The 55778-nt window shown below is 64.7% G+C and carries 55 protein-coding genes; 29 read left to right on the top strand and 26 right to left on the bottom strand.

All coding sequences use genetic code 11. The features are described 5' to 3' along the window. Window positions 1–21 precede the first annotated feature (21 nt). The 3 genes from DQW77_RS04820 to hrpB form a co-directional block, all read right to left on the bottom strand. Window positions 22–1503, bottom strand: coding sequence for an inorganic phosphate transporter (locus DQW77_RS04820; protein WP_113257060.1), 1482 nt, complete (start codon window positions 1501–1503; stop codon window positions 22–24). Window positions 1504–1593: 90 nt separating this feature from the next. Next, on the bottom strand, window positions 1594–2052 hold the full coding sequence (locus DQW77_RS04815) for an NUDIX hydrolase (protein WP_113257059.1): 459 nt from the start codon (window positions 2050–2052) through the stop codon (window positions 1594–1596). A gap of 75 nt (window positions 2053–2127) precedes the next feature. Continuing rightward, entirely contained in the window at window positions 2128–4626 is a 2499-nt protein-coding gene (gene hrpB / locus DQW77_RS04810) for an ATP-dependent helicase HrpB (RefSeq protein ID WP_113257202.1), read from the bottom strand. A gap of 212 nt (window positions 4627–4838) precedes the next feature. Between hrpB and meaB the strand changes: the two genes are divergently transcribed. Both meaB and rpmB read left to right on the top strand, forming a co-directional pair. After that, window positions 4839–5828, top strand: a complete 990-nt coding sequence (gene meaB, locus DQW77_RS04805; protein ID WP_113257058.1) for a methylmalonyl Co-A mutase-associated GTPase MeaB — start codon at window positions 4839–4841, stop codon at window positions 5826–5828. Window positions 5829–5988: 160 nt separating this feature from the next. Next, complete coding sequence (gene rpmB / locus DQW77_RS04800) at window positions 5989–6279, top strand: 50S ribosomal protein L28 (RefSeq protein ID WP_113257201.1); 291 nt, start codon at window positions 5989–5991, stop codon at window positions 6277–6279. A 105-nt stretch (window positions 6280–6384) separates the two neighbouring features. Here rpmB and DQW77_RS04795 read toward each other — a convergent pair whose 3' ends face one another. Beyond that, entirely contained in the window at window positions 6385–7083 is a 699-nt protein-coding gene (locus DQW77_RS04795; RefSeq protein ID WP_113257057.1) for an NAD-dependent deacylase, read from the bottom strand. A 216-nt stretch (window positions 7084–7299) separates the two neighbouring features. On the opposite strand from DQW77_RS04795, the gene hisD reads away from it, so the two are divergent. The 3 genes from hisD to DQW77_RS04780 are packed head-to-tail and all read left to right on the top strand — an operon-like array spanning window position 7300 to window position 10310. Next, window positions 7300–8607 (top strand): histidinol dehydrogenase, encoded by a 1308-nt coding sequence (gene hisD, locus DQW77_RS04790; RefSeq protein ID WP_113257056.1) that lies wholly within the window; start codon window positions 7300–7302, stop codon window positions 8605–8607. Between the two features lie 4 nt (window positions 8608–8611). After that, window positions 8612–9616, top strand: a complete 1005-nt coding sequence (locus tag DQW77_RS04785; protein ID WP_113257055.1) for a D-cysteine desulfhydrase — start codon at window positions 8612–8614, stop codon at window positions 9614–9616. Between the two features lie 7 nt (window positions 9617–9623). Beyond that, window positions 9624–10310, top strand: a complete 687-nt coding sequence (locus DQW77_RS04780; protein WP_113257054.1) for an aspartate/glutamate racemase family protein — start codon at window positions 9624–9626, stop codon at window positions 10308–10310. 24 nt (window positions 10311–10334) lie between these two features. On the opposite strand, the gene DQW77_RS04775 is transcribed toward DQW77_RS04780, so the two are convergent. Continuing rightward, on the bottom strand, window positions 10335–10691 hold the full coding sequence (locus tag DQW77_RS04775; RefSeq protein WP_113257053.1) for a hypothetical protein: 357 nt from the start codon (window positions 10689–10691) through the stop codon (window positions 10335–10337). Window positions 10692–10847: 156 nt separating this feature from the next. Between DQW77_RS04775 and DQW77_RS04770 the strand changes: the two genes are divergently transcribed. Then, complete coding sequence (locus DQW77_RS04770; protein ID WP_113257052.1) at window positions 10848–11675, top strand: SDH family Clp fold serine proteinase; 828 nt, start codon at window positions 10848–10850, stop codon at window positions 11673–11675. 20 nt (window positions 11676–11695) lie between these two features. Here the strand turns inward: DQW77_RS04770 and DQW77_RS04765 are convergent, their stop codons facing one another. Beyond that, entirely contained in the window at window positions 11696–12742 is a 1047-nt protein-coding gene (locus tag DQW77_RS04765) for a Glu/Leu/Phe/Val dehydrogenase (protein WP_181711198.1), read from the bottom strand. 122 nt (window positions 12743–12864) lie between these two features. Between DQW77_RS04765 and DQW77_RS04760 the strand changes: the two genes are divergently transcribed. Further along, on the top strand, window positions 12865–13320 hold the full coding sequence (locus DQW77_RS04760; RefSeq protein ID WP_113257050.1) for an Lrp/AsnC family transcriptional regulator: 456 nt from the start codon (window positions 12865–12867) through the stop codon (window positions 13318–13320). Between the two features lie 112 nt (window positions 13321–13432). Here DQW77_RS04760 and DQW77_RS04755 read toward each other — a convergent pair whose 3' ends face one another. After that, a complete protein-coding gene (locus DQW77_RS04755) occupies window positions 13433–13711 on the bottom strand; it encodes an acylphosphatase (protein WP_113257049.1) in 279 nt (92 codons plus the stop codon). Window positions 13712–13792: 81 nt separating this feature from the next. Between DQW77_RS04755 and lepA the strand changes: the two genes are divergently transcribed. Then, complete coding sequence (gene lepA, locus DQW77_RS04750) at window positions 13793–15592, top strand: translation elongation factor 4 (RefSeq protein ID WP_113257048.1); 1800 nt, start codon at window positions 13793–13795, stop codon at window positions 15590–15592. 68 nt (window positions 15593–15660) lie between these two features. Then, window positions 15661–15909 (top strand): hypothetical protein, encoded by a 249-nt coding sequence (locus DQW77_RS04745; RefSeq protein WP_113257047.1) that lies wholly within the window; start codon window positions 15661–15663, stop codon window positions 15907–15909. A 940-nt stretch (window positions 15910–16849) separates the two neighbouring features. Here DQW77_RS04745 and DQW77_RS04740 read toward each other — a convergent pair. After that, window positions 16850–17125, bottom strand: coding sequence for a hypothetical protein (locus DQW77_RS04740; RefSeq protein ID WP_113257046.1), 276 nt, complete (start codon window positions 17123–17125; stop codon window positions 16850–16852). A 171-nt stretch (window positions 17126–17296) separates the two neighbouring features. Between DQW77_RS04740 and DQW77_RS04735 the strand changes: the two genes are divergently transcribed. Beyond that, window positions 17297–17482, top strand: a complete 186-nt coding sequence (locus tag DQW77_RS04735; protein ID WP_113257200.1) for a CTP synthetase — start codon at window positions 17297–17299, stop codon at window positions 17480–17482. A 203-nt stretch (window positions 17483–17685) separates the two neighbouring features. Here the strand turns inward: DQW77_RS04735 and DQW77_RS04730 are convergent, their stop codons facing one another. Further along, window positions 17686–18441 (bottom strand): alpha/beta fold hydrolase, encoded by a 756-nt coding sequence (locus tag DQW77_RS04730; RefSeq protein WP_113257045.1) that lies wholly within the window; start codon window positions 18439–18441, stop codon window positions 17686–17688. Window positions 18442–18533: 92 nt separating this feature from the next. Here DQW77_RS04730 and DQW77_RS04725 point away from each other — a divergent pair, with 92 nt between their 5' ends. After that, complete coding sequence (locus DQW77_RS04725; protein WP_147094929.1) at window positions 18534–18905, top strand: hypothetical protein; 372 nt, start codon at window positions 18534–18536, stop codon at window positions 18903–18905. A 60-nt stretch (window positions 18906–18965) separates the two neighbouring features. Here the strand turns inward: DQW77_RS04725 and glyA are convergent, their stop codons facing one another. Beyond that, window positions 18966–20273, bottom strand: coding sequence for a serine hydroxymethyltransferase (gene glyA, locus DQW77_RS04720; protein ID WP_113257043.1), 1308 nt, complete (start codon window positions 20271–20273; stop codon window positions 18966–18968). Window positions 20274–20450: 177 nt separating this feature from the next. Here glyA and DQW77_RS04715 point away from each other — a divergent pair, with 177 nt between their 5' ends. After that, window positions 20451–21212, top strand: a complete 762-nt coding sequence (locus tag DQW77_RS04715; RefSeq protein ID WP_113257042.1) for an NAD kinase — start codon at window positions 20451–20453, stop codon at window positions 21210–21212. Between the two features lie 4 nt (window positions 21213–21216). On the opposite strand, the gene DQW77_RS04710 is transcribed toward DQW77_RS04715, so the two are convergent. Next, window positions 21217–21777, bottom strand: a complete 561-nt coding sequence (locus DQW77_RS04710; protein WP_113257041.1) for a CIA30 family protein — start codon at window positions 21775–21777, stop codon at window positions 21217–21219. Between the two features lie 162 nt (window positions 21778–21939). On the opposite strand from DQW77_RS04710, the gene DQW77_RS18175 reads away from it, so the two are divergent. Further along, window positions 21940–22107, top strand: coding sequence for a hypothetical protein (locus tag DQW77_RS18175; protein WP_181711197.1), 168 nt, complete (start codon window positions 21940–21942; stop codon window positions 22105–22107). A gap of 30 nt (window positions 22108–22137) precedes the next feature. On the opposite strand, the gene prpE is transcribed toward DQW77_RS18175, so the two are convergent. Next, on the bottom strand, window positions 22138–24030 hold the full coding sequence (gene prpE, locus DQW77_RS04705; RefSeq protein ID WP_113257040.1) for a propionate-CoA ligase PrpE: 1893 nt from the start codon (window positions 24028–24030) through the stop codon (window positions 22138–22140). Between the two features lie 238 nt (window positions 24031–24268). Further along, window positions 24269–26548 carry an NADP-dependent malic enzyme gene (locus tag DQW77_RS04700; RefSeq protein ID WP_113257039.1) on the bottom strand — a complete coding sequence of 760 codons (2280 nt, stop codon included), beginning with the start codon at window positions 26546–26548 and terminating at the stop codon, window positions 24269–24271. A gap of 148 nt (window positions 26549–26696) precedes the next feature. Between DQW77_RS04700 and DQW77_RS04695 the strand changes: the two genes are divergently transcribed. The 5 genes from DQW77_RS04695 to DQW77_RS04675 all read left to right on the top strand — a co-directional run bounded on the left by DQW77_RS04695 (window position 26697) and on the right by DQW77_RS04675 (window position 31658). Then, window positions 26697–27089, top strand: coding sequence for a cytidine deaminase (locus tag DQW77_RS04695; protein WP_220124946.1), 393 nt, complete (start codon window positions 26697–26699; stop codon window positions 27087–27089). A 4-nt stretch (window positions 27090–27093) separates the two neighbouring features. After that, window positions 27094–28398: a thymidine phosphorylase gene (locus DQW77_RS04690; protein WP_113257037.1), complete on the top strand. Its 1305-nt coding sequence runs from the start codon at window positions 27094–27096 to the stop codon at window positions 28396–28398. Continuing rightward, window positions 28398–29591: a phosphopentomutase gene (locus DQW77_RS04685; RefSeq protein WP_113257036.1), complete on the top strand. Its 1194-nt coding sequence runs from the start codon at window positions 28398–28400 to the stop codon at window positions 29589–29591. Before DQW77_RS04690 ends, DQW77_RS04685 begins: the two co-directional genes overlap by 1 nt. 118 nt (window positions 29592–29709) lie before the next feature. Then, window positions 29710–30342: a uracil phosphoribosyltransferase gene (upp, locus tag DQW77_RS04680; RefSeq protein ID WP_113257199.1), complete on the top strand. Its 633-nt coding sequence runs from the start codon at window positions 29710–29712 to the stop codon at window positions 30340–30342. 83 nt (window positions 30343–30425) lie between these two features. After that, complete coding sequence (locus tag DQW77_RS04675) at window positions 30426–31658, top strand: SPOR domain-containing protein (protein WP_113257035.1); 1233 nt, start codon at window positions 30426–30428, stop codon at window positions 31656–31658. A 181-nt stretch (window positions 31659–31839) separates the two neighbouring features. On the opposite strand, the gene DQW77_RS04670 is transcribed toward DQW77_RS04675, so the two are convergent. Both DQW77_RS04670 and DQW77_RS04665 read right to left on the bottom strand, forming a co-directional pair. Then, window positions 31840–32865 carry a hypothetical protein gene (locus DQW77_RS04670; RefSeq protein ID WP_113257034.1) on the bottom strand — a complete coding sequence of 342 codons (1026 nt, stop codon included), beginning with the start codon at window positions 32863–32865 and terminating at the stop codon, window positions 31840–31842. 109 nt (window positions 32866–32974) lie between these two features. Further along, the gene (locus DQW77_RS04665; RefSeq protein ID WP_113257033.1) at window positions 32975–34603 is read right to left on the bottom strand and encodes an AMP-binding protein; all 1629 of its coding nucleotides are present in this window, start codon (window positions 34601–34603) and stop codon (window positions 32975–32977) included. A gap of 171 nt (window positions 34604–34774) precedes the next feature. Here DQW77_RS04665 and DQW77_RS04660 point away from each other — a divergent pair, with 171 nt between their 5' ends. Beyond that, entirely contained in the window at window positions 34775–35419 is a 645-nt protein-coding gene (locus tag DQW77_RS04660) for a sulfotransferase family 2 domain-containing protein (protein WP_113257198.1), read from the top strand. Between the two features lie 67 nt (window positions 35420–35486). Here DQW77_RS04660 and DQW77_RS04655 read toward each other — a convergent pair whose 3' ends face one another. The 9 genes from DQW77_RS04655 to DQW77_RS04615 form a co-directional block, all read right to left on the bottom strand. Continuing rightward, a complete protein-coding gene (locus DQW77_RS04655; RefSeq protein ID WP_113257032.1) occupies window positions 35487–37685 on the bottom strand; it encodes a 3-hydroxyacyl-CoA dehydrogenase NAD-binding domain-containing protein in 2199 nt (732 codons plus the stop codon). Window positions 37686–37700: 15 nt separating this feature from the next. Continuing rightward, a complete protein-coding gene (locus tag DQW77_RS04650) occupies window positions 37701–38912 on the bottom strand; it encodes an acetyl-CoA C-acetyltransferase (protein ID WP_113257031.1) in 1212 nt (403 codons plus the stop codon). A 14-nt stretch (window positions 38913–38926) separates the two neighbouring features. Continuing rightward, the gene (locus DQW77_RS04645) at window positions 38927–39562 is read right to left on the bottom strand and encodes a glutathione S-transferase family protein (protein ID WP_113257030.1); all 636 of its coding nucleotides are present in this window, start codon (window positions 39560–39562) and stop codon (window positions 38927–38929) included. A gap of 268 nt (window positions 39563–39830) precedes the next feature. Then, entirely contained in the window at window positions 39831–40970 is a 1140-nt protein-coding gene (locus tag DQW77_RS04640; protein WP_113257029.1) for an acyl-CoA dehydrogenase family protein, read from the bottom strand. A gap of 10 nt (window positions 40971–40980) precedes the next feature. Continuing rightward, window positions 40981–41193, bottom strand: a complete 213-nt coding sequence (locus DQW77_RS04635; protein ID WP_113257028.1) for a hypothetical protein — start codon at window positions 41191–41193, stop codon at window positions 40981–40983. A gap of 51 nt (window positions 41194–41244) precedes the next feature. Continuing rightward, window positions 41245–43026, bottom strand: a complete 1782-nt coding sequence (locus DQW77_RS04630) for an acyl-CoA dehydrogenase C-terminal domain-containing protein (protein WP_113257027.1) — start codon at window positions 43024–43026, stop codon at window positions 41245–41247. 45 nt (window positions 43027–43071) lie between these two features. Next, window positions 43072–43473, bottom strand: a complete 402-nt coding sequence (locus tag DQW77_RS04625) for a MerR family DNA-binding transcriptional regulator (protein ID WP_113257026.1) — start codon at window positions 43471–43473, stop codon at window positions 43072–43074. Window positions 43474–43642: 169 nt separating this feature from the next. Next, window positions 43643–44011, bottom strand: coding sequence for a MerR family DNA-binding transcriptional regulator (locus DQW77_RS04620; protein WP_113257197.1), 369 nt, complete (start codon window positions 44009–44011; stop codon window positions 43643–43645). Window positions 44012–44080: 69 nt separating this feature from the next. After that, window positions 44081–45238, bottom strand: a complete 1158-nt coding sequence (locus DQW77_RS04615) for a putative manganese transporter (protein WP_113257025.1) — start codon at window positions 45236–45238, stop codon at window positions 44081–44083. 125 nt (window positions 45239–45363) lie between these two features. Between DQW77_RS04615 and DQW77_RS04610 the strand changes: the two genes are divergently transcribed. Genes DQW77_RS04610 through DQW77_RS04600 form a run of 3 tightly spaced genes read left to right on the top strand, consistent with a single transcriptional unit; the run spans window position 45364 to window position 47638 of the window. Then, a complete protein-coding gene (locus DQW77_RS04610) occupies window positions 45364–45798 on the top strand; it encodes a PaaI family thioesterase (RefSeq protein WP_258523669.1) in 435 nt (144 codons plus the stop codon). Between the two features lie 3 nt (window positions 45799–45801). Then, window positions 45802–46311: a PaaI family thioesterase gene (locus DQW77_RS04605; protein WP_113257024.1), complete on the top strand. Its 510-nt coding sequence runs from the start codon at window positions 45802–45804 to the stop codon at window positions 46309–46311. Next, entirely contained in the window at window positions 46304–47638 is a 1335-nt protein-coding gene (locus DQW77_RS04600) for an MATE family efflux transporter (RefSeq protein WP_113257023.1), read from the top strand. Before DQW77_RS04605 ends, DQW77_RS04600 begins: the two co-directional genes overlap by 8 nt. A gap of 222 nt (window positions 47639–47860) precedes the next feature. On the opposite strand, the gene DQW77_RS04595 is transcribed toward DQW77_RS04600, so the two are convergent. Together DQW77_RS04595 and cobU are read right to left on the bottom strand one after the other, a co-directional pair. Beyond that, on the bottom strand, window positions 47861–48433 hold the full coding sequence (locus DQW77_RS04595; RefSeq protein WP_113257022.1) for a histidine phosphatase family protein: 573 nt from the start codon (window positions 48431–48433) through the stop codon (window positions 47861–47863). Then, window positions 48430–48951: a bifunctional adenosylcobinamide kinase/adenosylcobinamide-phosphate guanylyltransferase gene (gene cobU, locus DQW77_RS04590; protein ID WP_113257195.1), complete on the bottom strand. Its 522-nt coding sequence runs from the start codon at window positions 48949–48951 to the stop codon at window positions 48430–48432. The genes DQW77_RS04595 and cobU overlap by 4 nt, the downstream gene beginning before the upstream one ends. A gap of 103 nt (window positions 48952–49054) precedes the next feature. Between cobU and DQW77_RS04585 the strand changes: the two genes are divergently transcribed. The 7 genes from DQW77_RS04585 to DQW77_RS18770 form a co-directional block, all read left to right on the top strand. Beyond that, window positions 49055–49933 (top strand): RNA polymerase factor sigma-32, encoded by an 879-nt coding sequence (locus tag DQW77_RS04585; RefSeq protein ID WP_113257194.1) that lies wholly within the window; start codon window positions 49055–49057, stop codon window positions 49931–49933. Window positions 49934–49959: 26 nt separating this feature from the next. Then, entirely contained in the window at window positions 49960–50724 is a 765-nt protein-coding gene (locus DQW77_RS04580) for a ChaN family lipoprotein (RefSeq protein ID WP_258523707.1), read from the top strand. Window positions 50725–50818: 94 nt separating this feature from the next. Then, window positions 50819–52012 carry a bifunctional phosphopantothenoylcysteine decarboxylase/phosphopantothenate--cysteine ligase CoaBC gene (gene coaBC, locus DQW77_RS04575; protein ID WP_113257020.1) on the top strand — a complete coding sequence of 398 codons (1194 nt, stop codon included), beginning with the start codon at window positions 50819–50821 and terminating at the stop codon, window positions 52010–52012. Between the two features lie 38 nt (window positions 52013–52050). Next, entirely contained in the window at window positions 52051–52512 is a 462-nt protein-coding gene (dut, locus tag DQW77_RS04570; protein ID WP_113257193.1) for a dUTP diphosphatase, read from the top strand. Next, window positions 52512–53594, top strand: a complete 1083-nt coding sequence (locus DQW77_RS04565; RefSeq protein WP_113257019.1) for a HesA/MoeB/ThiF family protein — start codon at window positions 52512–52514, stop codon at window positions 53592–53594. Before dut ends, DQW77_RS04565 begins: the two co-directional genes overlap by 1 nt. Next, window positions 53591–55537: a M3 family metallopeptidase gene (locus tag DQW77_RS04560; RefSeq protein ID WP_113257018.1), complete on the top strand. Its 1947-nt coding sequence runs from the start codon at window positions 53591–53593 to the stop codon at window positions 55535–55537. Before DQW77_RS04565 ends, DQW77_RS04560 begins: the two co-directional genes overlap by 4 nt. After that, a partial coding sequence (locus tag DQW77_RS18770) for a transposase (RefSeq protein ID WP_404947924.1) occupies window positions 55452–55778 on the top strand: 327 nt, incomplete at its 3' end. The genes DQW77_RS04560 and DQW77_RS18770, both read left to right, overlap by 86 nt.

Here is a 55778-nt window from a genome sequence, read left to right as displayed (position 1 = left end):
AAGGGCGCGATGAGCCGCCTCTCAGCCCGCGACCGAGGTCAGGATCGCGAAGATCAGCGCTGAAAGCAGGGCGGCGGCCGGCACCGTCACCACCCAGGCCGCGATGATGGTCATGAAATGGCTGCGCCGGACCAGCTTGCGTCGCCTCCGCTCCTCGGTCGGGAGAGCCGGTCCCGTCGCGCGGGCCGCGCGATGGCCGCGCAGGCGCCGTTCCATGTGCCATTCGCGGAAAAAGCCGACGCCAAAGACCCCGCCGACCGCGATATGCGTGGAACTGACCGGCAGGCCGAGCCAGCTGGCCATGATTACGGTGATGGCGGCGCTGAGGGCCACACAGTACGCCCGCATCGGGTTGAGCCGGGTGATCCGGCTGCCGACCATGCGGATCAGTCTGGGTCCGAAGAGAAACAGGCCGAAGGAAATTCCGAGTGCGCCGATCACCATCACCCAGAACGGGATCGCCACCGTGCCCGCGGCGGCCCCGAATTCCGAGGCATGAACGATGGCGGCCAGAGGGCCGACGGCATTGGCCACGTCATTGGCCCCGTGTGCGAAGGACAGCAGCGCCGCCGACAGGATCAAGGGCAGCCCGAACAATGCCTTGAGCGAACGGTTGCGGTTCTCCATGCCCCGCGCCTGGCGGCGGATCAGCGGAATGGTCAGCACATGAACCGCCACTCCCGTACCAATTCCGATCAGCAGGGCCGTGCCGACCTCGATCGAGACGATGCGCTTGAAGCCCTTGAGGGCCAGGTAGGCGGCAAAGACGCCGGACATGATGCCCACCAGGATGGGCACCCACCGGCGGGCTGCCGCGATCTTGTCGTCGCGGTAGATCACCCGGCTCTTGATCAGGGCGAGGAAAACCGCCGCGATGACGCCGCCCAGCACTGGCGAGATCACCCAGCTGGCAGCGATCGCCACCATCGTGGACCAGCTGACAGCGGCGAAGCCGGCGGCGGCGATGCCCGCGCCCATTACCCCGCCCACCACCGAATGCGTGGTCGAGACGGGCGCCCCGATCCAGGTGGCAAGGTTGACCCACAGCGCCGCCGAAACCAGCGCTGCCATCATGGCATTGATGAAGTCGCGGGTTTCGGCCACACCGGCCGGATCGATGATGCCCTTTGATATGGTCGCGACGACATCCCCGCCCGCAAGCAGCGCTCCGGCGCTCTCGCAGACGGCCGCAATCGCGATCGCCCCGCCCATCGTCAGCGCCCGGGCGCCCACGGCCGGGCCCATGTTGTTGGCCACGTCGTTGGCCCCGATGTTGAGCGCCATGTAGGCCCCGAACACGGCCGCCGCGACCACGATCATGTTCTGCGGGAAGGATCCGAATAAGAGCGCCGCGCAGATCCCCGCGGCCACCATGAAGACCAGTGCCACACCGGCCCCCACCATAGGCCGGGCGACGTGGGCCGCGGCATACTCGACATGCGAGATCCGCCCCAGATCCTTGTCGAGCGTCTTCCACTGGTTTTCTTGGCTGTCGTCGGTCATCCCGCACCGTTTCCCCCGTTCATGGTGCAAGCGCTATGGCGGCTCGGTGCAGGGTGCAACCGCGAATGTCATCAATTTGTTACAAAAGCGTTACAGGTCCCGCAGGATGGCTTTCAGCTCGGGTTCGTCGACGCGTTCGGCGGCCTCGGCCGGGCTGACCCAGGCCCGCTCACGCTCGCGCCGCTCGGGATACCGATCGGCAAGCGCGGTCACGTCGACCCGGAAGATACGCACCTCGACAGGGGCCGGGTACCCCTCGTCGAACCGCTTGTCATAGTGATAGATCCCGACAGGTGCGGACCCGATGGCGCTGGCCCTGACGCCGGCTTCCTCCCATGCTTCCTGCAGGGCGGAACCGGCGGCGTCCTTGCCGGGAACCAGCCAGCCTTTGGGCAGGATCCAGCGCCCGGTATCGCGGCTGGTGATGAGCAGCACCTCGCGCCCCGCGGGGCCGTCGCGGCAACAAAGCGCCGCGACCTGTATCTGCGGCGGGCGACGCAGCAATGGCCGGACCACCTCGGTCCAGGTTTTCTTCAAGCCTTCGGTCATGGGTCTGTTCGGGTCTGCTCGGGCCGTTTGTGTTGGTTGGCGTTTAATGTAACGCTGGGACTCAGGTTTTACAAATCAGCGCCGGCTGCGGGGTCGGGTCCGAAGGGTCGGATCGGCCGCAAGAGGGTCTTCCGGCCACGGGTGCTTGGGATAACGCCCGCGCATGTCGCGGCGGACCTCCGGGTAGGAATTGGTCCAGAAACCGGGGATGTCGGTTGTGGTCTGCACCGGCTTGCCCCCCGGCGACAGCAGCGTCACCCGCAACGGACGGCCACCGGCGCTGGGATGGGTTGTCTGGCCGAACATCTCCTGAAGGCGCAGGGAAATGGCGGGCTGCTCATCGCTGTAGTCGATGGGGATGCGGCGCCCGAGCGGCGTGGTGAAATGCGCCGGCACCTCGCGGTCCAGTGTCTGCATCTGTTCCCATGACAGCTGCGCGCGAAGAGGCTCCAGCATCTCGAACCGCTTCCAGTCCTGGGCCGTCCGCAGGCCGGTGAGGTAGGGCAGAAGCCAGTCCTCGAGATCTTGCAGCAGGGCCTCGGCGGTCATTTCCGGAAGGTCGCGCCCGGCTGCGCGCGCCAGTTCGACCCGTGCCGCGAAACGCCTGGCCGCATCGCTCCAGGTCAGGCCCAGATCGCGGACGCCGTCCATCATCGCGCGCGCCACCAGCTCGGGCGGCGCGTCCGTCCATTGCCTGTCATCCAGCACCAGGGCGCCGAACCTTTCCTGCCGGCGCGTGATCACCCGGCGGTCGCGCCGCGACCAGGCGCACAGGTCGTGCCACGCGATCTGATCGGCAAAGTGGCGGCGCAGATCGGCCTCCTGAATGGGTGCGGCCTGCCGGATGCGGGCCTCGCGCGGGTCGCCGTCCAGATCGGTGGCCACGAGAAGGCGCGCGCCCGAAAGCGGATCGCCATCGGGCAGGACCGCGCCCTTGCCGCCGGAGAGCACGTAGCGCGGCGCGTCGCCCTTGCGGCGCAGTCCGATCCGGTCGGGATAGGCAAGGGCAGCGTCGCTGGCCGTGCTGCCTGTCATGCCCGGGCCGGCGGGGCTTGCTTCGGTACCCTGCCCCGGTCGCCGCGCCGCCCTTTCCAGCCGTCTTTCCAGGCGCTTCGCCTCGGCCCGGATGCGGGCCACTGCGCCTCGGTTGGCGTTCCACGGATGCCGGGCAGCGTAGGCGTCCGAATCCCGGATCGCGGACAGGCGCAGCGACAGGTCAACCGGTGCCCCGCGCGCCAACGGGTCGCGATCGGCCAGAAGCGCAGCCAGTTGCGCCGTGCCCGGCCCCGCCACCGCCAGCATGTGCGCGAGGCGGGGGTGCAGGGGCAACTCCGCCAGCAGCCGTCCGTGCGCGGTGATCCTGTCCTTCGCGTCCAGCGCTCCCAGCATCCGCAGGAGCGCCTTTGCCTCCGCGAAACTGCCGGGATTGGGCGCCGTGAGAAACGGCAGATCGTCCGGCGCGGCCCCCCAAAGCGCCAGTTCCAGCGCCAGCCCGGCCAGATCCGCCGCTTCGATCTCGGCCGGTGGATGGGCCATCAGCGCGCCCTCTTCGCCCTTCGTCCACAACCGGTAACAAACCCCTTTCGCAATCCGCCCGGCGCGGCCGGCCCGTTGCGCGGCCTCCGCGCGGGTCACGGGCTCGGTCACCAGGCGCGACATGCCGCTGCCAGGATCGAAGCGCGCCCGCCGCGCCTTGCCGCCATCCACCACCACCCGGATATCGGGAATGGTGAGCGAGGTCTCCGCGATGGCGGTGGCCAGAACCACCTTGCGGCCGTCGCGCACCGGCGCCAGTGCGGCCCTCTGCGCGGTGAAATCCATCGCTCCGAAAAGCGGCCGTATCTCGCAGCTGGCGGGCAGGCGCTCGCGCAGCAGACGTTCGGTGCGCCGGATCTCGGCCTCGCCGGGCAGGAAGACCAGCATCCCGCCGCCAGTCTCCGCGACCGCCGTCGCGATCAGGTCCGAAATCTCCGGTTCAAGGCGCGCTCCCTTGCGCAAGGGCCTGTCTAGATGGCGGATATCCACAGGGTGGTTTCGTCCCCTCGAGGTGATCACGGGGGCGCCGCCCATCAGATCGGCCACGGGCGCGGCCTCGAGCGTGGCCGACATTGCCAGCAAGATCAGATCCTCGCGCAGAGCGCCGGCCAGGTCCAGGCACAGAGCAAGCCCGAGATCGGCGTTGAGCGAGCGTTCGTGGAACTCGTCGAAGATCACGGCGCCCACCCCCGAAAGTGCCGGGTCGGTCTGGATCATCCGGGTCAGGATGCCTTCTGTGACCACCTCCACACGCGTCGCGTCCGACACCTTCGCGGCGCCGCGCATGCGGTAGCCCACCGTTTCACCAACCTCCTCCGCCAGGGTTTCGGCCATGCGTTCGGCGGCCGCGCGCGCTGCAAGCCGTCGCGGCTCCAGCATCAGGATGCGCCCCGCGCAGAGTCCGGCGCCCAGCAACGACAGAGGCACGACCGTGGTCTTGCCGGCGCCCGGCGGAGCCTGCAACACGGCCCGGGCGCGGCTGCCCAGGGCCTCGAGCAGGTCCGGGATCACGTCGTGGATCGGCAAGGTGTCGGCCATGACCCGGTTATCGACGAGCCGCGCGCGATTGGCCAGAGTCGCATCGGCGGGCGGCTTCATCTTTCCTGAAATACTCATGTCCCGGCACAGCGGCTCGCATCGTGTTCCGAGTATTTGGAGAAAGATGAAGGGGCCGGACTGTCCCGGTCTGGACATTTGCCGCGGCACCAAGGCATGAAGACAGGGCAGAAACGATCACCTCCGGCGGGCGCATGGATATCGAGGCACTGGGCAAGGGCATCATCGCGGGCGACAGGCGGGCGCTGTCGCGGGCGATCACCCTGATCGAGAGCGCCCGCGCCGATCATCGCGAAGCGGCGGGCGCATTGCTGGAGCGTCTCAAGGAGTCCGGTCTTCAGGCGCTGCGCATCGGATTGTCGGGCACCCCGGGGGTGGGCAAATCCACGTTCATCGATGCGTTCGGCACCATGCTCACGGGGCAGGGCCTCAAGGTGGCGGTGCTCGCCGTGGACCCGTCGAGCGCCCGTACGGGAGGGTCGATCCTGGGTGACAAGACACGGATGGAACGGCTGGGCCGCGACCCTCTTGCTTTCATCCGTCCCTCGCCGGCGCAATCCCATCTGGGCGGGGTGGCGCGGCGCACGCGCGAGGCGGTGGCGCTTTGCGAGGCGGCCGGATTCGACGTGGTGCTGATCGAGACGGTGGGTGTCGGGCAATCCGAGACCGTTGTGGCCGAGATGTCGGATCTGTTCCTGCTCCTGCTCGCCCCCGGCGGAGGCGACGAGCTTCAGGGCGTCAAGCGCGGCATCATGGAGATCGCCGATCTCATCCTCGTCAACAAGGCCGACGGCGATCTTGAGCCGGCGGCCCGGCGCACCTGCAACGATTATGCCGGTGCGCTGAGGTTGTTGCGCAAGCGCCCGCAGGATCCGCCGGGCTTTCCCAAGGCGATGATGGTTTCGGCGTTGGAGGAGGCGGGCCTGCGCGCCGCGTGGGAAGAGATGACCGCGCTGACCGGCTGGCGGCGCGAGGAGGGGCATTTCGATGCGCGGCGTGCCGAGCAGGCGCGGTACTGGTTCGAGGAGGAGGTGCGCCAGGCGCTACTTGCGCGGCTGCGCACCGGCACGGCCCGTGCCGCGATGGAAGAGTATGCCGCGCGCGTGGCGGCGGGCCGGATCACCCCGGCGGTTGCGGCGCGCGAGATGCTGGAGCGGTTGGGCGAAGCCATGTCGGAGGCATGAGGCGGGCGCGGGCCCGGTGTGCCGGAGTGCGGCCCTGGCCCTTGACGGGGACCATGATAGCGCCTATGAGCCGCTGACGGAATTCGGGGCGCTGCCATGGGTGGTGCCCATTTGTATTGAATGGGCCGCCAGACGGCCCGACAAGCACGAGGATGAACCCATGTCGCGCCGCTGCGAACTGACCGGAACAGGCCCAATGGTTGGCAACAATTCCAGCCATGCCAACAACAAGACGAAGCGCCGGTACCTGCCCAACCTGAATGACGTGACCCTTCGGTCCGAGGCGCTCAAGCGCGGCATCAAGCTGCGAATCACTGCCGCCGCCCTGCGCAGCGTCGATCACCGTGGCGGGCTGGATGCCTATCTTGCCAAGGCAAAGGACAGCGAGCTGTCGCCGCGCGCGCTCAAGGTGAAGAACGAAATCGCCAGGGCCATATCCGCCGAAGCCTGACCGGCGTCTCCCGCCCGGGAGCGCAACCACCCTGTGTGCAGCACCTGGCTGCCTCCCGGCAATGAGCGGAGGCTGCTGCCACCGAATCGGCGGGCGGGCCGGAGCTCAGCCCCGGCCTCTCAGGATGCCTGATACCCAGTCCGGCACGACACGTGTCGCGGGTCCATTTCGTGTTTCGTCGAAATCGTCCGAAACCTGTGAGCGTTCGAGAGTGAGCTCGACGGTGTGCGCCCCGGCCTCGCGGGCCTGCAGGGCGAAGCCCGCGGCCGGATGCACCTGACCTGACGTGCCGATGGCCGCAAAGAGGGTTGCCCCCTGCAGAAGCTCCCATATCTCATCAAGGTGATGGGGCATTTCCCCGAACCAGACAACGTCGGGCCTTGCCGCGCCATGCCCGCAGGACGGGCAGGGCGTGTCGGCCGCCATTTCATCCGGCGCCGACCATCGGTGCCCGCAATGCGCGCACAGGGCACGCGCCAGGGTCCCGTGCATGTGAAGAACCCCGATGCTGCCTGCCGCCTCGTGCAGGGCATCGACATTCTGCGTCACGATCACCACCTCGCCGGCATGTTCGGCCTGAAGATGTGCCAGTGCCCGGTGGGCGGCATTCGGTCGGGCCCGTGCGGCCTGTTTGCGGCGGGCATTGTAGAAGTCATGCACGAGTTCCGCGTCGCGCGCGAATCCCTCCGGCGTGGCCACGTCCTCGATCCGGTGGCGGGCCCAGAGTCCGCCCTCGTCGCGGAATGTGCCGAGGCCGCTTTCCGCGGAAATCCCGGCGCCGGTGAGTATCACGATCCTGTCCATTCGGCCCCCTCGCCCGTGGCGTGTGCCACGGTAACCCTCCCGGCCCAGAAAAGAGTGTCTGACCTTTCCATGCAAGAGCCCGCGTGGACGGGAAGGAGCTTTCGGAAAACCCGAAAGCCTGTTTAAGCGCAGGGAAAAACCCCGCCTCGAACCGGGCAAAACGCTTGCCCGCGAAGCGCGGTGGGCGCAAGTCGGGTGGCAGGGAGGACGAAAGCCATGCCGCTCACCTATCTCAAGCAGGCCCCGGGCCAAGCGCCACAGGCAGAAGCCGATGTTGCCGATACCGTTCAGGTCATGCTGGGTCGGCTGCGTGCGGGCGGTGCGCAGGTGGCGCTGGAATATGCCCGCGATCTGGATGGCTGGACCGGCGAGATCACAGTAAACCCCGAGCGCATCGCGCGGGCCGAGGCACAGGTGCCCGTCGATCTGCGCGACGATATCCGCTGGGCGCATGACAACATCAGCCGGTTCGCCGCCGCGCAGCGCGCCACTGCGCGGGACATGGAGGTGGAGCTGCGCCCCGGGCTCATTGCCGGGCAGCGCCAGATCCCGCTTTCGGCGGCGGGCTGTTACGTACCGGGCGGGCGTTACGCGCATATCGCTTCGGCGCTGATGTCCATCGCCACCGCGCGCGAGGCCGGGGTGGCCGACATCACCGCCTGTTCGCCACCGCGAGGGGATGCTGGCATTCCCGCCCCGATGCTCTACGCCATGCACCTGGCCGGGGCCACGCGGATCCTCTGCATGGGCGGTGTTCAGGGGGTTGCGGCGATGGCATTCGGCCTCTTCGGGGCGCCGCCGGCGGATATTCTCGTGGGGCCCGGCAACGCCTTCGTCGCGGAAGCCAAGCGGCAGCTTTTCGGCCCCATCGGGATCGACATGTTCGCCGGACCCACCGACAGTCTTGTTCTGGCCGATGACACGGCAAACCCCGATACAGTGGCGACGGACCTTGTCGGGCAGGCCGAACATGGCGCGACCTCGCCGGTCTGGCTGGCGTCGACGTCCCGCCCGCTGGCCGAGGCGGTGCTGGCGCGCATTCCGGCGCTGATCGCCGAGCTGCCGGCCCCGAACCGCGACGCGGCCGCGACCGCATGGCGTGAACTGGGCGAGGTGGCGCTGTGCGACACGCGCGAGGAGATGGCCCGCCACGCGGATGCCCGTGCGCCCGAACACCTGCATGTGCAGGCCACCGACCTGCCGTGGTGGCGTGACCGCCTGAGCGCCTATGGCTCACTGTTTCTGGGATCCGGAACCACGGTGGCCTTCGGCGACAAGGCCGCTGGCCCCAACCATGTGCTGCCCACGTCCGGCGCGGCGCGCTATACCGGGGGGCTGAGCGTTCACAAGTTCCTCAAGACCGTCACCTGGCAGCAGGTCACGCCGCAGGGCCTGCCCGATCTTGCCCGTGTCAGCGCCCGCATCAGCCGTGAGGAAGGGATGGAGGGCCATGCCCGCAGTGCCGACATTCGGCTGGACAGTGCCACGCCCATGGCCGACATTGCCGCGAATTCAAAAGGATGAAAGAATGAATCTTGCCCGCTTCCCCCGTGTCCGCCTTGCGCATCTGCCCACCCCGCTGGAGCCGCTGCCGCGGCTTTCGGCCCTGCTTGGCGGTCCGGAGATCTGGATCAAGAGGGATGACTGCACCGGACTCAGCACCGGCGGCAACAAGACCCGCAAGCTGGAATTCCTGATGGCGGAGGCCGAGGCGCAGGGCGCCGACATCGTGCTCACCCAGGGGGCCACCCAATCCAACCACGCCCGCCAGACGGCTGCGGCGGCTGCGCGGATGGGCATGGATTGCCATATCCTGCTGGAGGATCGCACCGGTTACGAGCACGACAATTACCGGCACAACGGGAATGTCCTGCTGGATCATCTGCACGGGGCCACGATGGAGCATCGCGATGCCGGGCTGGACATGAACGCGGAGATGGAGGCGGTGGCCGAAACCTTCCGCGCCGACGGGCGCAACGCCTATACGATTCCCGGCGGCGGCTCCAACCCGACCGGCGCGCTTGGCTACGTCAACTGCGCGCTGGAACTGATGAGCCAGTTCGCCACCGAGGGGCTGGTGGTTGATCACGTCGTCCACGCCACCGGGTCGGCGGGCACGCAGGCGGGCCTGATCACCGGCTTCGGCGCTATGCACGCGCAGATCCCGCTTCTGGGCATCGGCGTGCGCGCGCCGAAAGACAAGCAGGAGGCCAACGTCTTTGCGCTGGCGGAAAAGACCGCCGACAAGCTGGGATGCCCCGGCGCGGTTGCCCGTGGCGACGTTGTCGCCAATTGCGATTACGTCGGGCCCGGCTACGGACTGCCGGCCGAGGACACGCTGGAGGCGATCGACCTTTTCGCGCGGACCGAGGCGATCCTTCTGGACCCGGTCTATTCGGCAAAGGGCGCAGCGGGCCTGATCGACCTGATCCGAAAGGGCCGTTTCCGTGCCGGTGAGCGGGTGGTGTTCCTTCATACCGGCGGGGCGATCGGGCTGACCGGGTACACCCATTGTTTCGACATGCCGGAGTGATGGAGCGATGAAGCCGGTCGGCATTCTCGGCGGTATGGGGCCCGACGCCACGATCCTGCTGATGCGGCGGGTGCTGGCGGCGGTGCCCGACGCGCGCGACGATGCCGATCACGTTCCCCTGATCGTCCATCAGAACCCGCAGGTACCGAGCCGCATCGAGGCGCTGATCGACGGCACGGGCGCGGATCCGGCCCCGGTGCTGGTCGCCATGGCGCAGGATCTGCAACGTGCCGGCGCGGTGGCGCTGGCGATGCCCTGCAACACCGCGCATGCCTATGCGGACGCGGTGCGCGGGGCCACCACCCTGCCGTTTCTGGACATGGTGGCGCTGAGCGTCCGGGCACTTGTTGCACGGGGCGCGCGGCGGGTGGGTATGCTGGCCTCCCCCGCGGTCCGCAAGGCCGGGGTCTTTGATGCCCCTTTCGCCGCAGCCGGGCTGGAGGCGGTCCATGCCCGCGATGATGGCGCGGGGCTTCTGGCGATCATCCGCGCAGTGAAGGCGGGGCAGGGGCGCGCGGACCTTGGACCGGCGCTTGAGCATGAGGCACGCGCGATGCAGCGTGACGGTGCCGATCATCTGCTTGTGGCCTGCACCGAGATTTCGTTGCTTGAAGGAGCCTTGCCAACCGGCATCGGCATTACCGACAGTCTGGATTGCCTGACCGGGGCAATCGTCACGGCGGCACGGGCCTGACCGGCACCGCCCTTTCCCGGGCCCTCATCCGCAGATGCGTTCGGCCTGCTGGCCGTAGGCCGTGTAGACCCGCCAGAACCGTTCGTCCGACGGACGGTCCGATTGGCGGATTTCCTGCGCCAGATGCGGGTTGGCATAGAACTTGACCGCGCGGCTTTGCTGGCGGTTGGTCAGGGTCTTGTCGGCGACCGCCTGCACGCATCCGCAAAGCCGCCGCGTTCGCGCCTCGCGTCCCGATCGCATGCATGCCTTGCTGATCGGTCCGAAACTGACCGGCACCGGCCCCAGCTCGGCCACCGGGCCGCGCGCCTGCCGGGCCTTGTGGACCCCGCCGCACCCCGCCAGAAGCAAGATCACGCCAGCCATCAGAATAGTCTTCATCTCACTTGCCCCGTCCCGGCACAGGCGGTTTTCGACGCCTGCGGCGTTACATGGCGCATCGCACGGTGTTTTTCAATTCACAAGCGCCGCCACAGGTGCGACAGTCGCATCGCGCGGCGTCCGGGGCCGCGCCAGGGAAAGGACCGCGCGACTGGCATGGATTTCTCGTTATCGACCCTCTTTTTCGTGGTGGTCATGGCAATGCTGCTGCAACCGATGCTGGCCGCACGCTTGTTCGCGATGCGCCGCCAGCAGGCGATCCGCAAGATCGAGAGGCAGCGCCGAAGCCGCGTGATCACCATGATTCACCGCCAGGAACGGCGCAGCATGCTGGGCATGAACGTGTCGCGCCAGATTGACCTTGAAGACGCGCAGAGCGTCATCTCCGCGATCAAGTCCACCCCCGACGACATGCCCATCGACCTGGTGTTGCACACGCCCGGCGGGCTGGTCCTTGCCGCCATGCAGATCGCCCGCGCGGTCGAGGCGCATCCCGCGAAGGTCACGGTTTTCGTGCCGATCTACGCGATGTCGGGCGGCACGCTCATTGCGCTGGCCGCCGACGAGATCGTGATGGGCGAGTTTTCCATGCTCGGCCCGATCGACCCGCAGATCATGGGCGTGTCCGCGGCCTCGGTGCTGGCCGCGCGCGACGCGAAGCCGGCCGCGCATGTCTCGGACGTGGCGATGGTCCTCGCCGATGTCAGCGAAAAGGCGATTCGCCAGGTGCGGCGGGGGGCGGTCGAGATCATGACCCCGCGGATGGATACCGAAAAGGCCGAGGCGCTGGCCGAAACCCTGACCGGCGGAACATGGACCCATGATTACGCGCTCACCCCCGCCGAGGCGCAGGATCTGGGCCTGGCCGTCACCGTGGCGATGCCGCCGGAGATGCTGGAGCTGATGAAGCTCTATCCGCAGCCGGTGCGTCAGAGCGCGGTGGAGTTCCTGCCCTTCGACCCGCCGGGACGCCGGATGACCTGATCGGCCCCCGGCGCCGCACGTCAGCCGGCGCGGTCCAGCATCCGGTCCTCGACAATGCGGTCGGCCACATGCGCGGGGCTGACATCCTCGGCCGCCGCCCGGTCGAGTATCCGCGCCATAGTGTCCTCCAGGGCATCCAGCCTGGCAGAGACCCACGGGCCACGATCAGCGATGCGCAGGATCTCGGCCGCGGCATTTATGATTCCGCCGCCATTGGCCACGTAATCGGGCAGGTAGAGAATGCCGCGCCCGTGCAGCGCGTCGGCGCAACCATCGCCCGACAGTTGATTGTTGGCGGCCCCCGCAACCAACCCTGCCTTCAATGCCGGGACGGTTTCGGGATTGACCGTGCCGCCGATCGCGCAGGGGGCGAAAACGTCGGCCTTGACGGCGTGGATTTCCGCGGGATCGACAATGGTGGCGCCGCAATCCGCCTCCGCCCACCGGACATTGGACGCCACCGGATCGGCCACGCACAAATCGGCGCCGGCATCATGCAGCAATGTGCAGAGGTGCCGCCCGACATGGCCCAGCCCCTGCAGGGCGACGCGCCGTCCGGTCAGGTCCGGATCGCCGAAGCGGTGCCGCGCCCCCAGCCGCATGGCCCGCAACACGCCTTCGGCGGTCACCGGCGAGGGATCGCCGCTGGCATGGAGGCCATCGCTCAGCCCGGCGACGAACCCTGTTTCCTGCCGGATCACCGCCATGTCTTCCGGGCTCATGCCCATGTCCTCGGCGGTCCAGTAGCGCCCGTCGAGCCGGGCAACCGCGCGCCCCATGGCGCGCAGCATCGCAGCGGCCTTGTCACGGCGCGGATCGCCCATGATCACCGCCTTGCCGCCGCCGAGGGGCAGGCCCGCGGCGGCGTTCTTGTAGGTCATGCCGCGTGACAGGGCCAGCACATCGGCAAGCGCGTCCTCGGCCCGGGCGTAGCTTCGCATCCGCAGGCCCCCGGCGGCCGGTCCGGCCCCGGTGGCATGGATGGCGATGAACCCGTCGAGCCCGGATGGCGCATCGGTGACGCGATAGACCTCCTCATGGGTGGTGGTGGAAATCCGTGTCAGCATGGTGCAAATCCTCCCTTTGGACTGAATCTAGGCAGGGTGTGCCGCGAAAAAACGCCAAAACGGGATGCGGATGGGGCGAATCGTGGTAAAATTTGCTAAAGAAGCTGCGGGGATTGGTGAAAATGGACGCGATCGACCGCCGCATCATCGCTGCGCTCCAGTACGACGGGCGTCAGAGGCTGGCGGATCTGTCCGCGGCCGCGGGGCTTTCGCCCACACCCTGTGCGCGGCGGGTGGCGCGGCTCGAGTCGGCAGGTGTGATCACCGGTTATTCGGCCCGCGTGGACCAGGAAAAGCTTGGCCTGCCGCTCAACGTGTTCATCTTCGTTGAACTCGAACGGCAGTCGCGCGACGCGGTTGCGCGGTTCGAGACGGCGCTGCGGGGCTTCGAGGAGGTTATGGAATGCTACCTCATGACCGGCACCCGCGACGTGCTGATCCGGGTGGTGGCGGCGGACCTGGCGGCCTATGATCGTTTCCTCGAGGACGGGCTCATGCAGATCGCCGGGATCCGCTCGATGCGCTCGAGCTTTGCGTTGCGCACCATGATCCGCCGCACCGCCCTGCCCGGCGGATGAGGCCGTGATCCGGACCGGAGCGGGCGCGGCCGGCCCCGGCGCAAGGGGGCGCTGCCCCCTGAGGCCTCCGGCCTCACCCCCGGAGTATTTCGCGAAAGATGAAGCCGGCGGATCAGCGAATGATCCTGAATTTGCCCTTGGCGGTGGCCTTGGCGGGGCTGGTGCGGACCGCCTCGACCCGGGCGGCGGCGGGGCCGCGATGCAGCGCCTCGACCATGTCGGAGACCTTGTCGGCGGGGCCGGCAAGATGAGCGCTCACCGTGCCGTCGGCCTCGTTGCGGACCCAGCCCGACAGGCCGCGGGCGCGTGCCTCGGCCTCGGTCCAGGCCCGGAAGGAAACGCCCTGCACCCGGCCGGAGATGCGGGCCTCGATGGCGGTGGTGTCGCTCATTCCTCACCCTCCCGTGCGGTTGTCCGGCGCGGCACCGCGGGCTATTGACCCGACCCGCGATCCGCCGCATATGCCTTTACCATGACACCGCTCAGCCATATCCGCAATTTCTCCATCGTGGCCCATATCGACCACGGCAAATCGACGCTCGCCGACCGGCTCATCCAGATGACCGATACGGTGGCCGAGCGCGACATGAAGGAACAGCTGCTCGACTCGATGGATATCGAGCGCGAGCGCGGCATCACCATCAAGGCCAACACCGTTCGGATCGACTATACCGCCCGCGACGGAGAGCAATATGTGCTCAACCTGATCGACACGCCGGGGCATGTGGATTTCTCCTACGAGGTGTCACGGTCCATGCAGGCGGTGGAGGGATCGCTCCTGGTGGTCGACAGCACCCAGGGTGTCGAGGCGCAAACGCTGGCCAATGTCTATCAGGCCATCGACGCCGATCACGAGCTCATCCCGGTGCTCAACAAGATCGATCTGCCGGCCAGCGATCTGGATCGCACCGCGTCGCAGATCGAGGATGTGATCGGCATCGACGCGTCGGGTGCCATCCCGGTCAGCGCGAAGACAGGGCAGGGCATCGCCGACACGCTTGAGGCAATAATCGCCCACCTCCCGCAGCCACAGGGCGATTCCGCGGCGCCCCTCAAGGCGATGCTGGTGGACAGCAAATACGATCCCTATCTGGGTGTCGTCGTTCTGGTGCGGATCATGGACGGTGTCCTGAGAAAGGGCGATCGCATCCGCATGATGCAGACCGGCAGCATCCACAACGTGGAACGCATCGGCGTCTTCCGTCCGGCGATGACGGTGGTCGATGAACTCGGCCCTGGCGAGATCGGGTTCATCACCGCGTCGATCAAGCAGGTGCGCGACACCCGCGTCGGCGACACGATCACCCACGAGAAACGCCCGGCCCCGGCCCCTCTGCCGGGGTTCAAGCCTTCTGTGCCGGTGGTCTTCTGCGGGCTCTTTCCGGTCGATTCCGCGGAATTCGAGGATCTGCGCAACGCCATCGAGAAACTGGCGCTCAACGACGCCTCGTTCAGCTACGAGATGGAAAGCTCGGCGGCGCTCGGCTTCGGATTCCGTTGCGGTTTCCTGGGGCTTCTTCACCTCGAGGTGATCCGCGACCGGATCGAGCGCGAATACGGGCTGGAGCTGATCACCACGGCGCCCTCGGTCGTTTACGAGGTACACATGCGGGATGGCACCGTTGACGAGCTGCACAATCCCGCCGACATGCCCGACCCCGCCGATGTGGAGCATGTGGAGGAGCCGCGGATCAAGGCGACGATCCTGGTCCCCGACGAGTTTCTGGGGGACGTGCTCAAGCTCTGTCAGGAGCGGCGCGGAATACAGCTTGATCTGACCTATGCGGGCGCCCGTGCGATGGTGGTCTACGACCTGCCTCTCAACGAGGTGGTTTTCGATTTCTACGACCGGCTCAAATCGGTGACCCGGGGCTATGCCAGCTTCGATTACCAGATGACCGGCTACCGAACCGACAACCTGGTGAAGATGCAGATCCTGGTCAATGACGAGCCTGTGGACGCGCTTTCGATGATGGTTCACCGCGACCGGGCCGAGATGCGCGGCCGCGCGATGTGCGAGCGTCTCAAGGATCTGATCCCGCGCCACATGTTCAAGATCCCCATCCAGGCGGCGATCGGGGGCAAGGTGATCGCGCGCGAAACCCTGAGCGCGATGCGCAAGGACGTGACGGCCAAATGCTACGGCGGCGATGCCACGCGCAAGAAGAAGCTGCTGGAAAAGCAGAAGGCCGGCAAGAAGAAGATGCGCCAGTTCGGCAAGGTCGACATCCCGCAGGAGGCGTTCATTTCGGCGCTCAAGATGGATGGCTGAAGTCCGGCCCCTTTGAAACTGGGCCGGATGGTGCCTACGTTCGTGGCAGGACGAAAGGAGGCACCGATATGGACAGATTGAGCCTTGTTCTGACCCTTGCCACCGGACCGGTCCTGACCGGCGGTCTGGTCATTGTCGTGCTGAGCCTTGGCTATTACGGCTGGGCTCCCGTCGTTGCCGCGGCCGCAACCGGCATCGTGTTGTCATGGCCCGCGGCCTACGTGGTGTCGCGGTGGATCAAGCGGCAGGACCCGCAGTTCGATCACACGCGCAAGGGCAGTGGCCCCTTGCCCGATCCGAGCGCACCGGAGGCCTGACGCCGGCCTGACCCGCCCCGGCGCCGGCGGCCGGGCAGGGCGCGTACTGCCGGATTGCCTTCGCAGCCGCAGAAAACCGCCCTGTCACAAGCCTGTCGCGAAACCGTCACTTATCCCCCGCCCAACGGGGCCGGGCGAAACGGAATTTCCGCGTTGTCCACAATAAATTCCACAGCCATATCAACAATTTATCCCCAGAAATTTTTCATGCTGCAGCGCTATTTCCTTGCGGGAATCGCCGTGCTTTGTAACAGTTTTCCCATCGCAAGGGGTCTCATGACCCGGCGCGATGCGCGACGGCCCCCGGGGTCTTCGCGGCGGGATGCGGGTCTTTTGGCTAACGCCCCGCCGTGCGGGTCACGGGACGCCTGCCGGGGTGCCGGGCCGCCATTCGGGGCTCTGCGTGTTCTGCCGGTGTCGAAAGGGTCCGAGCAGCCAGGCGGGATCATACGTTCCCGCGTGGTCGGTGCCGGTTCCTCGGAGCCGGGACCACTGAACCGCCGGTCTTTCGGGGCCGCGTGGTTCGGGAAGGCGTCAGGAAGTGGCTTCGCGCCACGATGCATGGACCGCGTCCGCGCACCTGGCGCCTTTTTCCCGTTGCATGCCTTGAAACGAAGCCAAAAGGAAACCGGCCCGGGCACCAGTGCACCAAGGGCCGGGCGGTCTTGGATCGCGCGGACCTCAAGCTCGGGAAGGTCGGGTCCGGAAACGAAAACGGGGTCCGCCTGTCTGGAGAGCAGCCGGACCCCGCCGTCAGTCGATGCGTTCCGCGTCCTTGCACCTGTATGCCTTGAGTATCGCGGCCGGCGCGCGGGATCAACTACATGTCGCGGGCAACGTCACAATTTCCGCAATATCCGAGGAAGAACCCTCAGATTTTGCGGAATTGTTTCTTTTGCGCACCACCCATGGCACCAAGCTCAGTGCGCGCGCTCCGGTTTCAGCAGGCGCCGCGCGCGGCGTCGGGGTGTTCCTGAATGAACCCGTGCAGCACGGCGTAAAGCTTGCGCGCACCTGTCACGTCGTCCGCATGCAGTGCTTCGCGGATATCCTCGCAGATCATCCGCTGTACGGTTTGCGGCCCTTTCGGCAGGTGCATCACGTACTCGCCCAGAACCGCGGCGCTGATCTCGGGCAGGTGTTCGTGCGCGCCGATTGCCGCGATCTCGTCACGCGTAAGGTCGGTCATGTCTTCGATGTCGTCCAGCGTTATCATCAGTCCTCCCTTCCGGGCCGCGGGGCCCGTGCATTTCGCATTTCCGTCATCGAACCGTTACAATACCACGATGATTCCCGAACCGGCCTGACCTGGATCAAGGCGGCAGGCACCGCGGATTGTTAATTGCAGGCCAACGGGGACACGTCCCGGATCAGAGCGGAGGTCACGATGTTGCGGCTCGGTTTCATTCTTCATCTTTTCATCGGGTCGACGATGGCCGGCTCCGCCGTCATCGCGGCGCTGGTCATGGGGCATGACACCCTCAACCCGATCCTGGTGGCGGCAGGGCTTGGGTTCCTGGCGGCCTTCCCGGTTACCTATGTGGTAACGCGCAAGCTTATGTCCGGGGACTGACCGGGCAGACGACTTCCCGGTTGCGGGTGCCGGGACGTGGGCAGCGGCGGTCGTGAGGAGGCCCCTGCGGGGCGGATCGGCGCTGCCCGCGCGCGTGTGACGGGGCGCAGTCCGACAGGACTGGAAATTCTGAACAGTCTTGTCCGGCCCCGCCCGGACTTCGATTGTCGACCCTTCTTCAAGCGCTTCGGAATGGTCGATCCTCAGTCCAGCCAGGCACGAATCGCCGCCTCGAACTCGCGCGGTTTCTCGGCATGTAGCCAGTGCCCCGCCCCGGTCAGTTTCATGAAACGTGCCTTCGGAAAGAGGCGCTTGATCATGGCGCGGTGTTCGTGCCGCACGTAGTCCGAGTCCGCACCCGAAAGGAACAGTGTATCGCCTGTATAACTGCCGGAAATATCGGGAAAATCCAGTATTTTCGGCATCTCCCGCGCAAGGGTGTCGAGGTTGAGCATCCAGCGCCGGTTTTTCACGTCGAGCGATTGCAGGAAGAACGGGACAAGATTTGGATCGTCGATATGCGGTGTCAGAAGGGGGGCGGCATCCGAACGTCGTGTAATCCCCGACAGATCAACCGCCTTCATCGCCTCGATATACTCTATCTGGCTATGGGAATAGGAGACGGGCGCAATATCTGCCACGATCAGCCGATTGACCAGCGCCGGCCGGGTCAGCGCCAGAACCATCGCCGCCTTGCCGCCCATCGAATGGCCCAGCACATCGAACGGTCCATCCAGCCCGTCGAGAACCATCGCCAGATCCGCGGCCATGTCCTCATAGGAATGGGTTTCAAACCAGGGGCTTGCCCCGTGATTCCGCATGTCGGCGGCGATCACTTGCCGGGTGTCGGAGAGGCGCTTTGCAACCACGCCCCAGTTCCGCGCCGAGCCGTAAAGGCCATGTGCGATCAGAAGTCCGGGCCGGTCCCGCGGCGTTCCGTGCGTGATTGTATTCAACATGAGCCGTTCCTACCGCCCCGCGCCGCCCGCGGCCAGCCCTGTTGTGCCATTGCTGGCCAGGGGTTAGCTTGCGCACGATGGGAGTGCTGCCGATGATAGATCCGGACCGTATCGATCGCCCCGTGGCCGCCCTGGAGGATCTCATGCGCGACCGCCTTGGTTTGCGGGGGGCGTTTGCCGTGCAGATATCCCGGGCGCGCAGATCCCTGCCCGGGCCCATGCGCCGCGCCGGCCACAGGATTGCCCACGCGAAGCGCCTTTCTGCACATCCGAAGCTTGCGCGCCTTGTGCCAAGGGTTGAGTTCGATGCCGATGCGGCCGCGCTGCAATCGCATCTGAAGGAAATAGATCCGGCGCAGCGACGGCGTGGCACCATCTTGGCGCTGCTGGGTGGTATCGTTTTCAACCTGATGATTTTGGGTGTTCTTCTGTCTGTCTTGCTGTACTGGCGCGGATTTTTCTGACCAGCCCGGAGCCCGTGCGGACCGGCCGCACGGGCCCTTTGTCAAGCAGGACAGTGATCGTCAGAGGTTCGGGTAGAGCGGGAAGCGCGCGCAGAGGCCCGCGACCTCTGCCTTGACCTTTTCCTCGACCGCTTGGTTGCCGTCTTCGCCATTGGCGGCCAGCCCGTCCACGACCTCGACGATCCAGTCGCCGATCTGGCGGAACTCCGCCTCGGCGAAGCCGCGCGTGGTTCCGGCGGGTGTTCCAAGACGCAGCCCCGAAGTGACCGTCGGTTTTTCCGGATCGAAGGGGATGCCATTCTTGTTGGCGGTGATATGGGCCCGGCCAAGTGCCTTGTCCGCCTGATTGCCCTTCACGCCCTTGGGCCGCAGGTCGACCAGCAGGACATGGGTGTCCGTGCCGCCTGTGACAATGTCGAGACCGCCCTTCGCCAACTGGTCGCTCAACGCCTGCGCGTTGGTGATGACCTGTTGAATATATCCCTTGAATTCCGGGCGCAGGGCTTCTCCGAAGGCCACCGCCTTGGCCGCGATCACGTGCATCAGCGGTCCGCCCTGAAGGCCGGGGAAGATGGCGGAGTTGAATTTTTTGGCCAGCGCCTCGTCATCGGTAAGGATCATGCCGCCGCGCGGCCCGCGCAGTGTCTTGTGTGTGGTGGTGGTGGCGACATGCGCATGCGGGAAGGGCGAGGGATGCTCACCGGCCGCGACGAGCCCGGCGAAATGCGCCATGTCCACATGAAGCCAGGCGCCGACACTGTCGGCGATTTCGCGCATGCGGGCGAAATCTATCTGCCGCGGAATGGCCGATCCGCCGGCGATGATCATTTTCGGGTGATGTTCCCTGGCCAGTGCCTCAACCTGGTCGTAATCGATCAGGTTGTCTTGCTTGCGCACGCCGTACTGGACCGCGTTGAACCACTTGCCCGATTGGTTGGGCGCTGCGCCGTGGGTCAGGTGTCCGCCGGCATCAAGGCTCATGCCGAGGATCGTGTCGCCGGGTTTCAGAAGCGCCAGGTTCACGCCCTGGTTTGCCTGGCTGCCCGAATTCGGCTGCACGTTCGCGAAACCACACCCGAAGAGGTCCTTCGCGCGTTCGATGGCGAGTTGCTCGGCCACGTCCACATACTGGCATCCACCATAGTAGCGCCGGCCCGGATAGCCCTCGGCATACTTGTTGGTCATGACGCTGCCCTGCGCCTCCATGACCGCTGCGGAAACGATGTTCTCGCTGGCGATCAGTTCGATCTCGTCGCGCTGGCGGCCAAGCTCGGACTCGATGGCGCCGAAAAGCTCGGGGTCGCGCTCGGCCAGGGGCTGGGTGAAGAAGCCCGCGTCGGTGGTAAAGGTGTTTCCGTCATGAGACATGGATCTGGCTCCGTCGTGAAAAGGGTCGGGACTGGCGATTTCCTATCGGAAACATAGGCCGCTGCAAAGGATGTAAAGCGACAAAACCGCTTGCAGGACCGTCATCTATGGCGCAATGCGTGGAGCTGTGGTTCGATCAGAACTGCCAGACGCGCTTCGGAAACGGGATGGTCCCGAATGACCCGCAAGATTGCCTTCGTCGCCAGCGACGTGCCCACGGCCCAGACCGCCCGTGCGGCGCTGGTGGCGCGTTACGGCAATTGCAGCGAACCCGAAGCGGAAGTGATCGTCGCTCTTGGTGGTGACGGTTTCATGCTGCATACACTTCACCGAACGCAGGATCTGCCGGCGCCCGTATATGGCATGAATCGCGGCACGGTCGGATTCATGATGAATGAATACAGCGAGACCGATCTTCTCCAGCGCCTCGCCGCCGCCGAGGAAGAGGTGATCAACCCGCTCTCGATGAAGGCGCAGGGGGCCGACGGAACAATCCATGAGGCCCTTGCCATAAACGAGGTTTCGCTGCTTCGCGCCGGGCCCCAGGCGGCAAAGCTGAAAATCACGATTGATGGTCATCTGCGTCTCGAGGAACTCGTCTGCGACGGTGCGCTGGTTGCGACGCCAGCAGGGTCCACCGCGTATAACTACAGTGCGCATGGCCCGATCCTTCCAATCGGATCGGATGTGCTGGCCCTTACCGCCGTGGCGGCCTTCCGTCCGCGGCGTTGGCGGGGGGCGCTGCTGCCGAAGACGGCCCATGTGCGTTTCGACGTGTTGAGCCCTGCCAAGCGTCCGGTCATGGCCGACGCGGACAGCCGTTGGGTTAAGAATGTCCTCTGGGTCGAGATCGCCTCGGACCCCGGCATTGCCCATCGTATCCTGTTCGATCCGGGCCACGGGCTTGAGGAACGCCTGATCCGCGAACAATTCGTATGACGGATCAGTAAATGCCAATCCATTCGGCGGCCAGGTCCGCCAAGTGGTCACGCCCGAACGCCACGAACCCGACACTTCTGACCGTTTCGGCCCTTGGAGTGCCCCGCAGCATCCGGCCCGACGGTTGAAACTCGGAGAATGGTACGCGCAGCGTTCTCCAGTCCCGGGTGGTTTCGAACCCCGCCTGATAATACTGCCAAGGCAGGATCGTCCCCGTGGTCCGCAGGTGCAGGAAATAGCGTTCACCATTGCCGCGCACCCTGATGATCAGCCCCTTTGCATCGTCGGGAAAGGGGCGGGCAAGATCGGTCCGTGTCTGGATGAAACCGCCGCGGTTGCGGGTGCTGACCTCCCCGGTAAGGCGCACATGGTCGCCTTCGACCCGCGCGCTGCCTTCGCTCACGCCGCCCATCACCCGGTCGCTGAGGTATTCCCAACTGGCGGGCGGTGGCGGCGTGTAATCGCGTTTTTCAGGGTTGGCACGGCTTTCGGAGGGCAAGGCAAGCAACACCACGATCAGGAAACCGCAAAGAAAGGGGACGAGCGTCGGCGGTCTTTGTTTCATGAGGCGAACATAGTGCGCATGAGCGACCCGAGAAGGGCCAGAGTACCGGTTCGCGGGTGTTATCCGATAGCAGAGCTTAGATATTGCTTGCCGCAGTCCGAAAGCCACAGGGTTTCAGCACCGGCCACGGTGCGCCGGTTCTCCATGCAGAGGTGCCAGGAAATGACTCCCAAGAATACTGTGAAGGCAATCATGCTCACCGCCTTGATCCTCGTCAGTCTTGCAATGTCCTCGGAGGCGGATGACAGCGGAGCCGATTCCGCGGTTCCGGGTCCGGGTTTGTCGGCCAGCCCGGTGGAAACAATGGTTCTTGCCCCGGCTGCGCGGTGAGCGTCCGGGGCACAATCAGGGGGTGTTCACTCAGCCTGCGGCATACCCGATCTTCTGCAATGCCTGCCGGATCTCGTCGAGGATCGCCGGATCGTCAATTGTGGCGGGCATCTTGTAGTCCGAGCCATCCGCGATCTTGACCATGATTCCGCGCAGGATCTTGCCGGACCGTGTCTTGGGCAGCCTGTCAACCACGACCGCCAGCTTGAAGGCGGCGACCGGTCCGATCTGATCCCGCATCATGGTGACGCATTCCTTGACAATGTCCTCGTGCGGGCGGTTGACCCCCTTGGTCAGGCACAGGAAACCGACCGGCATTTGCCCTTTCAATTCGTCTGTCACACCGACGACAGCGCACTCGGCCACATCGGGATGCGCGGCCAGAACCTCTTCCATGCCACCGGTTGACAGGCGGTGCCCGGCCACGTTGATCACGTCATCCGTGCGGGCCATGATCCACAGGTAGCCGTCCTCGTCCTTCATGCCGGCATCGCCGGTTTCGTAGTAGCCCGGGAAGGTGTTCAGGTAGGACTTGCGGAACCGGTCCTCGGCGTTCCAGAGTGTCGGCAGGGTGCCGGGTGGCAATGGCAGCTTGATGGCGATGGCACCAAGCTCGTTCGGGCCCAGTTCGTTTCCCGCGTCGTCAAGGATCTGAACGTCGTAGCCGGGCATCGGCACCGTGGGCGATCCGACCTTGACGGGCAGGGCCTCGATTCCCGCCGGGTTGCCGACGATGGTCCATCCTGTCTCGGTCTGCCACCAGTGATCGTAGACGGGCACGCCCATCTTCTCGGCCGCCCAGTTGATCGTGTCCGGATCGGCCCTTTCACCAGCAAGATAGAGCGCGCGCAGGCAAGAGATGTCGTATTTCCGAAGCTCCTTCGCCTCCGGGTCCTCGCGCTTGATCGCCCGAAATGCGGTCGGTGCGGTGAAGAAGCTGCGCACGTTGTGTTCCGAAATCACCCGCCAGAAGGTGCCTGCATCGGGCGTGCCAACCGGCTTGCCCTCGAACACGACCGTGGTGTTGCCGTTTATCAGGGGCGCGTAACAGATATAGGAATGCCCCACGACCCAGCCCACGTCGGACGCGGCCCAGAACACATCGCCCGGATCGACGTTGTAGATGTTCTTCATGGTCCAGTTCAGGGCCACCAGATGCCCGGCGGTCGGACGCACCACCCCCTTTGGCGCGCCAGTGGTGCCGGACGTGTAAAGGATATAGGCCGGGTGGGTGCCCTCGACGGGCACGCATTCGGCTGGAGTGACCCCGAATTGAAAGGCGTGCCAATCGTGGTCGCGTCCCTCTTCCAGCTTGGCCACTTCTTCTTCCCGCTGGAAGATCACGCAGAAATCGGGCTTGTGCGCGGCCTGTTCGATCGCCCCGTCGAGGAGCGGCTTGTAATGGACCACGCGACCCGGCTCCACCCCGCAGGAGGCGGCAATGATCGCCTTCGGCTTGGCGTCGTCGATTCGCACCGCCAGCTCATGGGCCGCGAAGCCCCCGAAGACGACCGAGTGGATGGCCCCCAGACGCGCACAGGCCAGCATCGCCTCCAGGGCCTCGGGGACCATTGGCATATAGATGATGACGCGATCGCCCTTCTGTACCCCTTTTGCGCGCAGCGCACCGGCCAGTCGCGCCACCCGCGAGCGCAACTGCGCGTAGCTGATCTTGTGCTTGGTTCCGGTCACGGGGCTGTCATGGATGATCGCCGCGCGCGCGCCGTGCCCCGCCTCGACATGGCGGTCCACGGCATTCCAGCACGTATTCACCTTGCCGTCACGGAACCATTCATAAAGCGGGGCGTTGTCATCGAAGAGCGCCTTTGACGGCTTTTCATCCCAGTCGATGTTCTCGGCGGCTTCCATCCAGAAAGCCTCGGGGTCGCGTTGCCAGCTCTCGTATACCTCTTGGTATCCCATCGTATCCTCCTCCGGTCCGTTGCAAGGGTGTTACGGATGAGGAGCGGTCGCAGCAAGTGACACGGTTGCTTGCGTGTCAGATTATCGCAGGAAATTTGCAGTTCCGTGGCAATTCGGCCTGCAAAGTTTTGCAAACTAGCGGAAAAAGACAAGTTTTACGCTGAAATCGAAAGCATTTGCAAAGCTGCAAACTTCGCGGCTGCAAACTGCACGAATCCGTGTTGCCCTGTGTGCTGCGCTATCCGTAATGTGCCACCGGCGTGCCCGCGATCGCGGCCATGTTCAGCAGGCCCCTTGCCGTTACCCCTGCGGTCACGATGTGGGCCTTGTTGCCCATGCCCATCAGGATCGGCCCCACTTCCAGCCCGCCGCCCTTCATCTTGAGGATATTGCGCACCCCCGAAGCGGCATCGGCGTTCGAAAAGACAAGGACATTCGCAGCCCCGTCCATCCGGTTTTCCGGCAGGAGGCGCGATCGCAGGGCTGAATCGAGCGCCGCATCGACATTCATTTCGCCTTCATAGATGAAATCACGCTCTTCGGTATCCAGAATATCGATCGCGGCCCTCAGGCGCTTGCCGGAATCGTCGCCCTGGTTTCCGAACTGGGATTGCGAACAGAACGCGATCTTGGGCTCGATCCCGAAACGGCGCACATGGCGTGCGGCCCCGATGGCCGTCTCGGCCAGTTGCGCGGGATCGGGGAAGGCCCGGACATGGGTGTCGGCAATGAAAAGTGGCCCGTCCTCGAGGATCATCATCGAAAGCGAGCCGTGCGGCTGGCATCCGTCGTTGCCAAGAACCTGCGTGACATAGTTGAGATGCCAGCGGTATTCCCCGAATGTGCCGCAGATCAGGCTGTCAGCCTCATCGCGATGGACCATGACCGCACCGATCGCGGTCGTGTTGGTGCGCATGATCGCGCGGGCCAGATCCGGCGTTACCCCCCGCCGGGCCATGATCCGGTGATAGCTTTCCCAGTAATCGCGGTATCGGGGGTCATCCTCGGGGTTGACGAGACTGAAATCACGGCCCGGCCGGATTTCCAGCCCCATCCTCTCGCATCTCTGGTCAATGACCTTGGGTCGACCTATCAGGATCGGCTGTTCGGTCGTTTCCTCCAGGATCGCCTGGGCGGCGCGCAGAACGCGATCGTCTTCGCCCTCCGAAAACACGATCCGGCGCGCGGCCGTGGCGGCCGCGTCGAAGACCGGGCGCATCAGCAATGCGGACTTGTAGACGCTGGCGTCAAGGTCGGCCTTGTAGGCGTCGATGTCCTCGAGCGGCCGTGCCGCGACACCGGTTTCCATCGCCGCCCGTGCCACCGCTGTCGAAACGACACCGGAGAGCCGCGGATCGAACGGCTTGGGGATCAGGTAATCGGCCCCGAAAGTCAGTTGTTCGCCCTTGTAAATCGTTGCCGCCTCGGCGCTGGTGGTGGTGCGGGCGAGTTCCGCGATACCCTCGACACAGGCCACCTGCATGGCGTCGTTGATTTCGCTCGCGCCTACATCCAGCGCCCCGCGAAATATGAACGGGAAGCAAAGAACATTGTTGACCTGATTGGGAAAATCGCTTCGCCCGGTGGCAATGATCGCGGTTGGAGCGACATCGCGGGCAACGTCCGGCATGATTTCAGGGGTCGGATTGGCCAGCGCGAAGATGATCGGGCGATCCGACATCTTGGCCACCATTTCCGGTTTCAGGACATTCGGACCCGACAGGCCCAGGAACAGGTCGGCCCCTTCGATCACCTGGTCGAGCGTGCGCAGCTCAGTGTCCTGTGCGAAGGCTTCCTTTTGCGGTGTCATGTCCTCGGAGCGGCCCTTGTAGACAAGACCGTGAACATCGCAGAGCCAGACGTTCTCGCGCTTGACGCCCAGCTTGAGCAACAGGTTGAGACAGGCGATCCCGGCCGCCCCGCCGCCGGTCGAGACGATGCGGATATCCTCGAACCGCTTGCCGGCGACATGGAGGGCATTGGTGGCCGCCGCCCCCACGACGATCGCCGTGCCATGCTGATCGTCGTGGAAAACCGGAATGTTCATCCGTTCCCGGCACAGCTTCTCGACGATGAAGCAATCAGGCGCCTTGATATCCTCAAGGTTGATGGCGCCGAATGTCGGCCCGAGCGCACAGACGATATCGGCCAGCTTCTCGGGATCGGGCTCATCCACCTCGATGTCGAAGCAATCTATGTTGGCGAACTTCTTGAACAGGACCGCCTTGCCCTCCATCACCGGTTTTGACGCGAGTGCGCCGATGTTGCCAAGGCCCAGAACCGCGGAGCCGTTGGTTATCACCGCCACGAGGTTGCCACGCGCCGTGTAGCGGCTGGCGTTCTTTTCGTCCTTGCTGATCTCCAGGCAAGCCTCCGCCACGCCTGGCGAGTACGCGCGCGACAGGTCGCGCCCGTTGGCAAGCGGCTTGGTCGCGCGGATCTCCAGTTTGCCGGGCTTGGGGTGCGCGTGATAATCCAGCGCCGCCTGACGCAGCGTTTCCTTGTGGCTGTCGCTCATGTCCCTCTCCCTCGTGGCGCCGTTTTGTTCGCGGCGTCCCGGAGCACCCTGTTTGCAGCGCAACGGGGCGCCCGAAGCACCAGCTTGCATCTTGGAAACGCAAGGCGCAATCTTGAATATCGAAGGGGATCAGCACAGCGGAGGAAAGATGGACCTTCTGGATGCAGCGCGGCAGGTGCGTGAAAATGCCCATGCCCCGTATTCCGGTTTCAAGGTCGGCGCGGCGCTCCGCGCGGAATCGGGCCGGATCTTTGTCGGGTGCAATGTCGAGAACGCCGCCTATCCCGAAGGCACCTGTGCCGAAGCCGGGGCGATCGCGGCGATGGTCGCCGGCGGTGAAACCGGCTTGTCCGAGATCGTCGTGGTAGCGGCGGGCGAGGTGCCGGTCTCGCCCTGTGGCGGTTGCCGGCAGAAGCTGGCGGAATTCGGCACCGGCGACCTGCGGATCATCATGGCCACACTCGACGGGAAACGCCGGGACACCACGCTGGCCGCCTTGTTGCCCGGCGCATTCGGCGCGGCGGACATGGGTACGGCCTGACGGCATGGATGCAAGATCGATCATTTCCGCCCTGCGGGACGGGCGGCCCCCCTCGCGCGAGGAGCTGGCATGGTTCGCCCGCGGGTTGGCCGATGGCAGTGTCAGCGATTCCCAGGCCGGGGCCTTTGCAATGTGCGTGCTTCTCAAGGGGCTTTGCGACGAAGGCCGGGTCGGGCTGACACTTGCGATGCGTGACAGTGGCGCGCGTCTTGACTGGGATCTCGACGGTCCGGTCCTGGACAAGCATTCCACCGGCGGCATCGGCGATTGCGTGAGCCTTGTCCTGGCGCCGGCGCTGGCCGCGTGCGGGGCCTATGTGCCGATGATCTCGGGGCGCGGCCTTGGCCACACGGGCGGCACCCTGGACAAGCTGGAAGCAATTCCCGGGCTGCGCACGGATGTGGGCGAGGAAAAACTGAGGCGTCTTGTTGCGGAAAACGGCTGTGCGATCGTCGGGGCAAGCGCGCGTATCGCTCCTGCCGATCGTCGGCTCTATGCGGTGCGCGATGTCACCGGAACAGTCGAAAGCCTTGATCTGATCACCGCGTCAATCCTTTCCAAGAAGCTGGCAGCGGGTCTTTCCGGCCTGGTCCTTGATGTGAAGACGGGCAGTGGTGCCTTCATGAAGAGCGTCGAGGACGCCCGCCGTCTCGCAGCGGCCCTGACCGGGACGGCCAGGGGTGCCGGATGTCCGGCCGAAGCGCTTGTTTCGGACATGAACCAGCCACTTGCCCCGGCTGTCGGAAACGCCCTTGAGGTCGCGGCGGCGATGCGGGTGCTCACCGGCAGTGGCGGCGGCGCGTTGCGTGATCTGAGTGTCGAACTTGGCGCCATGGCGCTGTGCGGCGCCGGTTTGGCAGACGGACCGGAGAAGGGCAGGGCCGCGATCGGAGAGGTGATCGCGGACGGGACGGCGGCCGAGTGTTTCGGACGCATGGTCGCCGCTCTCGGTGGGCCAACGCGGTTTGTCCAGGACTGGGCCCGCTTTCTGCCCGAAGCCACCGTCATACGCGAGATGCCGGCGCCGCGGGACGGGTATGTTGCGGCAATTGACGGCACGGAAATGGGGTTGGCGGTGATCGGGCTTGGCGGCGGACGGCAGGTCGAGAGGGATCTCATCGACCCGTCGGTCGGCCTGAGCGATGTGCTGCCGCTCGGAACTCATGTCACGCGGGGTCAGCCGCTGCTGCGGATACACGCCGCGCGCGTCGGACAGGCCGATCGCGCAGAGGCGCAGTTAGGCGCGGCGATCCGCATCGACCAGACACCGCCCGAATTGCCGCCGCTGGTGCATGAAAGGATGCGTTGATGCCGCGGGCCTTCCTGGTCGTGATGGATTCCGTCGGGGTAGGCGGGGCCCCGGACGCGGCGGATTATTTCAACGGCAGATGGCCGGATACCGGCGCCAACACGCTGGCCCACATCGCCTTTGCCTGTGCCGGCGGGCGGGCGGAAACCGGGCGCAGCGGGCCACTGGATCTGCCCAACCTCGACGCGCTTGGCCTTGGGGCGGCCGTCGAACTGGCGTCGGGCGTTGCCGCGCCCGGTCTGGGGCGGGCGCCACACGGGATTTGGGGCGCGGCCACGGAAAGCTCCAGAGGAAAGGACACGCCATCGGGGCATTGGGAACTGGCCGGCCTTCCCGTGACATGGGACTGGCATGTCTTTCCCCAAAATGCTCCGGTCTTTCCGTCCGACGTGGTCGAGGACGTCTGCGCTGCGGCGGGCACGACAGGAATACTCGGCAATTGCCGGGCGTCCGGAACCGAGATCATCTCCAGGCTGGGTGCCGAACATCTGCGGACAGGCTGGCCGATCTGCTACACTTCCGCCGACAGTGTCTTCCAGGTCGCCGCACATGAAGAGGCTTTCGGCCTTGATCGGTTGCTGGACCTGTGCCGCGCGATCGCACCCCGTCTGCACGAGATGAAGGTTGGCCGGGTCATCGCGCGTCCCTTCACCGGAAGCGCACCCCGCGGTTTCGAAAGGACGGGCAACCGGCGCGATTTCGGCATGCCGCCACCCGGTCCAACGCTTCTTTCACGGGTGCAGCAGGCCGGTGGCGCAGTCCATGCCATCGGGAAGATCGGCGATATATTCTCGATGCAGGGGGCCACCGATTCACGGACCGGACCTGATTCGCAACTTCTGGAACACCTCGCCGCGGCAGTGGACGACGCGCAGGACCACAGCCTTACGTTTGCAAATTTCGTGGAGTTCGACAGCCATTACGGACACCGCAGGGACGTTGCCGGGTATGCTGCCGCCCTGGAGCGGTTCGATGCCGGCCTCGGGGCAATCCTGCCGCGTCTGCGGCCGCATGACATGATGCTGCTGACAGCTGATCACGGCAACGACCCCACATGGCCGGGCACGGACCACACGCGAGAAAGGGTGCCGGTTCTGATTGCCGGGTGCGGGGGCGGCAGCCTGGGTCAGATCGGATTCAGCGATGTCGCGCGCGAAATTGGCCGTCATCTGGGACTGGACGGCGCCGTCTGATCGGATCTGTTGCCGGATCGTGGGTCATACGCGGTTTGCCCGCACCGGAAACTGGCATAAGGATACCCGCAGACAATCCGCGCCGTTAAGCGACCGCGCCGAGAATACCGGAGGGGCCATGAAAGAACATCTGACGATCGTTCAGCATCCGCTTGTTCAGCACAAGCTCACGCTCATGCGTGAGAAGAGCACATCGACGGCAGTTTTCCGACAATTACTGCGGGAAATCAGTCAGTTGTTGGCATATGAGGTTACCTATGCCCTGCCAATGACGACCCAAAGGATCGAAACGCCGCTGCAGGAAATGGATGCCCCCGTACTGGCGGGGCGCAAGCTGGCGCTGATCTCGATTCTCAGGGCGGGCAACGGTCTGCTGGATGGCATGCTTGAGCTGATTCCCTCGGCGCGCGTCGGGTTCGTCGGCCTTTACAGGGACGAGGAAACGCTCAAGCCGGTGCAGTATTACTTCAAGGTGCCCGAACTTCTGGCAGAGCGGCTGGTGATCGTGGTCGATCCGATGCTGGCCACGGGCAACTCCTCGGCGGCGGCGGTCGATCTTCTCAAGAAGTCGGGCGCGCGTGACATTCGTTTCCTTTGCCTGCTGGCCGCCCCCGAAGGCGTGGCCCGGATGAAAGAGGCACATCCGGATGTGCCGATCGTTACCGCAGCGCTGGACGAAAGGCTGAACGATGTCGGCTACATCCTTCCCGGGCTCGGGGATGCGGGGGACCGGATGTTCGGGACCAAGTGACATCGCGGTCGGTGGATCGGCTAACCTATTTACTTGAAAACGGAATCGAGTCACTCTCTCGCCATATTCCTGTGGGGGAAAAGATGAGATTGAACAGAGTTATCGCGACTGCAGTGATCGCGGCATCCTGTGGTGTCGGAAGCGCTCAGGCCAAGTCACTTGCCGAAACCGACGCGCCGGCCGAGTTTCCGCCGTCATCATTCACCGGGCGCCAATACGTGGATAGCGAAGGCTGCGTCTTCGTGCGTGCCGGTATCGACGGCAACGTCACATGGGTGCCGCGCGTGTCCCGCAACCGCGAGGTCGTATGCGGGTTCCAGCCGACTTTCGCGAACGCCGGAACGGCCGCGCCGAAGCCTGCGGAAAAAACAGTGACGGCGGCTGTCCCGAAGACGCCCGAACGCAAGGCCAAGACGGTGCCGGTGAACGTGCAGCCGAAGCCCGTCAAGCCGGCCGCGACGCCGCCGAAGGTGGTCAAGAAAAGGCCCGCAAAGAAAATGGTCAAGCCGGCGCCGGCACCGGGCAAGGTGCGCAAGGTCGTCAGGCGTACGGGCAAGTGCCCGGGCGGCAGTGCCCTGTCGCGCCAATATCTGAACTCCGATCCGGGTCCATATGCGGTGCGCTGCGGCCCACAGAGCGCGCCCCATGTGACGACAGCCGATGGTCGACGCGGCGCAACCGGCGTTGGGGTTGGGCGCGGGCAATACGTGGCGCCCAAGCATGTCTATGAAAAGCAGGTGGCAAGCACCGACGGCATCACGATGCCCGAAGGATACAAACGCGTGTGGATGGGCGGGCGCCTGAACCCGCGCCGGACGCACCAGACCTTTGCCGGCAAGGACAGCATGGATCTCGTCTGGACCGAGACCGTGCCCCGCAAGCTGATCGTGCGGGAGACAGGGCGCGTGGTCACCCGCGATTACCCGGGGCTGGACTATCCCTATACCAGCTATGATGCGCAGCGCCGTGCCAACGCCACCATTTCGACCAAGGGCAAGACCCCTGCCAAGGCCCGTACCACTGCCAAGCCCAAGGTTAAATCCACGGTTTCCACCCGGTCCGCGCCTGCGGAGGTCGCGGAGAGGGCCAGCCATCGCTACATCCAGGCCGGTCTTTACGATGGCCGTGCCGAGGCGAAGCGTGCGGCTCAAAGGGTGGCAAGGGCGGGCCTGCCCGCGCGATTGGGCAAGCTGACGCGCGGCGGGAATTCGTACAGTCTTGTCCTGGCGGGGCCATTCCGGACGCAAGCCGAACTTACCGCGGCGATGGCCAGTGTCCGGGGCGCTGGATTCCACCGCCCGGTGCTTCGGAAATAATTTTGATGGGCGGCCTCTTAACGCGTGTTGCATTCAACCGGAAACGGCCCAGAGACGGGCACGCGTCCGCCCGGGTGGGTTCGGCACACACCCGCCTTGGGGCGGGCGGGCGCGTGCCCGTCCCGGGTGCGATAGGCGTGGGATTCCGTTCCGGCTCAACGCATTCTGGCCGCCCTTTCCTTCAATCCTCGCATATGGCCTGAAGCCGTAGCCAGTCCGCATCGCTCAGGACGGGTGCTGGTGCGGTCGCGGCGAACGGGTCCGCCTCGATCAGGGCGATGGTGCTTTCGCCGGATATGTCGCGGGCATAGGCATACGGGGTCGAACGAACCGACCATTCAGCGAACCCTCTGAGCAAGGCCGCGTCGGACAAAGGCGCCGGTGCCTGTTTGAGGATATGCTCCGCATGGGCCTGCAATGCCGCGGTGCTCAATTGACCTGTCGTCAGGAGCTTCAGGCTTGACCAGAGTCCACGTTCTGCGAGGAGCCTGTCAAGCGGATCCCGCATCCGGGTGCGCAACCGTTCGGCGATCACGTATCCGGCAACGATATCGGGCTCTTCGTGGTCCTCGACAAGGGCACGGTTGATCAGGATCGTCCCGCCGGGGAGGTGGACAGTATCCTCCACGCCGTCGCGCACCACGATCAGCCGGCCATCATGACCTGCGGCGGGCAGCCGCTCGGAAAGACGGCCCAATGCCCTTGGTCCACCCGAGGAGCGGCAGGGCGGGCCGGTCACGCTCTGGATGCGGGCAAAAAGGGCTTCCCCGATTTCGGAGCGCTTGACCTCGGGTACGACGGCAAGCGCGTGATCCCGCACCGCACCGGGAAGCCAGAATACAGCGAGAGCGATCAGCGCCATTGCCGCCAAAAGCAGCGATACAAGACGCAAGCGCCCGGGATGCGGACGTTTGCGGTCGATCGCGCTGCGGAGTTTTTCGATTGCCAAGATCATCTGTTCTTCGCTCTCGGCCAGCTCCAAGGTTTCGCCGGGATCTCCGTCCGGATGATAAATGGCCGGAGTCCGTCCCGGATTGGCGCGTTCGATCGCGGCAAGTGACCAGTGAGCAAGCGCGCGATCCTGCAAATCGGTGATCACGAGGGTCGCGTCACCCACCGATACGATCACGTCGCAGCGCTGCGCATCCCGGGATGCACGCCACAGGCCCGACGCTTCGAGCCTCTGGTATTCGCTGAGTGCTGTCATTCGGGTGTGGGCCTGCTCTGCCTCTTGATGGCAACGATAGCATGCCTGCACAAGCAACGGCAATCGCGTTGACGGACGGCATAGTACCGTGCCGATCCGCGGGCGCGCGTCACATCCCCTTTGCGATCTGGCGAAGTTCGAATTTCTGGATTTTTCCTGTCGATGTCTTCGGCAATTCCTGGAACACCACGTTCTTGGGTGTCTTGAACCCGGCAAGATGGCCGCGTGCATGGGCGATGAGTTCCTCGCCAGACACTTCTGAACCATCCTTGACCTCGACGAAGGCACAGGGCACCTCGCCCCATTTATCGTCCGGCTTTGCCACCACGGCGCACAAAAGCACGGCCGGGTGCATCATCAGAATCCCCTCGATTTCCACCGAGCTTATGTTCTCGCCGCCCGATATGATGATATCCTTTGCCCGGTCGGCGATCTGAAGGTAGCCGTCGGGATGCTGCACCGCGATGTCGCCGGAGTGAAAATATCCACCCTTGAAGGCCTTGGCCGTGGCATCCGGGTTTTTGAGGTAGCCCTTCATGACCGAATTGCCGCGGATCATGATCTCGCCCTGGGTGAGCCCGTCCATCGGTGTCTGGGACATGGACTCGGGGTCCATTGCGGTTATCTCTTCCATCATGGGCATTGCCACGCCGGTGCGGGCCTTGATCGCGTATCGTTCGTCATCGGATCGGTCGTCCCAACGGTCATGCCACAGACATTCCGTGACATGGCCATAAGTTTCGGTCAGCCCGTAGACCTGCGTGACCGCAAAGCCAAGCGGCTCGATCGCGCGCAGGGTCGCGGCCGGCGGCGGGGCGCCCGCGGTGAAGACGTTGACCACGTGGTCGAAATCACGCCGGTCTCTTTCAGGTGCGTTGACTATGGCGTTGAGAACGATCGGCGCGGCACCAAAATGGGTTGCGCCCTCGTCGGCGATGGCATCGTAAATGGCCGCGGCCGTGATATCGCGACAGCATATTATGGTTCCACCCAGAACCGGCATCATCCAGGAGTGGTTCCAGCCATTGCAGTGGAACAGCGGCACGATGGTCAGGTATCGCGGGTGGCGCGTAAGCTCCCAACTCACGACCGTGCCCATCGTCATCAGGTAAGCGCCCCGGTGATGGCATACCACGCCCTTGGGCCGACCCGTGGTTCCGGAGGTGTAGTTGAGCGAGATGCTTTCCCATTCGTCTTCGGGCATGATCCAGTTGAAGTCGGGATCGCCCGAAGCGAGCAGATCCTCGTATTCCGTGTAGTGCCCGTGGGCATGAACCCCGGCCTGATCGTCGGCCACTTCGATCACCGTGGGCGCCGGGCCTTCCATCTGCTCCAGCGCCTCGGCGGCGGTCGGCAGGAATTGCGGATCGACCAGAAGCACCTTCGCACCGCCGTGATCGAGGATATAGGCGATGGTCCCGGCCTCCAGCCGCGTGTTGATCGTGTTCAGGACCGCACCGCAAGCAGGCACGCCGAAATGGGCCTCGGCCTGTGCGGGGATGTTGGGCAGGATCGTCGCCACCACGTCCCCCGGCGCCACGCCCAGTTTCGCAAGGGCGGATGCAAGGCGCGTGCAGCGCTCGTGATATTCGGCGTATGTCTTGCGGAACGATTTGTAGACCACGGCCTCGTATTCGGGATAGATCTGCGCGGCACGACGCAGATGCGACAGCGGGGTAAGTGGAGCATAGTTGGCAGGGGTCCTGTCCAATCCCGTTTCATCTTTCATCCAGCCCATCGGATCCTCCCTGATTCTTGCCCTGACGGTGCAATTTCGCGTTCGGCAGACAATATTGAGTTTGTGAATCCGGTCAAACCCAATTGTCAGACATTTACCGTCTCGGTGACAGGGGGGCCGGCGCAGGGATTCGCCCTATGGCAGATGCGCGGGGTGACCTATGCTGACGCCATGATCATTTCGCCCGGCCGCCGTTACATCTTCGTGCATGTGCCAAAGACGGGCGGCACCTCCCTGGCGCTTGCGCTGGAGAGCCGCGCCATGGCCGATGACATCCTGATCGGGGATACGCCCAAGGCACGCCGGCGGCGCAGGCGGCTTGAAGGGCTATCCCCCGCGGGGCGGCTGTGGAAGCATTCCACCCTGTCGGACATCGACGGCGTGATCAGTCGCGAGACCATGGAACGCAGCTTTGTCTTCACTCTGGTGCGCAATCCCTGGGACCGGGTCGTGAGCTATTATCATTGGCTGCGAATGCAGTGTTTCGACCATCCCGCGGTCCATCTCGCGCGGGATCGCGAATTCAGTGCCTTCCTGAACACGCCGATGATCCGCCGTTCCCTGCGGGCCTGGCCCTATGAGCGCTACGTGACGGATGCACGGGGTGTGGACCGATGCAGCGTCTATATCCGGATCGAAGAATTTTCGCGGGATGCCCTTCCCCTGTGGGATCACCTTGGGTTTCGGCTTTGCCTGCCGCATGAAAACCGGTCGGAGCGTGCCGTGGATTATCGCCGCTACTACAGCGATGAGGACCGGGCCCTGGTCGGCGGGCTCATGTCACATGACATCGACCGTTTCGGTTACAGCTTCTGAAACTTGCGCCCGCGCCCCGGTTCAGGGCGCGGACATTGCAGGTGCGACGGCCCGCATGCCCGGCCGCTCAGGCGGCCTTGTCGTCCTCCGGCCGGAAACGCCCGTAGAAGCTCTGGTTCTTTTTCCCCATCTCGCGCAAAAGGTCCGGCGCCTCGAAGCGCGGGCCAAAGCGTTCCGCGAGTTGGTCGCACCGTTCGGTGGCATAGGGCGCCCCGATGATATCGAGCCAGCCGAACGGCCCCCCTGACCACGGCGCGAATCCCCATCCCAGGATCGCACCCACATCACCTTCGCGGATATCTTCAAGCACGCCGTCCTCGAACGCGCGGACGGCTTCGAGCACCTGTGCGAACATCAGGCGATGCTGCACCTCGGTGAGCTCGGGCTGTTCTTCAGCGCGCGGGTATCTTTCCCTGAGGCCCGGCCAGTATCCCTGCCTTTTCCCCTTTTCGTCGTAGTCGAAGAAACCGGCCTTGGCCTTGCGGCCCAGACGGCCCTCGCCCTCCATCCAGAATATCACCTCGTCCACGGCCTGGTCGGGGTAGTCGTCCCCCATGGCGGCCCTGGTGGCGCGGGCGATCTTGGCGCCCAGATCAATCGAGGTCTCGTCGACGAGTTGCAGCGGACCCACCGGAAAGCCCAATTGCCGCGCCGCGTTGTCGATCAGCGGCGGCGCCACACCCTCGGCCACCATGCGGATGCCCTCGTTGATGTAGGGGATGATGCAGCGGTTGGCGTAGAAGAACCGCGCGTCGTTGACCGCGATCGGCGTCTTGCGGATCTGGCGCACGTAATCCAGCGCCTTGGCTACTGCGCGGTCGCCGGTCTTTCGGCCCTTGATGATTTCCACCAGCATCATCTTCTCCACGGGCGAGAAGAAGTGGATGCCGATGAACTGCGCGGGATCGTCACTGGCCTTGGCCAGTTCCGTGATCGGCAGGGTCGAGGTGTTTGTGGCGAAGATCACGTCGCTGCCCGCCGCATCGAGCGCACGCCTGGTGACCCCGGCCTTCACTTCGGGATCCTCGAAAACCGCCTCGATGATCAGGTCACACCCCTCGAGTGCGGCATGATCGGTTGTCGCGGTGATCCGCTCAAGCGTGGCGGCCTTCTTCTCCTCGGTGGCCTTCCCGCGCTTTATGCCCTTGTCCATGTAATCGGCGGTGTAGGATTTGCCCTTGTCCGCGGCCTCCTGCTCCTGGTCGATCAACACGACCTCCATCCCAGCCTGAGCGGAGACGAGCGCGATGCCCGCCCCCATCATGCCGGCGCCCAGCACGCCGACCTTCGCGACCTTCTGGTCCGGCACGTCGGGGCGGTTGGCGCCCTTTTCCAGCGCCTCCTTGTTGACAAAGAGTGACCGGATCATGGCACTCGAAGAGGGGTCCATCAGCACGTGGGTGAACCACCGGGCCTCGATCTTCAGGGCGGTGTCGAACGGCACCAGGGCACCTTCGTAAACGGCGCTGAGTAGAGCCTTGGCTGCGGGAAACGCGCCCTGCGTGCGCCCGTTGACCATGGCCGAGGCGCCGACGAATGTCATGAAACCCTCGGGGTGGTAGGGGGCGCCGCCGGGCATCTTGTAGCCCTTCTCGTCCCAGGGCTTGACGATCCGCGGGTCGGACAACACCCATTCGCGCGCCTTCTCGAGCAGCTCATCGGCGGGCACGACCTCGTCCACGATTCCCGCGGATTTCGCCTTCTTCGGATCGTTGAGCTTGCCTTCCAACAGGAGTGGCGAGGCTCCCATCGCGCCCAGTTTGCGCGTAAGCCGTGTGGTGCCGCCCGCGCCGGGAAAGATGCCGACCATGATCTCGGGCAGGCCGATCTTTGCCTTTGGATTGTCGGCCGCGAAAATGCGGTGACAGGCGAGCGGGATTTCCAGCCCGATGCCGAGCGCGGTGCCGGGCAGGGCGGCGGCGATGGGTTTGCCGCCCTTGTTTTTGTCGTCCATGCCCGCACGCTCGATCTTGCGCAGGATCGAGTGCATGTTCATCAGCCCCTCGAAGAGTCCCTTGGCCGGGGCGTCGCCCGCCATCTCCTTCATCCGGGCGATGATGTTGAGGTCCATGCCCCCGGCAAAGCTGTCCTGCTTGCCCGAGGTCAGGACGATGCCCTTGACATCGTCGTCGGCCAGGGCCTCATCCACCAGCGCCTCCAGGTCGTCGAAACCCTGCTGGTTCATCACGTTCATGGACTTGCCCTGCGTGTCCCAGGTGATGATCGCGACGCCGTCGGCGTGCTTTTCCATCGTGAAATCGGTCATGTGTTTCGTCTCCCCTTACACGCGTTCGATGATCGTGGCCGCGCCCATGCCCGAGGCGACGCAGAGCGTGGCCAGCCCGGTGCCCTGGCCGGTGCGCTCCAGTTCATCCAGAAGCGTGCCGATGATGATCGCGCCGGTGGCGCCCAGCGGATGGCCCATGGCGATGGCCCCGCCATTGACGTTGACCTTCGAATGATCGACATCGAAAGCCTGCATGAAGCGCAGCACGACCGAGGAAAATGCCTCGTTCACTTCGAAAAGGTCGATATCCGATATTGCCATGCCGCTGTCGGCCAGCGCCTTTTCGGTGGCGGGCACGGGCCCGGTGAGCATGATGGTGGGATCGGTGCCGATCTTGGTGGTCTGGCGGATTCGCGCGCGGGGTGTCAGGCCCCATTTCTCGCCGAACGCCTTGCTGCCCACCAGCACGCCCGCCGCACCGTCCACGATACCGCTGGAATTGCCGGCATGGTGGATGTGATTGATCGACTCCAGATGCGGGTATTTCAGCTTGGCCACCGCATCGAAGCCCGGCATGACCTCGCCTATCTGCTGAAAGCTGGGGTCGAGACCCCCCAGCGACTGCATGTCCGTGCCGGGGCGCATGTGCTCGTCGCGGTCGAGGATCGCAAGGCCGTTCTGATCTCTCACCGGGGCGATCGATTTTCCAAATCGCCCATCCTGCCATGCCGCTGCCGCACGTTTCTGGCTCTCCACGGCGAAGGAATCCGCATCGTCCCGCGAAAATCCGAATTCGGTGGCGATGATATCGGCCGAAATGCCCTGCGGTACGAAATACGACTCCATCGCGACACTTGGATCGACGGCGATCGCGGCGCCGTCGCTTCCCATGGCCACACGGCCCATCATCTCGACCCCGCCGGCGATATACCCCTCGCCCGCGCCGGCCTGAACCTGGTTGGCCGCAAGGTTGACCGCCTCCATGCCGGAGGCGCAGAAACGGTTGATCGACAGTCCGGGAACTCGCTCGTCCAGACCCGAGGCGAGGACAGCGGTTCGTGCGAGGCACCCGCCCTGCTCCTTGACCTGCGTCGCGTTGCCCCAGATCACATCCTCGACGGCGTGCCCCTCGAGGCTGTTGCGCTCCTTCAAGGTGTCGAGGATATGCGAGGACAGGCGAACCGACGTTACCTCGTGCAGGGCCCCATCCTTGCGGCCCTTGCCACGCGGACTGCGCACTGCGTCGTAAATGTAGGCATGGTTCATCTTCGTCTCCTTTTTCAGGCCCGGTCCGCTGGCGATCCGGGCATCAGGTCGTAGGGATGTTTCCATCCCGGAAGGCTCTGGATGTTTCCAAGCCACCGATCAATACCGGGCCATTCAGCCCGCTCGAAACCGAATGGCTCCGGGTAGAACAGATATCCGCAACAGGACAGGTCGGCATTGGTGACGTCGTCACCGACGATCCAGTCTCGTTTCTGCAGATGCGCGTCGAGTACCCGGTAGGCGGCCTTGAGACGGGCCTTGGTGAATGTGATGACCTCGGCAGGCCGCTTGTCCCGGGGCAGGAAATTCATCAGGAAGCGGACCATGCCCGCTTGTGAGCTCAGTTTGTGGTTGTCCCAGAACATCCAGCGCATCACCTCGCGGGCGGCCCCGGGCGTGGCGCCGCCGAACCGGCCGGTCCGCTCCGCGACATGCATCAGGATCACACCGGATTGGGCAAGCGTTACGTCGCCATCGACCAGTACCGGCACCTCTCCCATCGGATTGACCCTGCGGAAATCATCCGTGCGGGTTTCGCCGCCGAAGAAATCGACGAAGACCGGTTCCCAGTCGAGACCAGACAGCTCCAGCGCCAGCGCCGCCTTGTAGGCGTTGCCGCTTTCCCCGAAGCAGTGGAGTGTAATGGTCATTGCTGGGCTCCTCTGGGCAGGGTCGGACTCGAGTATTTGGGGAAAGATGAAGCCGGTCTTGATTCACGCGCCGTTAACGTTAATGCGCTTGAATCGGCGGCGCGGTACAGGCTGGAGAGCCGATGACCGTGAAAGGTGAAGCCCTGCTCCGGCGCCTGATGCCAGTCGGCCCGCGCGCCGGACAGGGTGGACCTGCCGGTTTCATCTTTCCCCAAATACTCCCGCCGGAGGCATCCGGACGGTGGACCTTTCGCCGGTGCCGGCCGCATCAAAGCGCCCTCGCGATCAGTTCCTTCATGATTTCGTTGGTCCCGCCATAAATGCGCTGGACGCGGGCATCCGCCCACATCCCCGCGATATCGTATTCGGCCATGTAGCCATAACCGCCGTGCAGTTGTAGGCAATCGTCAAGAACCTCGCCCTGCGCCTCGGTGAGCCAGTACTTCGCCATCGCGGCCTTTTCGACGCTCAACTCGCCGCGCATATGTTCGGCGATGCATTCGTCCATGAAGGCCCGGCAAACGGCGGTCTTGGTTCGGCATTCGGCCAGTTTGAACCGGGTGTTCTGGAACTGTGTGAGCGGCCCGCCAAACGCTTCGCGTTCCTTGCAGTGAACGATCGTGCGGTCAACAGCGCCCTCCATGGCCCCCTGGGCGCCGCAGGCGATGATCAGCCGCTCCTGTGGAAGTTGCTCCATCATCTGGTAAAAACCGCGCCCCTCCTGCTGTCCGAGGATGTTTTCCGGCGGCACCTCGACATTGTCGAAGAAGAGCTCGGATGTGTCCCCTGCATGCAGCCCGATCTTTTCCAGATTGCGTCCGCGGCTGAACCCGTCCGCGGCCGCAGTCTCGACCACGGCCAGCGAGACGCCCTTGGCTCCCTTTTCGGGGTCCGTCTTGACTGCAACGATGATGAGGTCGGCATGTTGACCATTGGTGATGAAGGTCTTCTGCCCCGACACGCGATATGCATTTCCGTGGCGGATGGCACGCGTGCCGATCCCCTGCAGATCCGATCCTGCGGCGGGTTCCGTCATCGCGAGCGCGCCGACCATGTCCCCCGATACCATCCGGGGCAGCCATTTCAGTTTCTGTTCCTCGGAGCCGTAGGCGAGGATGTAATGCGCGACGATGCCGGAATGAATCGGATTGCCCCAGCTTGCGAGATTGGCGCGGCTCTGTTCCATGCAGATCACCGCTTCATGCCCGAAATCGCCGCCTGCGCCGCCGTATTCCTCGGGTATCGAGGGGCAGAGCAGACCAAGCTTGCCGGCCTGTTGCCATATCTCGCGGTCCATTTCACCCTGCTTTCGCCAGCGTTCGAAATGTGGCGTCCATTCGTCGGTGATGAAGCGCGCCGCGAGATCCGTCAGCATGCGGTGTTCGTCATTCATCCATGTCGATGTCATACCCTGCTCCCTAACGTTTGCGCGCGTCGAGTTCGGAGTTGAAGATGCGCAGCCTGTGCGCGAACGTGTCGGCGTCGATGACGCTGTCGAAATTCTCGAAGACGAAGGAAAGCATCTCGCCTTCATCGAGTCCCGCCTCCTGTGCGACGCGACGCAGGCGCCGGTATCCGTCTTCGGTCATCGCCGCATTGAAGCGGCGGGTCAGCCGGAAGCGTTTCGGCATCTTGTTCCTCCTGCGAATTTGTCAGGCTGCGGCAGCGCGGGCCACCGGGCTTCAGAAACGTTCCGCATCCAGTGCCATCACCGGTTCGGCCCCGGTCTGGATGCGCGCAAGATGCGTGGCTGTCATCGGAAGCTGACGCGCCATGTAGTAACGGCCGGTAGCGATCTTCGTTTCATGGAAACCGGTGTCCTCATGGCCCGCGTCGAGCGCCGCGCGCGACGCATGCGCCATCCGCGCCCACATGTACCCAAGGCAGACATGCCCGAAAAGGTGCATGAAGTCGTAGGATCCGGCAAGGGCATTGTTGGGCTCTTTCATGCCGTTCTGCATGAAATAGGTTGCCGCGGCCTGCAGATCCTTGCTGGCGGTCTTCAACGGATCGAGGAACTGCGTATCGAAATCTTCGTCCTGTCCCGATCTGTCCTTGATGAACTCCTTGACCATGTCGAAGAAGGCCATGATCGCCTTGCCGCCCTTCTGGGGCAGCTTGCGCCCGACCAGATCAAGCGACTGGATTCCGTTGGTCCCCTCGTAGATCATCGTGATCCTGGCGTCGCGGACGAATTGCTCCAGCCCCCATTCGCGCGTGAAGCCCGATCCACCCAGTGTCTGCTGGGCCAGCACCGCGGTTTCGAACCCCTTGTCCGTGAGGAACCCCTTGATCACCGGCGTGAGCAGCGAGATCATCCGCTCCGCGTCCTCGTCGCCGGCACGGTGGCCCCGGTCGATCAGGGAGGCGCCCCAGAAGGTGAAAGCGCGGGCCCCTTCCACGAAAGCCTTCTGGTCCATGAGGTTGCGGCGCACATCGGGGTGGACGATGATCGGGTCAGCAGGGCCGTCGGGATTTTTTTCACCGGTGACATCACGCCCCTGAAGGCGGTCCAGCGCGAAATCGCGTGCGTTCTGATAGGCCACCTCGCCCTGCGCATAGCCTTGCAGGCCAACCCCTAACCGCGCCTCGTTCATCATCGTGAACATGGCGCTCAGACCGGCATTTTCCTCACCGAGCAGATAGCCGGTGGCGCCGTCGTAGTTCATCACGCAGGTGGCATTGCCGTGGATGCCCATCTTTTCTTCCAGCCCCCCGCAACCGAGATCGTTGCGATCCCCGAGCGAACCGTCGTCGTTCACAAGGAACTTGGGCACCAGGAAAAGCGAGATACCCTTCACGCCATCGGGGCTGCCGGGAATCCTGGCCAGCACGAGGTGGATGATGTTCTCGACCATGTCGTGTTCGCCGGACGAAATCCAGATCTTCTGCCCGGTGATCGCAAAAGTGCCGTCCTCGCGCGGTTCGGCCTTGGTCCGGATGAGGCCCAGATCGGTCCCGCAATGCGGTTCGGTCAGGTTCATCGTGCCGCCCCATTCACAGGTCACCATTCTGGGAAGGTAGGTTTTCTTCTGCGCATCCGTGCCATGGGCGTGAATGGCGTTGTAAGCCCCGTGTGTCAGGCCCTGATACATGTTGAACGCCATGTTCGCGGCGGAAAACATTTCGCCCACGGCCGTACTCATCAGGTATGGCAGGCCCTGGCCGCCGAACTCCGGGTCACAGTCCAGCGCCGTCCACCCCCCGTCCCGCACCTTGTCGAAGGCATCCGAGAAGCCCTCGGGGGTGTGGACAGTGCCATTTTCCAGAGTGCATCCGCTTGCATCCCCGACCGGATTCAGGGGGGCCAGGATCTCGGCCGCGATCTTGCCAGCCTCGTCCAGAACGGCGCCTGTGAATTCCCGGTCCATTTCCTCGTAGCCGGGCACATCGGCTTCGGATACCCCGAGAACGTCGTGCAGAACGAACTGCATATCCTTGATCGGCGGGCTGTAGCTTGGCATCTTGTGGTCTTCCCCCTGACGTATGGTTTCGCCTCACCTCGGCAGTTATTCCGCGGCGTTGCTTGTCTTGCGCATGGACGCGATCACTTGATCGACCCAGTCGATCTGCCGGTGCAATTCCCTGATCGCGGAATCGAGTTCATCGCGCTGCACCTCCATGTCGTGCAGCCTTCGAGTGGCGAGGTCCCGCGTGCGGCTGAGTTGTGTGTATTGCTGGTCTCCGGCGTGGTAGAGATCAAGAAGTTGCCTGATCTCCTCAAGGCTGAACCCGAAGCGCTTTCCGCGCAGGATCAATTTGAGCCGCCCCCTGTCGCGACGGGAGAAAAGGCGCTTCTGGCCTTCCCGGCGGGGCGAAATCAACTCCTTGGCCTCGTAGAAACGCAATGTGCGCGGAGTCACGTCGAAGGCATCGCACATTTGCCGTATTGTCATAAATTCATCGCTCATGGCTTGGCCTGTTTTCACCGTTTTCGGGATCAACCTGTGTATGACAGGAACGGGATACAACACGAAGTGACGTTTACGTAAGAGGTACGTCGCGTCACTTTCCCGATGTTGTGAACAGCGCGTCCCGGCAGGGCAGGCCGAGCTTCCCGGACCCGCCGGGATCCGGGCTTCACTCAAGTGTTCCGGCGGTTTCGTCGCGCAGCCGTTTCAGTTCGGCCATCGCGTCTTCGATCTGTATACGCTGCTCTTCGAGTTCCGCGAGCTGGCGGTCCGCCAGTTCCAGCCAACTGCGCATCTGCGCTTCGGTGCCTTCCTTTTCGTAGATCAGAAGCCACTGGCGGATATCCTCGAGCGAAAAGCCGAACCTCCTGCCACGCAGGATCAGGGTCATGCGAGCCAGTTCGCGCGGCCCGTACAGGCGCCGGCGCCCTTCCCGGTCGGGTTGCAGAAGCTCGATATACTCATAATATCGCAACGTGCGCGGCGTTACGTCGAACTGCGCGCACATCTCCTTCAGCGTGAGGCGGGTTTCGGCCATGTCATCCGCGATCAGCCATGCAGGGCGTTGCCGGCAACGGTGCCGCATTTCGGCGCGCAAGGAAACCCCTCAGTTAAGAAAGCCGGGCACGAGCAGGTGAAAGCCGTAGGCCACGATGAGGGCCGGAATAGCGGAATAGGCCGTCGCGATGACCGCCGCCTTCGGATTGAGGGCGATGGCCGGAAACAGTGCGTCACCGTCATTCGAAATCGCGTTGCCCAGAAGCGCGGCGAAGGGGATCACCCCGTTGATGTAAAGCGTTGTCACAAGAACCTGTGGGCCGCATCCGGGAATGAAACCGACGACAATGGCGATGAGTGGCAGAAGCGGCGCGACCGTGGAAAATGCCGCCTCCAGGTCAACGCCGGTGAACACCACCATGTAGTCGTAAGCGAGGTAGGCGGCGATGACCCAGATCGAGATGAAGCTGGTTTCCTCGGCCATGCGCGTCACCGGTGCGTCTCCGGGATGGGTCATCGCCTGAAGCGGCGAGGTGGCCCAGATCATGACGCCGACCGAAGTGCCGGCGAGGCCGATGACAAGCGGCCAATCTCCATAGACCGCGTCGAGGTCGATCATCGCAAGCTGGGATACGCCGATGACAAGGCCGGGGATCGCGATGAGCAGGAAAAGCCAGTCCTGGGGGCGCGTCCGGCCGATGCGCGGGACGATATCGGAGCATGTTTTGCCATCAGTACCGAACTCGAAGCGGTGGAAGCGATCCACCAGCCAGCCGGTGAGAATGCCCACCGTAAACGACAGCGGCAGCACCACGATCGCAGCATCCGGCCGGGTGGCGATGAGCAGGAAGGCCGCATCCCCCATGGTCGCCGTGAGAGTTGCGACAACGGCACCGAATCCGACATTGCCGGAGGTGTATGCGGCCACGACGACCACTGCGCCACCACAGCCCGGTGTCGCCCCCATCAGCGCCGCCAGCGGCACCTGGAATCCACGTGAATTCCTGAGCGCCGTGCCAATGTCGAAACGGAACAGCCGCTCGGCCCCGTAAAACAGCAGCAGCGTTGCGGCGACGAATGCCGATACCTGGACATAGGCATCAACGATCAGACCACGGGTCAGCTCGCCAAGGGTGCCGGGCCACACGGCAAGCCCAAGCAAAAGGACGGCGACCGCCAGACGCTTTAGTCGAAAGGGGCCAAAACGGTCCGACGCCACGAATGGTGTCGGCGTGGCTTGGGCGGCAAGGCCGGGCTGAGTGGGCATTTCAGGCAACTCTCCTGCAATTGAGAATTATTCGCAACTAAAACAGATATCACTTGCACAGCTGAAATCAAGGCCCAATAAAGGTGGCCCGGCCCCAAGCTGCCACCAAGAGGAAAGGTTCTCGCGTGTCCGACTCGAAGAACAAGGAAAACGAGGGTTTTCAAAGGCAATTCATCGAGGCTTTGCCGCATGCGGTGGCGCTCGGCATGGTACCGGGGTCGATGGGTGACGGACGCGCGGAATTATCCATGCCCTACAACGAGAAGCTGATCGGCGACCCGGAAACGGGCGTGATTCACGGTGGCGCGGTCTCGGCGTTGATGGACACATGCTGCGGGGCCGCGGCGATCAGTCATCCTGACAGCCCGGGGGGGACGGCCACGATCGACCTCCGGATCGACTACATGCGCGCCGCGGTGCCGGGGCAGTGCATCCGCGCGGAGGCCGAATGTTACCATGTTACCCGCTCCGTCGCCTTCGTGCGCGCACGTGCCCTTGACGACGATCCGGAACGGCCCGTGGCGACCGCTACAGGCACGTTCACGATGGGGAATGACTGAGCGATGGCCAATGCGCGACCGGACCCGGTGCAGATAGTCAAGCAGCGCCGCGACGCCGCGCTTGGCGCCCTGGTCAGCAGCGTGCCCTATATCGGGTTCCTGGGCGTGGAATTCGACCGCCGTGGCGATGAACTGACGGCGATCATGCCCTATGCAGAAAAACTGATCGGCAACCCCGTCCTGCCCGCGCTGCACGGCGGAGCGACCGCGGCCTTTCTTGAGATCACCGCGATCATCGGGCTGAGCTGGTCGGTCCTTTGGGAAGAGATCGAAGCGGGTAACTTCGATGCCTCCGCCGTGGCGGGGGGCAAGGTGCCGCGACTGCCCAAGACCATTGATTTCACTGTGGATTACCTAAGGTCGGGCCTGCCGCGCGATGCCTACGCACGGGCGCATGTCAACCGGTCGGGCCGGCGTTACGCCAGCGTCCGGGTCGAGGCGTGGCAGGACAACCGTGCGCGGCCGTTCGCGCAAGCGACCGGGCATTTCCTGATGCCCCGGCGGGATGGTTGACACCGGGCCGGTGGTCACCCACGGCCGGGTTCTGAGGATCGCGGTTCCTATCGTGATTTCCAATGCCACGGTGCCGATCCTTGGCGCCGTTGACACTGCCGTGGTGGGGCAGATCGGGCTGGCCGCGCCAATCGGCGCGGTGGGGATCGGTGCGGTGATCCTGACGGCCGTATACTGGATCTTCGGCTTTCTCAGGATGGGAACGACGGGACTCACCAGCCAGGCGCACGGCGCCGGCAACAGCAGCGAAGTGGCCGCCATGCTGACCCGCTCGCTGATCATCGGTCTTGGTGGGGGGGCGCTCGTGATCCTTCTACAGGGCTTTGTTTTCGCGACAGCATTCCGTCTGTCGCCGGCCAGTGCCGACGTCGAGGCCCTGGCACGAGAGTACATGAGCGTGAGGGTCTGGAGCGCACCGGCGATCATCGCCATCTACGGCGTGACGGGGTGGCTGATCGCGCTCGAGCGGACAGGTGCGGTTCTGGCAATCCAGGTTCTGATGAACGGCCTGAATATCCTTCTGGACCTATGGTTCGTGCTTCATCTGGGATGGGGTGTGGAAGGGGTTGCATGGGCCACCTTCATAGCGGAATGGGGCGGACTGGCCCTGGGATTCTGGTTGTGTCGGGACGCGTTTCTTGTGCCGGCATGGCGTGATTGGCCCCGGGTCTTGGATGCGGCGGCGCTGCGCAACATGGCGTCGATCAATGTGGATATACTGCTGAGGTCACTGATGTTGCAGGCGATCTTCATTTCCTTTCTGTTTCTGGGAAGTGATTTCGGGGATGTCACGCTGGCGGCAAATCAGGTCTTGCTTCAATTCCTGCATATCACGGCCTACACGCTGGACGGGTTCGCCTTTGGCGCCGAAACGCTTGTCGGGCAGGCGACAGGGCGCCGCGACCGGACACGGCTGCGGCGCAGTGCGCTGCTCAGCAGTTTTTGGGGGTTGGGCTGCGTGCTGCTGCTGTCGGGCGCCTTCGCGGGCGCGGGCGGCTGGATCATCGACGTGATGGCCAAGGCGCCGGAAGTTCAGGAAGAGGCGCGTCACTATCTGATATACATGGTTTTCGCACCGATAATCGGGCTGGCCGCATGGATGCTGGACGGAATTTTCATCGGCGCCACGCGCACCCGGGACATGCGTGACATGATGGCGGTGAGTGCGGTGATCTACGTCGTTTCGGTGCTCTTGCTGATGCCGCGATTGGGCAATGACGGTCTGTGGCTGGCCTTGCTGGTTTCGTTCGTGGCGCGCGGTATCACCCTCGGGCTCCGTTATCCGTCGCTGGAGGCCGGCGCTGGCAGGGCCGACCCTGGGGATTGAACAGTCCGGTCAACCTGACTGTAGGGATTGCTGAAATTTACCGGGTCGCCGAGGCCCGTGGTCGGAGGCCCCGGGTGCCTGCCTGTCCCCCGGGCCGTGACCATGGCGGCACCGCCCGCGACAGACGGGCCCCGTGCCGGGTGCGTGGGCAATTTCCACCGGGAAGAAGACCAGAGCGGCCTGTGCCTGGTCCCGCTGCTTGATCGGTTTCCAAAACCGCGGTTACGGGCGGTGATTGATTGCTGCAGCGGTCCAGCCATTGCCGTGGCGATGGATTTCGGTGACCGAAAGTGGGTCGATGCGATGACTGAAGGCGGTAAAGGCATCGACACCGAGTGCCGCCTGAACCTGGGTCAGGATCACCCCCATATGCGCGACCGCAACGATGTCGCGCCCCGGGAAGGCCGCATGCAGCCGTCCCAGCGTGCCGCCGACCCGCCCTACCACCTCGTGCCAGCTTTCGCCGCCCGGGGCACGAATGTCGCCGGGCGTATCCCAGAAGGCGCGCAGCCGGTCCTGATCGGGGATGGTATCGAACGCCTGCAATTCCCAGTCGCCGAAATGGATCTCCCGCAGGCCGGTTTCGTGCGGCAGGCGGGTCCGAGTGCCGGCGATGGCATCTGCCGTGGCGGTGGCGCGCAGAAGGTCGGATGACACGACGACGGCTTCGGCGGGCAGATGCGCTGCCAGCCTTTCCAGCGCCGGGCCGTCGCTCAGGTCGGCGGGCAGGTCCGACCAGCCGACCATTGACCTGGCATGCGTGGGCCCGTGGCGCACCCAGAAAACACGGCTCATGGCAAATGACCCTTGAGAGCCTGCGGCAGACCGCACACCACATTCACGACAAGTGCCGACCGGGCCGCGAGCGCCTGGTTGAGACGTCCCTGCGCCTGCTGGAAGTGCCGCGCGAGGGCGTTTTCGGGCACGACCGAAAGCCCGACCTCGTTGGAGACGACAACCACCGGCGCGGCACAACTCTCCAGTCCCTCGAACAGGGCGGCTTCGGCGGTGTCAAGATCGTTGCCGGCCAGCAGGTGATTGCTGAGCCACATGGTGGCACAATCAAGAAGTACCGCACGGTCCGGGCCGATCTCCGCCAGCCTCTTGCCCGGATCGAGCGGTTCCTCGATCGTGTTCCAGCCCGGGCCGCGGGCCGCGCGGTGGCGGTCTATCTTGCGGCGCATCTCGTCGTCATGGATTTCTGCCGTGGCCAGGTAGACAGCGCCACCGCGGGTACGGTGGATCAGAGTCTCGGCATAGGCCGATTTTCCAGAAGCTGCCCCGCCCAGCACCAGCGTAAGTTCCGGCAGCATCGCCGCGTTCCTTTTTTGATCCGGTTTGATCAAGTGTGCGTAACACTCCGTGATAGACTGCAAAAGAGGATCGGCGAGAAATCATCGTCAGATGGGGGTGAAAATGGCGCTCGACGCACCGCAGACAAGTTCGATGTCGCGCACGGCAATGAAAGCGGAACTGCTTGATGCCGAGACGGAATTGCAATTGGCCTATGCATGGCGCGATCAGCGCGACGAGGAGGCGCTTCACAGGCTTATCAACGCCTACATGCGCCTCGCGATATCCATGGCCGCGAAGTTCAAGCGCTACGGAGCGCCCATGAACGACCTGATCCAGGAGGCCGGGCTGGGCCTGATGAAGGCGGCAGACAAGTTCGACCCCGATCGCGGGGTGCGGTTTTCCACGTACGCGGTCTGGTGGATCAAGGCGTCGATCCAGGACTACGTGATGCGGAACTGGTCGATGGTGCGGACCGGAAGCACGTCGAGCCAGAAATCCCTCTTCTTCAACATGCGCCGTGTTCAGGCGCGGATCGAACGGGAGGCGATGGCACAGGGCGAGGAACTGGACGGTTACCAGCTGCGTGAAATGATCGCCCACGAAGTCGGCGTGCCCCTGCGTGACGTGGAAATGATGGAAGGGCGGCTGTCCGGCTCGGATTTTTCCCTCAATGCGACGCAATCGGCCGAGGACGAGGGCCGCGAATGGATCGAGACGATCGAGGACGAGGGCGCCCGCGGCGACGAACTCGTTGAACGTGACCATGACATGGACGCGTTGCGCGGTTGGCTGGCCGATGCGCTGGAGGCGCTGAACGACCGGGAAAGGTTCATCGTGCGCGAAAGGAAACTGCGCGAGGATGCACGCACACTGGAAAGTCTCGGCGAAGAACTGTCGCTGAGCAAGGAAAGGGTGCGGCAACTGGAAGCCGCGGCGTTCGCGAAGATGCGGCGGCACCTTGAAAGACAGGGCGCAGAGGTGCAGAACCTGCTGGCATGAGGATCTCCGCCGCCACGTTTCCCGCAATGTCGAAGGCGATTTCATTCGTCCTTTGCACTTTGTCGGGATCCGCGTGGGCCGAGCAGGTTGTCGTCATCGGGGAAATCCACGACAATCCGCATCACCACGAAGAGCAGGCCCGCATCGTCGCCGATCTTGACCCGGAAGCGCTGGTCTTCGAGATGCTGACACCGGCGCAGGCCGCGCGTGTGACGCCACGGCTGATGGAGGACGAGGACGACCTTGCGGCGTTGCTGAACTGGGAAGACACCGGCTGGCCGGACTTCTCCATGTATTTCCCGATATTCGCGGCCGCGCCGGACGCGCTTGTGTATGGTGCCGGCGTGCCCCGCGACGTGGCACGTGCGGCGATGAAGAATGGCGTTGCCGCAGCCTTCGGCGGTGATGCGGCGCGCTATGGCCTCGACCGGCCGCTGGCCGATGACGATCAGCGTCAGCGCGAGAAAATGCAGATGACGGCACATTGCGACGCCCTTCCCGAAGCCATGTTGCCGGGAATGGTGGCGGCACAGAGACTGCGGGACGCGGAATTGGCGCGCGCGGTCATGCTGGCGATGACGGCCACTGGTGGGCCGGTGACCGTGATCACGGGCAATGGCCACGCCCGGCGCGATCAGGGTATTCCGGTCTATCTCGACCGGGTGGCGCCCGAACTGGAGCTTCGCGTGATCGGACAGACGGAGAACGGTTCCGCGCTGGAAGGCAGGTTCGACGAGGTTCGTTCCGCACCCGCCGTGGACCGGCCGGACCCGTGCGCAGCGTTCCGTTAGCCGGTGGTCCCGGCCGTGCATGCCTGTCCGGTGCTTGCCACCCGGCGACAGGAGCCCTAGAACTGCCCTGACAGCCGGGAAAGGACCCTGCGCGATGCTGGAGCACAGACGTATTCTGTTGGTGATCGGCGGTGGGATCGCGGCGTTCAAGGCGCTTGACCTGATCCGCCGCCTTCGCGAGCGCGGGGCCCGTGTCACACCTGTCCTGACCGGAGCGGCGGAGGAGTTCGTGACCCCGCTGTCGGTGTCGGCGCTGGCGGGCACGCGGGTCTTCCGGGATCTCTTCGATCTGACGGACGAGGCCGAGATGGGCCATATCGAATTGAGCCGCAGCGCCGACCTGATCGTCGTGGCACCGGCGACGGCGGACCTGATGGCGAAAATGGCCCATGGCCACGCTGACGACTTGGCCTCGACACTGCTGCTGGCCACTGACACGCCGGTCCTGATCGCGCCGGCGATGAACGTTCGGATGTGGCAGCATCCCGCGACGCAGCGCAACCTGGACGTGCTTCGGGGTGATGGCGTGACCTTGGCCGGCCCGGCAGAGGGCGACATGGCCTGCGGCGAATACGGGCCGGGGCGCATGTCCGAGCCTGCGGAGATCGTCGAGGCGGTCCGTGCGCGCCTGAGCCGCGGGCCGCTTGCGGGACGGCGGGTGCTGGTGACGTCAGGGCCGACGCACGAGCCGATCGACCCGGTTCGCTACATCGCCAATCGCTCCTCCGGGGTGCAGGGCAGCGCCATCGCCCGGGCCCTGACGGCATTGGGTGCGCAGGTGGTTTTCATCACCGGGCCGGCGACGGCGCCGGCGCCCGCGGGGACCGAGGTGATCGCGGTCGAGACCGCGCGCGAGATGATGGCCGCGGTCGAGGCGGCCTTGCCTGCGGATGCGGCCGTCTTTGCCGCCGCGGTTGCCGACTGGCATGTCAGCGGTACGGCAGAACGGAAGATCAAGAAGGGATCGGGCGGGATCGGGGCACTGGATTTCGCGGAGAATCCCGACATTCTCGCGACCGTGGCGGGCATGGGCGCGCAGCGTCCTGCCCTCGTTGTGGGTTTTGCCGCCGAAACCGATGACGTGATTGCCAACGCGACCGCCAAGCGCGCGCGCAAGGGCTGTGACTGGATCCTGGCCAATGACGTGAGTGCCGCGACGGGAATCATGGGCGGGACGGAGAACGACATCATCCTGATCACCGGCTCGGGCACCGAGGACTGGCCGCGCATGTCAAAGGACGAGGTGGCGGCCCGGCTGGCCGGCCGCATCGCGGAAACCCTGGGCTGAGAACCTGAGTATTTTTGGGAAAGATGAAGGGGCAGGGGATGGTTACCGTTTCATTCGTCTGGGAAGATGGCGCTGACCGTTCGCTTGGCCTGCCCGCCTACGAGAGCCGCGGCGCGGCCGGAGCCGACCTGCGGGCCAACTTCCCCCCTGGCGGCCGCGCGGGGCTGACCCTGGAACCGGGTGCCCGGGCGCTGGTGCCCACCGGGTTGCGGCTGGCGGTTCCCGAAGGTTTCGAGCTGCAGCTGCGCCCGCGTTCGGGGCTGGCCCTGAAACACGGGATCACGCTGCTCAACAGTCCCGGAACCATCGACGCCGATTACCGCGGGCCGCTGGGTGTCATTCTTGCCAACGCCGGCGACGCGCGCTTTCACGTGGATCACGGGGCGCGGATCGCGCAGATGATCGTGGCGCCGGTCGTGCAGGCCCGGTTCGCGGTCGTGGCGGCGCTTGATCCCACGCCGCGGGGTGATGGCGGGTTCGGATCGACGGGGCAGACCTGATGGCGCTGGTGTTCGTCATGGCTGCCGGGCTCTGGGCCGTGGGGGCGCTTGCCGGGGTGCCGCACCGTCTGCGCTGGGCGATGATCGGCGGGCTGTGGGCGGCGGTGGTGCTGATGCACCTGGTCCTGCCCGCGCCGCACCCGATGCGCCTGGCCACCGGCGGGAGCGCCGCGCCCTGGCTGATGCTGGGCGGCGCCGCGGCCGTCGTGCTGGTCTACCGCGAAGGGTTGCGCCGTCTCCGGGCGCGGGCCAACAGCGGCGACGAGCCGGAAGTGTCCGAAGCCCCGCCACGGGGCCGGTTTTCGGAGACCGAACTGGAGCGGTACGCCCGACACATCGTGCTGCGGGAACTGGGCGGGCCGGGGCAGAAGGCCCTGCGCGAAGCCCGTGTTCTGGTGATCGGGGCCGGCGGCCTGGGGTCGCCGGCGCTGATCTACATGGCCGCGGCGGGGGTGGGCACCATCGGCGTGATCGACGATGACGACGTTGAGAATTCGAACCTGCAACGGCAGGTTATCCACCGCGATGCGGATATCGGCACACCGAAATGCCATTCGGCCGCCGCGGCGATGCGGGCGCTCAACCCGTTCATCGCGGTGCGCCCCTATCACCGGCGGCTAACCCCGGAGATCGCCGGAACGCTTTTTGCGGACTATGATCTCGTTCTTGACGGAACCGACAATTTCGACACCCGCTACACCGCCAACACGGCCGCGGTGGCATGCCGGATTCCGTTGGTTTCGGGGGCCCTCTCGCAGTGGGAGGGCCAGGTAAGCGTCTTTGATCCGGCGCGGGGCGCCCCGTGCTATCAGTGCGTATTTCCGCAGGCCCCGGCGGAAGGGTTGGCCCCGTCCTGCGCCGAGGCCGGGGTTCTGGGGCCGTTGCCGGGGATCATGGGGGCCATGATGGCGGCCGAAGCGGTCAAGGTGATCGCAGGGGCCGGGCGGCCCTTGCGCGGGCGTATGCTGATCCATGACACGCTCTATGGTGAGACCCGCATTATCGGCCTGTCGCCGCGCGCGGATTGTCCGGTCTGCGGGGGTGGTGCGGACATCCCGCAAGACAAGGGAGAAAAGCCGTGACCAACCCGATGCTAGAGACGTGGAACACGCGGTTCGGCATGGCGCCCTTCGACAGGATCGAAGACGGCCATTTCGCCCCGGCCTTCGATACCGCGATGCGCGCGGCGCGCGCCGAAGTGGCGGCGATCGCCGACAATCGGGATTCCCCCACATTTGCCAACACCATAGCCGCGCTGGAAGCCGCGGGCCGGGCCCTGGACAAGGTGCTATCGGTGTTCTTCACCCTCGCCGGGGCGGACAGCAACCCGGCCCGGCAGGCCCTGCAGCGCGAACTCAGCCCGGAACTTGCGGCATTCACTTCGGATCTTTACTGTAACAAGGCCCTGTTCGCACGTGTGGCCGACCTGTGGGCGCGCCGGAACGAACTGGCGCTCGACCCCGAAGAGGAGCGGTTGCTGATGCTGACCCATCGGCGTTTCCGGCGCGCCGGGGCGGCGCTTGAAGGAGAGGCCGAACAGCGCATGCGCGCGATCATGGCGCGGCTTGCGGAGCTCGGCACGCGATTCACCCAGAACCTTCTGGCGGACGAGACCGGCTGGTACATGGAACTGGAGGAGCGCGATCTTGAGGGGTTGCCCGATTTCGTCGTCGATGCCGCGCGGTCCGCCGGGACTGACAGGATGCGGGGCGGGCCGGTGATCACGCTGTCGCGCTCTCTCATCGTGCCGTTCCTGCAGTTTTCGCCGCGGCGGGATCTCAGGGAGAGGGCGTTTCGCGCATGGGTCGCACGGGGCGCGCTTGGCGGGGAAACCGACAATCGCGCCATCGCCGCGGAAATCCTGGAACTGCGTGCCGAGCGGGCCGCGCTTCTGGGCTATGACAGCTTTGCCGATTTCAAGCTCGAGACCGAGATGGCCGGAACACCCGAAGCCGTGCGGCAACTGCTGATGGATGTCTGGGAGCCGGCTCTGGCGCGTGCCGAGGCGGATGCCCGAGCCCTGACCGAGATGCTGCAGGCCGACGGGATGAACGGGCCGCTGGAGCCCTGGGACTGGCGCTACTACGCCGAGAGACGGCGCGCGAAAGAGCACGATCTCGATGAAGCCGACGTCAAGCCCTACATGCAGCTGGACCGAATGATCGAGGCGGCATTCGCCTGTGCGCACCGCCTTTTCGGCCTCTCCTTCGTGCCGGTCGACATGCCACTCTATCACCCGGATTGCCGCGCATGGGAGGTGAAGCGCAACGGCGCCCATGTGGCCGTGTTCATCGCGGATTATTTCGCGAGGGCCGGCAAGCGGTCCGGCGCGTGGTGCAGCGCGATGCGCGGGCAGGCGCGGTTTCCCGAAACGCAGGCGCCGGTGGTGATCAATGTCTGTAATTTCGCCAAGGGTGATCCCGCGCTTCTGAGCTATGATGACGCGCGCACCCTGTTTCACGAGTTCGGCCACGCCCTGCATCAGATGCTTTCGGACGTGACGTACGACTCCGTTTCCGGCACCAGCGTGGCGCGGGATTTCGTGGAATTGCCCAGCCAGCTTTACGAACACTGGCTGGAAGTGCCCGAGGTGCTGTCGGAATTCGCAACCCATGCCGAGACCGGCGCACCGATGCCCCCCGAGATGCTGGAAAAGGTGCTTGCCGCGGCGAATTTCGACATGGGCTTCCAGACGGTGGAATACGTGGCTTCGGCGCTGGTTGATCTGGCCTTTCACGATGACGAGGCGCCCGCCGATCCGATGGTGCGGCAGCGCGAGGTGCTTGACAGTATCGGCATGCCGCACGCCATCGTGATGCGCCACGCGACGCCGCATTTCGCCCATGTCTTTTCGGGGGATGGGTACTCGGCCGGATATTACAGCTACATGTGGTCCGAAGTGATGGATTGGGACGCGTTTGCGGCCTTTGAGGAGGCCGGTGATCACTTTGATCCGCAGGTCGCCCGCGCGCTGGAACGCGAGATCCTGTCGCGTGGCGGCTCGGCGGACGCCGCGGCGCTTTAGGCGGCGTCTGCATTTAGGGGATTCCCAAATCGGTTCTCGTTTGATTCAAGATCAAAAACGGGAGGCGATCTTGAGCAGACGGACTTTGACAGACAGGCAGTGGGCGATCATCGGACCTTTGGTTCCTGGCAAGGAAGGTGATCGCGGGCGGACCGGGGCGGACAACCGGCTTTTCCTTGATGCGATCTTGTGGCTGGCGCGGGGAGCCTCGCCGTGGCGCGATCTGCCGCCCGAATTGGGC

Source organism: Roseovarius sp. TE539, from assembly GCF_003298505.1.
In the GTDB taxonomy this organism is placed as follows: Bacteria; Pseudomonadota; Alphaproteobacteria; order Rhodobacterales; family Rhodobacteraceae; genus Roseovarius.
The sequence above is the reverse complement of the archived record's forward strand: the minus strand, read 5'-3'. Positions and strand labels throughout refer to the sequence as shown.

What these genes read in the sequence shown, in the direction of transcription:
- DQW77_RS04565 (WP_113257019.1), top strand. Translation starts at nt 52,512, where the DNA reads ATGGCGCTGGTGTTCGTCATGGCTGCCGGGCTCTGGGCCGTGGGGGCG.
- DQW77_RS04775 (WP_113257053.1), bottom strand. Translation starts at nt 10,691, where the DNA reads ATGAAGACTATTCTGATGGCTGGCGTGATCTTGCTTCTGGCGGGGTGC.
- DQW77_RS04630 (WP_113257027.1), bottom strand. Translation starts at nt 43,026, where the DNA reads ATGCCAAGCTACAGCCCGCCGATCAAGGATATGCAGTTCGTTCTGCAC.
- lepA (WP_113257048.1), top strand. Translation starts at nt 13,793, where the DNA reads ATGACACCGCTCAGCCATATCCGCAATTTCTCCATCGTGGCCCATATC.
- rpmB (WP_113257201.1), top strand. Translation starts at nt 5,989, where the DNA reads ATGTCGCGCCGCTGCGAACTGACCGGAACAGGCCCAATGGTTGGCAAC.
- DQW77_RS04585 (WP_113257194.1), top strand. Translation starts at nt 49,055, where the DNA reads ATGGCGCTCGACGCACCGCAGACAAGTTCGATGTCGCGCACGGCAATG.
- DQW77_RS04580 (WP_258523707.1), top strand. Translation starts at nt 49,960, where the DNA reads ATGTCGAAGGCGATTTCATTCGTCCTTTGCACTTTGTCGGGATCCGCG.
- DQW77_RS04715 (WP_113257042.1), top strand. Translation starts at nt 20,451, where the DNA reads ATGACCCGCAAGATTGCCTTCGTCGCCAGCGACGTGCCCACGGCCCAG.
- DQW77_RS04710 (WP_113257041.1), bottom strand. Translation starts at nt 21,777, where the DNA reads ATGAAACAAAGACCGCCGACGCTCGTCCCCTTTCTTTGCGGTTTCCTG.
- DQW77_RS04605 (WP_113257024.1), top strand. Translation starts at nt 45,802, where the DNA reads ATGGCCAATGCGCGACCGGACCCGGTGCAGATAGTCAAGCAGCGCCGC.
- DQW77_RS04660 (WP_113257198.1), top strand. Translation starts at nt 34,775, where the DNA reads ATGATCATTTCGCCCGGCCGCCGTTACATCTTCGTGCATGTGCCAAAG.
- DQW77_RS04620 (WP_113257197.1), bottom strand. Translation starts at nt 44,011, where the DNA reads ATGGCCGAAACCCGCCTCACGCTGAAGGAGATGTGCGCGCAGTTCGAC.
- coaBC (WP_113257020.1), top strand. Translation starts at nt 50,819, where the DNA reads ATGCTGGAGCACAGACGTATTCTGTTGGTGATCGGCGGTGGGATCGCG.
- upp (WP_113257199.1), top strand. Translation starts at nt 29,710, where the DNA reads ATGAAAGAACATCTGACGATCGTTCAGCATCCGCTTGTTCAGCACAAG.
- cobU (WP_113257195.1), bottom strand. Translation starts at nt 48,951, where the DNA reads ATGCTGCCGGAACTTACGCTGGTGCTGGGCGGGGCAGCTTCTGGAAAA.
- DQW77_RS04675 (WP_113257035.1), top strand. Translation starts at nt 30,426, where the DNA reads ATGAGATTGAACAGAGTTATCGCGACTGCAGTGATCGCGGCATCCTGT.
- DQW77_RS04595 (WP_113257022.1), bottom strand. Translation starts at nt 48,433, where the DNA reads ATGAGCCGTGTTTTCTGGGTGCGCCACGGGCCCACGCATGCCAGGTCA.
- DQW77_RS04795 (WP_113257057.1), bottom strand. Translation starts at nt 7,083, where the DNA reads ATGGACAGGATCGTGATACTCACCGGCGCCGGGATTTCCGCGGAAAGC.
- glyA (WP_113257043.1), bottom strand. Translation starts at nt 20,273, where the DNA reads ATGTCTCATGACGGAAACACCTTTACCACCGACGCGGGCTTCTTCACC.
- DQW77_RS04770 (WP_113257052.1), top strand. Translation starts at nt 10,848, where the DNA reads ATGGATTTCTCGTTATCGACCCTCTTTTTCGTGGTGGTCATGGCAATG.
- DQW77_RS04725 (WP_147094929.1), top strand. Translation starts at nt 18,534, where the DNA reads ATGATAGATCCGGACCGTATCGATCGCCCCGTGGCCGCCCTGGAGGAT.
- DQW77_RS04785 (WP_113257055.1), top strand. Translation starts at nt 8,612, where the DNA reads ATGAATCTTGCCCGCTTCCCCCGTGTCCGCCTTGCGCATCTGCCCACC.
- meaB (WP_113257058.1), top strand. Translation starts at nt 4,839, where the DNA reads ATGGATATCGAGGCACTGGGCAAGGGCATCATCGCGGGCGACAGGCGG.
- DQW77_RS04780 (WP_113257054.1), top strand. Translation starts at nt 9,624, where the DNA reads ATGAAGCCGGTCGGCATTCTCGGCGGTATGGGGCCCGACGCCACGATC.
- DQW77_RS04730 (WP_113257045.1), bottom strand. Translation starts at nt 18,441, where the DNA reads ATGTTGAATACAATCACGCACGGAACGCCGCGGGACCGGCCCGGACTT.
- hisD (WP_113257056.1), top strand. Translation starts at nt 7,300, where the DNA reads ATGCCGCTCACCTATCTCAAGCAGGCCCCGGGCCAAGCGCCACAGGCA.
- DQW77_RS04740 (WP_113257046.1), bottom strand. Translation starts at nt 17,125, where the DNA reads ATGATAACGCTGGACGACATCGAAGACATGACCGACCTTACGCGTGAC.
- DQW77_RS04640 (WP_113257029.1), bottom strand. Translation starts at nt 40,970, where the DNA reads ATGACATCGACATGGATGAATGACGAACACCGCATGCTGACGGATCTC.
- DQW77_RS04755 (WP_113257049.1), bottom strand. Translation starts at nt 13,711, where the DNA reads ATGAGCGACACCACCGCCATCGAGGCCCGCATCTCCGGCCGGGTGCAG.
- DQW77_RS04655 (WP_113257032.1), bottom strand. Translation starts at nt 37,685, where the DNA reads ATGACCGATTTCACGATGGAAAAGCACGCCGACGGCGTCGCGATCATC.
- DQW77_RS04820 (WP_113257060.1), bottom strand. Translation starts at nt 1,503, where the DNA reads ATGACCGACGACAGCCAAGAAAACCAGTGGAAGACGCTCGACAAGGAT.
- hrpB (WP_113257202.1), bottom strand. Translation starts at nt 4,626, where the DNA reads ATGGCCGACACCTTGCCGATCCACGACGTGATCCCGGACCTGCTCGAG.
- prpE (WP_113257040.1), bottom strand. Translation starts at nt 24,030, where the DNA reads ATGGGATACCAAGAGGTATACGAGAGCTGGCAACGCGACCCCGAGGCT.
- DQW77_RS04700 (WP_113257039.1), bottom strand. Translation starts at nt 26,548, where the DNA reads ATGAGCGACAGCCACAAGGAAACGCTGCGTCAGGCGGCGCTGGATTAT.
- DQW77_RS04650 (WP_113257031.1), bottom strand. Translation starts at nt 38,912, where the DNA reads ATGAACCATGCCTACATTTACGACGCAGTGCGCAGTCCGCGTGGCAAG.
- DQW77_RS04635 (WP_113257028.1), bottom strand. Translation starts at nt 41,193, where the DNA reads ATGCCGAAACGCTTCCGGCTGACCCGCCGCTTCAATGCGGCGATGACC.
- DQW77_RS04625 (WP_113257026.1), bottom strand. Translation starts at nt 43,473, where the DNA reads ATGAGCGATGAATTTATGACAATACGGCAAATGTGCGATGCCTTCGAC.
- DQW77_RS04670 (WP_113257034.1), bottom strand. Translation starts at nt 32,865, where the DNA reads ATGACAGCACTCAGCGAATACCAGAGGCTCGAAGCGTCGGGCCTGTGG.
- DQW77_RS04600 (WP_113257023.1), top strand. Translation starts at nt 46,304, where the DNA reads ATGGTTGACACCGGGCCGGTGGTCACCCACGGCCGGGTTCTGAGGATC.
- DQW77_RS18175 (WP_181711197.1), top strand. Translation starts at nt 21,940, where the DNA reads ATGACTCCCAAGAATACTGTGAAGGCAATCATGCTCACCGCCTTGATC.
- DQW77_RS04745 (WP_113257047.1), top strand. Translation starts at nt 15,661, where the DNA reads ATGGACAGATTGAGCCTTGTTCTGACCCTTGCCACCGGACCGGTCCTG.
- DQW77_RS04760 (WP_113257050.1), top strand. Translation starts at nt 12,865, where the DNA reads ATGGACGCGATCGACCGCCGCATCATCGCTGCGCTCCAGTACGACGGG.
- DQW77_RS04735 (WP_113257200.1), top strand. Translation starts at nt 17,297, where the DNA reads ATGTTGCGGCTCGGTTTCATTCTTCATCTTTTCATCGGGTCGACGATG.
- DQW77_RS04695 (WP_220124946.1), top strand. Translation starts at nt 26,697, where the DNA reads ATGGACCTTCTGGATGCAGCGCGGCAGGTGCGTGAAAATGCCCATGCC.
- DQW77_RS04685 (WP_113257036.1), top strand. Translation starts at nt 28,398, where the DNA reads ATGCCGCGGGCCTTCCTGGTCGTGATGGATTCCGTCGGGGTAGGCGGG.
- dut (WP_113257193.1), top strand. Translation starts at nt 52,051, where the DNA reads ATGGTTACCGTTTCATTCGTCTGGGAAGATGGCGCTGACCGTTCGCTT.
- DQW77_RS04665 (WP_113257033.1), bottom strand. Translation starts at nt 34,603, where the DNA reads ATGGGCTGGATGAAAGATGAAACGGGATTGGACAGGACCCCTGCCAAC.
- DQW77_RS04690 (WP_113257037.1), top strand. Translation starts at nt 27,094, where the DNA reads ATGGATGCAAGATCGATCATTTCCGCCCTGCGGGACGGGCGGCCCCCC.
- DQW77_RS04615 (WP_113257025.1), bottom strand. Translation starts at nt 45,238, where the DNA reads ATGCCCACTCAGCCCGGCCTTGCCGCCCAAGCCACGCCGACACCATTC.
- DQW77_RS04765 (WP_181711198.1), bottom strand. Translation starts at nt 12,742, where the DNA reads ATGCTGACACGGATTTCCACCACCACCCATGAGGAGGTCTATCGCGTC.
- DQW77_RS04815 (WP_113257059.1), bottom strand. Translation starts at nt 2,052, where the DNA reads ATGACCGAAGGCTTGAAGAAAACCTGGACCGAGGTGGTCCGGCCATTG.
- DQW77_RS04645 (WP_113257030.1), bottom strand. Translation starts at nt 39,562, where the DNA reads ATGACCATTACACTCCACTGCTTCGGGGAAAGCGGCAACGCCTACAAG.